46 protein-coding genes, 1 tRNA gene and 7 pseudogenes are annotated in these 50,805 nt (G+C 69.6%); 29 read left to right on the top strand and 25 right to left on the bottom strand.

The features are described from left to right. Positions 1 to 117: 117 nt before the first annotated feature. From ACWDO5_RS17030 to ACWDO5_RS17015, 4 genes and pseudogenes are all read right to left on the bottom strand, one after another. Positions 118 to 255 (bottom strand): annotated as a pseudogene (locus tag ACWDO5_RS17030) (site-specific integrase); the annotation flags it as partial. Between the two features lie 18 nt (positions 256 to 273). After that, positions 274 to 364: pseudogene (locus ACWDO5_RS17025) on the bottom strand (IS5 family transposase); the annotation flags it as partial. Between the two features lie 364 nt (positions 365 to 728). Then, the gene (locus ACWDO5_RS17020) at positions 729 to 2,963 is read right to left on the bottom strand and encodes an FG-GAP repeat domain-containing protein (protein ID WP_450531073.1); all 2,235 of its coding nucleotides are present in this window, start codon (positions 2,961 to 2,963) and stop codon (positions 729 to 731) included. Positions 2,964 to 3,401: 438 nt separating this feature from the next. Beyond that, the gene (locus ACWDO5_RS17015) at positions 3,402 to 4,880 is read right to left on the bottom strand and encodes a PucR family transcriptional regulator (RefSeq protein WP_450531072.1); all 1,479 of its coding nucleotides are present in this window, start codon (positions 4,878 to 4,880) and stop codon (positions 3,402 to 3,404) included. Between the two features lie 168 nt (positions 4,881 to 5,048). Here ACWDO5_RS17015 and ACWDO5_RS17010 point away from each other — a divergent pair, with 168 nt between their 5' ends. Together ACWDO5_RS17010 and speB are read left to right on the top strand one after the other, a co-directional pair. Continuing rightward, on the top strand, positions 5,049 to 6,413 hold the full coding sequence (locus ACWDO5_RS17010; protein WP_450531071.1) for an MFS transporter: 1,365 nt from the start codon (positions 5,049 to 5,051) through the stop codon (positions 6,411 to 6,413). A 12-nt stretch (positions 6,414 to 6,425) separates the two neighbouring features. Then, positions 6,426 to 7,424: an agmatinase gene (gene speB, locus ACWDO5_RS17005; protein WP_450531070.1), complete on the top strand. Its 999-nt coding sequence runs from the start codon at positions 6,426 to 6,428 to the stop codon at positions 7,422 to 7,424. 385 nt (positions 7,425 to 7,809) lie between these two features. Here speB and ACWDO5_RS17000 read toward each other — a convergent pair whose 3' ends face one another. The 6 genes and pseudogenes from ACWDO5_RS17000 to ACWDO5_RS16975 form a co-directional block, all read right to left on the bottom strand. Continuing rightward, positions 7,810 to 8,895, bottom strand: coding sequence for a hypothetical protein (locus ACWDO5_RS17000; protein ID WP_450531069.1), 1,086 nt, complete (start codon positions 8,893 to 8,895; stop codon positions 7,810 to 7,812). Positions 8,896 to 8,912: 17 nt separating this feature from the next. Further along, positions 8,913 to 11,801, bottom strand: coding sequence for an amino acid adenylation domain-containing protein (locus ACWDO5_RS16995; protein WP_450531077.1), 2,889 nt, complete (start codon positions 11,799 to 11,801; stop codon positions 8,913 to 8,915). Between the two features lie 418 nt (positions 11,802 to 12,219). Next, positions 12,220 to 12,441: a hypothetical protein gene (locus ACWDO5_RS16990; RefSeq protein WP_450531078.1), complete on the bottom strand. Its 222-nt coding sequence runs from the start codon at positions 12,439 to 12,441 to the stop codon at positions 12,220 to 12,222. Between the two features lie 49 nt (positions 12,442 to 12,490). Beyond that, a pseudogene (locus ACWDO5_RS16985) lies at positions 12,491 to 12,658 on the bottom strand (transposase family protein); the annotation flags it as partial. 390 nt (positions 12,659 to 13,048) lie between these two features. Next, positions 13,049 to 13,660 carry a dihydrofolate reductase family protein gene (locus ACWDO5_RS16980; protein ID WP_450531068.1) on the bottom strand — a complete coding sequence of 204 codons (612 nt, stop codon included), beginning with the start codon at positions 13,658 to 13,660 and terminating at the stop codon, positions 13,049 to 13,051. Between the two features lie 517 nt (positions 13,661 to 14,177). Beyond that, the gene (locus ACWDO5_RS16975) at positions 14,178 to 14,396 is read right to left on the bottom strand and encodes a hypothetical protein (RefSeq protein WP_450531066.1); all 219 of its coding nucleotides are present in this window, start codon (positions 14,394 to 14,396) and stop codon (positions 14,178 to 14,180) included. Between the two features lie 747 nt (positions 14,397 to 15,143). On the opposite strand from ACWDO5_RS16975, the gene ACWDO5_RS16970 reads away from it, so the two are divergent. The 6 genes from ACWDO5_RS16970 (at position 15,144) to ACWDO5_RS16945 (ending at position 18,704) form a co-directional block, all read left to right on the top strand. Then, a complete protein-coding gene (locus tag ACWDO5_RS16970) occupies positions 15,144 to 16,382 on the top strand; it encodes a PP2C family protein-serine/threonine phosphatase (RefSeq protein ID WP_450531065.1) in 1,239 nt (412 codons plus the stop codon). Positions 16,383 to 16,727: 345 nt separating this feature from the next. Then, the gene (locus ACWDO5_RS16965; RefSeq protein WP_450531064.1) at positions 16,728 to 17,084 is read left to right on the top strand and encodes a PRC-barrel domain-containing protein; all 357 of its coding nucleotides are present in this window, start codon (positions 16,728 to 16,730) and stop codon (positions 17,082 to 17,084) included. A 45-nt stretch (positions 17,085 to 17,129) separates the two neighbouring features. After that, positions 17,130 to 17,300: a hypothetical protein gene (locus ACWDO5_RS16960; protein ID WP_450531063.1), complete on the top strand. Its 171-nt coding sequence runs from the start codon at positions 17,130 to 17,132 to the stop codon at positions 17,298 to 17,300. A gap of 173 nt (positions 17,301 to 17,473) precedes the next feature. Continuing rightward, positions 17,474 to 18,073, top strand: a complete 600-nt coding sequence (locus ACWDO5_RS16955) for a DUF5994 family protein (RefSeq protein WP_450531062.1) — start codon at positions 17,474 to 17,476, stop codon at positions 18,071 to 18,073. Between the two features lie 5 nt (positions 18,074 to 18,078). Continuing rightward, positions 18,079 to 18,231: a hypothetical protein gene (locus tag ACWDO5_RS16950; RefSeq protein WP_450531061.1), complete on the top strand. Its 153-nt coding sequence runs from the start codon at positions 18,079 to 18,081 to the stop codon at positions 18,229 to 18,231. Next, positions 18,228 to 18,704 (top strand): DUF5994 family protein, encoded by a 477-nt coding sequence (locus ACWDO5_RS16945; protein WP_450531060.1) that lies wholly within the window; start codon positions 18,228 to 18,230, stop codon positions 18,702 to 18,704. The genes ACWDO5_RS16950 and ACWDO5_RS16945 overlap by 4 nt, the downstream gene beginning before the upstream one ends. Positions 18,705 to 18,836: 132 nt before the next feature. Here the strand turns inward: ACWDO5_RS16945 and ACWDO5_RS16940 are convergent, their stop codons facing one another. Continuing rightward, complete coding sequence (locus tag ACWDO5_RS16940; protein ID WP_450531059.1) at positions 18,837 to 19,289, bottom strand: DUF7144 family membrane protein; 453 nt, start codon at positions 19,287 to 19,289, stop codon at positions 18,837 to 18,839. A gap of 217 nt (positions 19,290 to 19,506) precedes the next feature. Here ACWDO5_RS16940 and ACWDO5_RS16935 point away from each other — a divergent pair. The 7 genes and pseudogenes from ACWDO5_RS16935 (at position 19,507) to ACWDO5_RS16905 (ending at position 26,744) form a co-directional block, all read left to right on the top strand. After that, positions 19,507 to 20,030, top strand: a pseudogene (locus ACWDO5_RS16935) (aldo/keto reductase). Positions 20,031 to 20,035: 5 nt separating this feature from the next. Then, a pseudogene (locus tag ACWDO5_RS16930) lies at positions 20,036 to 21,158 on the top strand (ATP-binding cassette domain-containing protein); the annotation flags it as partial. 90 nt (positions 21,159 to 21,248) lie between these two features. Then, a pseudogene (locus ACWDO5_RS16925) lies at positions 21,249 to 22,811 on the top strand (ABC transporter ATP-binding protein); the annotation flags it as partial. A 291-nt stretch (positions 22,812 to 23,102) separates the two neighbouring features. Further along, a complete protein-coding gene (locus tag ACWDO5_RS16920) occupies positions 23,103 to 23,690 on the top strand; it encodes an HhH-GPD-type base excision DNA repair protein (protein ID WP_450531058.1) in 588 nt (195 codons plus the stop codon). Between the two features lie 177 nt (positions 23,691 to 23,867). Beyond that, positions 23,868 to 25,403 carry a M28 family metallopeptidase gene (locus ACWDO5_RS16915; RefSeq protein ID WP_450531076.1) on the top strand — a complete coding sequence of 512 codons (1,536 nt, stop codon included), beginning with the start codon at positions 23,868 to 23,870 and terminating at the stop codon, positions 25,401 to 25,403. Between the two features lie 304 nt (positions 25,404 to 25,707). Continuing rightward, positions 25,708 to 26,004, top strand: coding sequence for a type II toxin-antitoxin system VapB family antitoxin (locus tag ACWDO5_RS16910; RefSeq protein WP_003955420.1), 297 nt, complete (start codon positions 25,708 to 25,710; stop codon positions 26,002 to 26,004). Between the two features lie 113 nt (positions 26,005 to 26,117). Beyond that, a complete protein-coding gene (locus ACWDO5_RS16905; RefSeq protein ID WP_450531057.1) occupies positions 26,118 to 26,744 on the top strand; it encodes a LytR C-terminal domain-containing protein in 627 nt (208 codons plus the stop codon). 5 nt (positions 26,745 to 26,749) lie between these two features. Here the strand turns inward: ACWDO5_RS16905 and upp are convergent, their stop codons facing one another. After that, positions 26,750 to 27,385, bottom strand: coding sequence for a uracil phosphoribosyltransferase (gene upp, locus ACWDO5_RS16900; RefSeq protein WP_450531056.1), 636 nt, complete (start codon positions 27,383 to 27,385; stop codon positions 26,750 to 26,752). 118 nt (positions 27,386 to 27,503) lie between these two features. Here upp and ACWDO5_RS16895 point away from each other — a divergent pair, with 118 nt between their 5' ends. The 9 genes from ACWDO5_RS16895 to ACWDO5_RS16855 all read left to right on the top strand — a co-directional run bounded on the left by ACWDO5_RS16895 (position 27,504) and on the right by ACWDO5_RS16855 (position 32,446). Next, positions 27,504 to 27,695 carry a hypothetical protein gene (locus ACWDO5_RS16895; protein ID WP_450531055.1) on the top strand — a complete coding sequence of 64 codons (192 nt, stop codon included), beginning with the start codon at positions 27,504 to 27,506 and terminating at the stop codon, positions 27,693 to 27,695. 142 nt (positions 27,696 to 27,837) lie between these two features. Continuing rightward, positions 27,838 to 28,368: a tRNA adenosine deaminase-associated protein gene (locus ACWDO5_RS16890; RefSeq protein WP_450531054.1), complete on the top strand. Its 531-nt coding sequence runs from the start codon at positions 27,838 to 27,840 to the stop codon at positions 28,366 to 28,368. Between the two features lie 62 nt (positions 28,369 to 28,430). Next, on the top strand, positions 28,431 to 28,859 hold the full coding sequence (gene tadA, locus ACWDO5_RS16885) for a tRNA adenosine(34) deaminase TadA (protein WP_450531053.1): 429 nt from the start codon (positions 28,431 to 28,433) through the stop codon (positions 28,857 to 28,859). Positions 28,860 to 28,918: 59 nt separating this feature from the next. Then, positions 28,919 to 29,003 (top strand) — tRNA-Ser (locus ACWDO5_RS16880). A 156-nt stretch (positions 29,004 to 29,159) separates the two neighbouring features. Next, entirely contained in the window at positions 29,160 to 29,324 is a 165-nt protein-coding gene (locus ACWDO5_RS16875; RefSeq protein ID WP_450531052.1) for a hypothetical protein, read from the top strand. Between the two features lie 9 nt (positions 29,325 to 29,333). Next, positions 29,334 to 29,627, top strand: a complete 294-nt coding sequence (locus ACWDO5_RS16870; RefSeq protein WP_450531051.1) for a Dabb family protein — start codon at positions 29,334 to 29,336, stop codon at positions 29,625 to 29,627. A 178-nt stretch (positions 29,628 to 29,805) separates the two neighbouring features. After that, positions 29,806 to 30,651, top strand: a complete 846-nt coding sequence (locus ACWDO5_RS16865; RefSeq protein ID WP_450531050.1) for an RNA polymerase sigma factor SigF — start codon at positions 29,806 to 29,808, stop codon at positions 30,649 to 30,651. A 234-nt stretch (positions 30,652 to 30,885) separates the two neighbouring features. Then, positions 30,886 to 31,746, top strand: a complete 861-nt coding sequence (locus tag ACWDO5_RS16860; RefSeq protein WP_450531049.1) for an RNA polymerase sigma factor SigF — start codon at positions 30,886 to 30,888, stop codon at positions 31,744 to 31,746. 457 nt (positions 31,747 to 32,203) lie between these two features. After that, the gene (locus ACWDO5_RS16855; protein ID WP_450531048.1) at positions 32,204 to 32,446 is read left to right on the top strand and encodes a hypothetical protein; all 243 of its coding nucleotides are present in this window, start codon (positions 32,204 to 32,206) and stop codon (positions 32,444 to 32,446) included. Positions 32,447 to 32,475: 29 nt separating this feature from the next. Here ACWDO5_RS16855 and ACWDO5_RS16850 read toward each other — a convergent pair whose 3' ends face one another. Continuing rightward, positions 32,476 to 32,694 (bottom strand): hypothetical protein, encoded by a 219-nt coding sequence (locus ACWDO5_RS16850; protein ID WP_450531047.1) that lies wholly within the window; start codon positions 32,692 to 32,694, stop codon positions 32,476 to 32,478. A gap of 196 nt (positions 32,695 to 32,890) precedes the next feature. Here ACWDO5_RS16850 and ACWDO5_RS16845 point away from each other — a divergent pair, with 196 nt between their 5' ends. The 3 genes from ACWDO5_RS16845 (at position 32,891) to ACWDO5_RS16835 (ending at position 36,389) form a co-directional block, all read left to right on the top strand. Further along, entirely contained in the window at positions 32,891 to 33,352 is a 462-nt protein-coding gene (locus ACWDO5_RS16845) for a MarR family winged helix-turn-helix transcriptional regulator (RefSeq protein WP_450531045.1), read from the top strand. 23 nt (positions 33,353 to 33,375) lie between these two features. Then, positions 33,376 to 35,805: an MFS transporter gene (locus tag ACWDO5_RS16840; protein WP_450531044.1), complete on the top strand. Its 2,430-nt coding sequence runs from the start codon at positions 33,376 to 33,378 to the stop codon at positions 35,803 to 35,805. A gap of 116 nt (positions 35,806 to 35,921) precedes the next feature. After that, complete coding sequence (locus ACWDO5_RS16835) at positions 35,922 to 36,389, top strand: PPOX class F420-dependent oxidoreductase (protein ID WP_450531043.1); 468 nt, start codon at positions 35,922 to 35,924, stop codon at positions 36,387 to 36,389. Positions 36,390 to 36,759: 370 nt separating this feature from the next. Here ACWDO5_RS16835 and ACWDO5_RS16830 read toward each other — a convergent pair whose 3' ends face one another. The 12 genes from ACWDO5_RS16830 to ACWDO5_RS16775 all read right to left on the bottom strand — a co-directional run bounded on the left by ACWDO5_RS16830 (position 36,760) and on the right by ACWDO5_RS16775 (position 50,286). Then, positions 36,760 to 37,548, bottom strand: a complete 789-nt coding sequence (locus ACWDO5_RS16830) for a TetR/AcrR family transcriptional regulator (RefSeq protein ID WP_450531042.1) — start codon at positions 37,546 to 37,548, stop codon at positions 36,760 to 36,762. Positions 37,549 to 37,582: 34 nt separating this feature from the next. Next, positions 37,583 to 39,097 carry an MFS transporter gene (locus ACWDO5_RS16825; RefSeq protein WP_450531041.1) on the bottom strand — a complete coding sequence of 505 codons (1,515 nt, stop codon included), beginning with the start codon at positions 39,095 to 39,097 and terminating at the stop codon, positions 37,583 to 37,585. Positions 39,098 to 39,169: 72 nt separating this feature from the next. Then, positions 39,170 to 41,380 (bottom strand): ArnT family glycosyltransferase, encoded by a 2,211-nt coding sequence (locus tag ACWDO5_RS16820; protein WP_450531040.1) that lies wholly within the window; start codon positions 41,378 to 41,380, stop codon positions 39,170 to 39,172. Continuing rightward, the gene (locus ACWDO5_RS16815; RefSeq protein WP_450531039.1) at positions 41,377 to 42,741 is read right to left on the bottom strand and encodes a glycosyltransferase; all 1,365 of its coding nucleotides are present in this window, start codon (positions 42,739 to 42,741) and stop codon (positions 41,377 to 41,379) included. The genes ACWDO5_RS16820 and ACWDO5_RS16815 overlap by 4 nt, the downstream gene beginning before the upstream one ends. 25 nt (positions 42,742 to 42,766) lie before the next feature. Beyond that, a complete protein-coding gene (locus tag ACWDO5_RS16810) occupies positions 42,767 to 44,257 on the bottom strand; it encodes a HAMP domain-containing sensor histidine kinase (RefSeq protein ID WP_450531075.1) in 1,491 nt (496 codons plus the stop codon). Positions 44,258 to 44,309: 52 nt separating this feature from the next. Continuing rightward, positions 44,310 to 45,047: a response regulator transcription factor gene (locus ACWDO5_RS16805; RefSeq protein WP_450531038.1), complete on the bottom strand. Its 738-nt coding sequence runs from the start codon at positions 45,045 to 45,047 to the stop codon at positions 44,310 to 44,312. 66 nt (positions 45,048 to 45,113) lie between these two features. Further along, entirely contained in the window at positions 45,114 to 46,040 is a 927-nt protein-coding gene (locus ACWDO5_RS16800) for an amidohydrolase family protein (RefSeq protein WP_450531037.1), read from the bottom strand. Continuing rightward, positions 46,021 to 46,182, bottom strand: coding sequence for a hypothetical protein (locus ACWDO5_RS16795; protein WP_450531036.1), 162 nt, complete (start codon positions 46,180 to 46,182; stop codon positions 46,021 to 46,023). The genes ACWDO5_RS16800 and ACWDO5_RS16795 overlap by 20 nt, the downstream gene beginning before the upstream one ends. A 26-nt stretch (positions 46,183 to 46,208) precedes the next feature. Then, positions 46,209 to 47,081: a DUF2797 domain-containing protein gene (locus ACWDO5_RS16790; RefSeq protein WP_450531035.1), complete on the bottom strand. Its 873-nt coding sequence runs from the start codon at positions 47,079 to 47,081 to the stop codon at positions 46,209 to 46,211. A gap of 28 nt (positions 47,082 to 47,109) precedes the next feature. Further along, on the bottom strand, positions 47,110 to 47,970 hold the full coding sequence (locus ACWDO5_RS16785) for an arginase family protein (RefSeq protein WP_450531034.1): 861 nt from the start codon (positions 47,968 to 47,970) through the stop codon (positions 47,110 to 47,112). 561 nt (positions 47,971 to 48,531) lie between these two features. Beyond that, a complete protein-coding gene (locus ACWDO5_RS16780; RefSeq protein ID WP_450531033.1) occupies positions 48,532 to 49,629 on the bottom strand; it encodes a tetratricopeptide repeat protein in 1,098 nt (365 codons plus the stop codon). Between the two features lie 393 nt (positions 49,630 to 50,022). Continuing rightward, positions 50,023 to 50,286, bottom strand: a complete 264-nt coding sequence (locus ACWDO5_RS16775; RefSeq protein WP_450531074.1) for a DUF4186 family protein — start codon at positions 50,284 to 50,286, stop codon at positions 50,023 to 50,025. Here ACWDO5_RS16775 and ACWDO5_RS16770 point away from each other — a divergent pair. Beyond that, positions 50,263 to 50,481: pseudogene (locus tag ACWDO5_RS16770) on the top strand (ISL3 family transposase); the annotation flags it as partial. The gene ACWDO5_RS16775 and the pseudogene ACWDO5_RS16770 sit on opposite strands and share 24 nt — an antisense overlap. 38 nt (positions 50,482 to 50,519) lie before the next feature. Further along, entirely contained in the window at positions 50,520 to 50,675 is a 156-nt protein-coding gene (locus tag ACWDO5_RS16765; protein WP_450531032.1) for a transposase, read from the top strand. Positions 50,676 to 50,805: the final 130 nt, after the last annotated feature.

Below are 50,805 nucleotides of genomic sequence, written 5' to 3'. Positions count from 1 at the left end.
CGGAAAGGGTGTGGGGGCCACCCCCACACGAGTTCCAATCTCTTATCCACCCCCAGGCCAACCCGGGCAACTTTGTTGACGGCCCCCACGGTCGGGGGGGGGCCCCTTCGACGTGCCTCAGACCTCGTTGTCCTGGTCTTTGTCCACAAAGGCTGTTTCCGGGGATCCCCAGATCGCCATGCCGATCTTCCGGGCCACCTCCTTCATCAGGTGGTCGGGCACATGGAGGTACCGCGCCCGCATGCGCGCGGCCCCCGGCGAGGCCGAAGAGCAGTCGCGGGCGAGGCGGCGGTGGGTGGATGAGCCAGCCGAAGGTCCGCTCGACGACCCAGCGCTGCGGAATCACCTTGAAGCCCTTCTGGGCAGGGTCGCGGCGGGTGACTTCGACGTCGGTGCCGAGGCGGGCGCCGTGGTCGACGGCCTTGGTGCGGTAGCCGGTGTCGGCCCATGCCTTGGTGTCGTAGACACACACCATGGGCGGCGCGCACTCAATGCGCGCCGCCCATCGGCGCCCTGACCGCAAGATCCGCTCGCCGGCGAGAGACCGTTCCCCAGGGAAACCAAACCCCTTCGCCCCCCGGCTGACGCGTCCCAGATCCCTGCCCCTCACGGCCGGCGGCTCCGCGGACCATCTGGTAGGGGATGTCGACAGCGTCCTGCTGGTCCAGCAGGACGGTCGTCGGCGATGCCCACAGAGCCCGAGGAGATCGAAAGATTGTACGTCCCGGTCAGGAAACGGAGTTGAACTTGGATCCCTCACCCGCGTACAGCGTCGTCGTCTGCCGGGTGAACACCGACGTCGTCGAGCCCGTCGAGCCGTAGACGTACGTGCCGCCCGCCCCGTACGCGATGAGGTCGGGGCGGCCGTCGTTAGTGACGTCCCCGGCGCCGACAAGCTGGGAGAAGACCTGCCAGCCGCCGCCGATCCTGACCCGGGTGGCGAACGTGCCGTCGCCGCGCCCCTGGTAGAGCCACAGTACGCCGGCCTTGTCCCGGGCGACGAGGTCGCCGGCGGCGCCGCCGGCCACATTGCCCACGGCGGTGATCTGGTTGAACGCCTGCCAGCCGCCCAGTCCGATCTTCTTTCGCACCGCGAACGGCTTGGAGGTGCTGCCGGTGCCCTTGTAGAACCACAGGTAGCCGGAGTTGTCCGTGGCCACCAGGTCGGACCTGCCGTCGCCGTCGAGGTCGGAGCCGCCGGTGAGCTTGTCGTAGATCTGCCAGCCGCCGCCGATCTGCTGCCGGGCGGTGAAGGTGCCGTCGCCCTTGGCGAGGTAGTGCCACAGGACGCCGGAGCCGTCGAGCCCGACCAGGTCGCCGTGGGCGGTGCCGCCGATGTTGCCGACGGCCTCGATCTGCTTGTACGTCTGCCAGCCCGGGCCGATCTTCGTCCGGCGGGCGGACTTGTACTGGCCGTTCACGGGCCCGTCGAAGAGGTCGTCCCGCCACAGCACACCCGAGGCGTCCCGGGCCAGGACGTCCGTCGAACCGTTGTCGTTGAAGTCGTGCGGGTTGGCCTGGCGCGAGACCTGGAAGCTCCCCGAGGCGGTGGCCGGGCCGCCTACGCCGTCGGTCGGGGTCGCGGTGATGCCCCAGGTGTAGGCGCCGTTGGGGGCGCTGATGCCGTCCAGCACGCCGTCCCACGTGAAGGTGAAGCGGCTGCCGGAGGCGGGCTGCGGCAGGCGCTTGGTGAGCTTCTTGCCGGTGGCCACGTGCGTGAGCGTGACGTCGACGGTGGCGTCCGCCCGGGACAGGGTCCACTCCATCGGGACCGGGGTGCCGCTCTTCTCCAGGTTCACCGCGGTGGGGACCTTCGACCCGGCCACCGTCAGGGCCAGGACCCGGCCGGTGTCCGCCACGAGCGTGACCTCCGGGCGGGCGCCGCCGACCCCGTCGGCGACCCGGAACAGCCCGTCGGCGTCGTGCGCGGCGCCGCGCACAATCAGGCTGCCGTCCGGCGCGTGGGCCGCGCTGGAGAAGCGCTCCAGGAGCTTGTACGGCTCGGCACCGGCAGTGACGAGATCCTGCGCGTACAGCGGGCTCACCGAGTCCCCGGCGGCCGTGCCCGGGACGCCGTAGAGCAGGACGTCCCCGACGATGCCCACGACGACGGCGCCGCCCATGGCGGCGCCCAGGTCGAAGCTCTTTTCGGTGGCGCCCGCGTCCACGACGAGCTCGTTGCCCCCGGACGGGTGCTCGATCCACGCCTCGTACTCGGAGGTGAGGGCACCCGTCGCGTCCGGGGTCCACGCGGCGATGTTCTCCAGGCCCTGCCTGTCGATGACCGTGCCGTAGTTGACGTTCGTGTGCGCCTTCCAGTACGCGGTCCGGAAGCCCGCCCCCGAGAACTCCCGGGAGGTGCCCAGGACGAGCAGGTTGTTGCCGGCGGAGGCGACCACCTTGTAGCCGGTGTTGTAGGAGCTGGACGAGAGTTTGGTCTTCTGCGAGTTCCCGTTGACGTCGGCGAGCTGGTACAGCTCCAGGTAGTCCCCTGTGGTGGGCACGCTCACGAACAGGTTTGCGCCGACCACCCCGACCAGCTTCGCCCCGGGCTTGAACTCGTCCGCGAGGTTGAAGACCTTGGACCAGGTGGAGCCGGCCTCCATGTCCCGCAGGAAGACCGTGCTCGCGCCGTCGCTCGTCACGACGATGTCAGAGTTGCTGTCATGGCCCATGGTGCCGCTGTTGATCGGCAGGACCGAGCCGTCGGCGTACGTCCGCCACTCCAGGACCGTGTTGCCAAAGTCGTCTTTACGGGAGGTGAGGTAGCCGGTGTCGCCGGTGCTGACGACCTCGGCGTCGACGGGCAGCTTCACCTCTTCGGCGACGGCGGTGGCCCCGGCCACGGCAGCGGGGGCGGCGGCGATGGCCGGGACGGTGAGAAGCGTCCCCGTCACGGCCGTGACCGTGGACAGGGTGAGGACCGCGGCGGCGAGCCGACGGCTGGAGATGCGATGGTGCACGTGCCTGACCTTTCCGGTTCTCTGGAAGGCGGAGTCGAAAAACTCCTGGGACATGCCAGTGCCCGCGACCGGGCGTGACGGCTGCCACGCCCGGTCAGACATGCGATCGAGCCAAGTGGTTGTAGGGAGATCACTTGAATGTTTGACGCGTCGTCGCCCCGGCCTGGCGTCTCCTGCCAGGCGGCGGGCACCGCGTCGTCCGTGCCGCTCTGCAGCGGTCTGCTGTGATCCCCCGGCAGGTGGTGCGCGTTGTCCTGGTCATTGTCCAGTTCGCAGATGACCCCCACCGTTCAGCGCCGTACGGGCGCTCCGTCTTACCTGCGCCGCGTACTGCGGCGAACGTCGCTGTACTGGCAGACGGACAGTCCCACAGCCCAGCTTCTCCCGCGTCGGCCCCCTTCAGCTTCAGACCGAAACACCCGTCAAGGCGACGCCCTCTCAGACAGCTTTCAGGGCAAGCCAAAGCGCCGCCAGATCACCGGTGTCGGCGATACGCTTCCCGGTCAACTGCTCGATGCGCCGAACGCGGTAAAGCACCGTCTGTCGGTGGACGTGCAAGACATCGGCCGTTCGCTGCCAGGACCTGCCGTTCTCGCAGAACACCCGCAGGGTCGTGAGCAGCTCGTTCGCCTGCTCGGACGGCAGTTCCAGAACGGGGCGCAGCACGCGATTGACGAGTGCTCGTGCCTCGGCCGGGTTGCGTGGACCGAGGAGCAGGTCGGTGTCGGCGTACCGCAGCAGGGAGGCGCCCTGGTCCCGCGCGATGTCGAGCGACCACGTGGCCTCCCGTGCCGCGTCCGCCAAGCGGTCGGAGCGGCCGACCACGTCGCTGACACCCGCCCGACCGCCGTCCCCGAGAGCCTGCGCGAGCACCTGCACGGCAGCGCCGTCGGGCAGGACCGTGAACGACGTGCCGCCGCGGTGGGCCGTGACGTGGCTGACGGCCGAGCGCCACAGTTTGAGGTGCATGGTTCTGAGCAGGTCCGGGTCGTCCTCGTTCCGTGCCGCAACGCAAACCGCTCCATCGAGCCGCAGGCCGAGCTCCTCCAGCTGGCGCCTGGCCACGGACGGCGCCAGCTGCGCATCGAGGATCTGGAGCAGCAGATCCTCACCTCTCCTGCGGTCGTGCTCGATGGTCAGGCGGGCTTGGGAGAGCGCCAGCGCGCACACCGTCGCGGCGTGCTGCAGGAGGAGCGCGTCCGGCTGCTCGGTATGTTCGGGGAGGGCGACCAGGACCGCGTCGGGATGTGTCGGTACGTCGACCAGGAGTGCGCGACGGTCATCATCGAGACGGACCGCAATGACGCCGGCGCGGAGCCTGCCGCGACGCTCGGCCACACTGTTGCGGATCTCCTCGGGAAGCGGAGCAACGCCCGGGTACCAGTCGTGCCCGGTCGCCCGGTCGCACACCCGGACGTCGCAGCCGAGCTCGCGGCGCAGCGCACTCGTGAGCGTCCTGAATCCGGAGCTCTGTGCGGAGATCTGCTGCAGCGCCTGGTAGATCCGCTCGGTCCGGATCAGGCGCTGCGACTGTTCCAGCAGGGTTGCCTCGGCGACCGCGCGGGAGATCGCGACGAACGGCATGGGGTAGGCGATCCAGAGCACCGGGAAACCCAGTTCTTCGCTCGTCCGCGTCATCCGCTTGGTCAGCGGCGGGGCGTACATCTGCTCGCCGACGGCCAGCGCGGCGGCACCGTGGGCGACGAGCTGCCGGACGAGGTCCTCCTGCCCGGACGCGCTCCGGGGAATCGGCATGCCGTTCGTCATGAGGAGCTCGCCGCCGGCCACCCAGCGCCACGGCTCGGGCAGGTCCGTCGTGTGCGTCCACGAGACGGGCCGGTCCAGCGCGTCGGCCCCCGAGTGGAGTCTCAGGCGCAGTCGCGGCATCTCGAGCAGCTCGCCCACCGTGATCGACATGGCGTCAAGGTACGACGGGGCCGACCGTCTGTATAGCAGCGTTGTGCGAATGTATAAGGACGCGCGGGAACTTTGAGCGCTGTTGTCTCTGCACGACGCGGGCGAGGTCGGCAAACATGTGGAGCGGCATCTCCGCACGGCGCCACTGCCAGCCAAGGACTCCCCGCCATGACCGCTCGATCGAACCTCATCGACGACGCGCCACTGACGCGCTTCCACAAGAAACTGACCGCCTACTCGTCGGGCGGACCGTTTATCGACGGCTACGCGCTCACAATCATCGGTGTCGCGTTCACGACACTTACTCCGGCCTTCGACATGAGCACCGGTGACAAGGGTCTGGTTGCGGCCGCCAGCCTGGTCGGCATCTTCTTCGGTGGGGCGGTCTTCGGATACGTCACCGACAAGATCGGCCGGCACATCATGTACATCGCCGACCTAGCCGCGCTCGCGCTGTTCTCCATCCTGTCGGCCTTCGCGGCCGAGGTCTGGCAGCTGGTGCTCCTGCGCTTCCTCCTCGGCGCGGCCATCGGTGCCGACTACCCGATCGCCACATCCCTGCTGGCGGAGTACCTCCCCCGGCGGTTCCGCGGCCGGATGCTCGGTGCCACCTTCGTGGTCTGGGCGCTCGGTGCCGCGGCCGCGTACATCGTGGGTGTGAGCCTCGAAGGGCTCGGCGAGAACGCCTGGCGCTTCATGCTCGCCAGCCCGGCCGTGTTCGCCGTGGTGACCCTGTTCCTGCGGCTCGGTACGCCGGAGTCGCCTCGATGGCTGCTCAGCAAGGGGCGCTCCGACGAGGCCGACCGCTCGATCAAGAAGGTCTTCGGCCCGCAGTACGGCGTGGCCGACCTGGCCGCCGAACCGACGGGGGCGAAGACCAGTTACGCAACGGTGTTCCGCTCGCCCTATCTGAAGCGCACCCTCTTCGTCGGCATCTTCTGGACTGCCCAGGTGATCCCGCTGTTCGCACTCTATTCGTTCGCCCCCGACCTGCTGGGGGGCATGGGAATCACGGGCAACTCCGCGGAGATCTTCCTCGCCGCGCTGTTCGTCGTCGGCGGCATTCCCGGACTCTGGGTGGTCGAGCGGATCGGCCGTCGGACGCTGCTGCTGTGGTCCTTCGGGATCATCGCGGTCGCCCTGGCCATCCCCGGTCTGGTGCCAGGACTGCCGACCTGGGTCTTCTTCGTCTCGGTCTGTGTCTTCGCGCTCGCCTCGGGCGGCTCCAGCTTCCTCGAGGTGGTCTACCCGAACGAGCTGTTCCCGACCGAGGTCCGCGCCACCGCGGTCGGGGTGGGGACTGCGATGTCCCGCATCGGGGCGGCCGCGGGCACCTACCTGATGCCGTTCGCGCTGGACGAGAGCCAGAGCCTGCCGCTCCTCGTCGGCGCCGTCGTGTCGGTCGTCGGGCTCCTGGTCACGCTGGCCTGGGCAACCGAGACCCGAGGCCGCGCTCTCAGCGACACCGCTGCGTGCACCGACAGCCCGGCCGAGCATGCCGGCCCGTCCGCCACCGCCATCGTTTCGAACTGACGGGAGACCGTGATGAACCACGACGACCGACCCGCGCCGATCGGCGCCCTGGACGCCACGAAGGTCCCGCGCTTCGCCGGCCTCGGTACCTTCGCCCGGATCCCCGACATCGGCTCGGTCAGCGACTACGACATCGCGATCCTGGGCGTGCCGTTCGACGGGGGGACGTCGTACCGGCCGGGCGCTCGCTTCGGACCGATGGGGGTCCGTCAGGCCTCGCGTCACCTGCGCCCGAGGTTCCACGTCGAACTCGGCACCGCACCGCTCGAAGCGGTCCAGGTTGTCGACGCCGGTGACGTTCCCTGCACGCCGTTCAGCATCGACGAAGCGGTCGCCCAGATCGAGGGCTACGCCCGCGACGTGGTGGGACAGTCCGACCGGCGCATCGTGAGCATCGGTGGTGACCACACCATCGCGCTACCCATGCTGCGCGCGGCCAAGGACAAGTACGGCCCAGTCGCGCTGGTCCACTTCGACGCGCACCTCGACACATGGGACACCTACTTCAACGCTCCGATCACGCACGGCACGGTGTTTCGCCGGGCCTTCGAAGAGGGCCTGCTCGCCCAGGACAAGTCCATACACCTGGGCATCCGCGGACCGATCTACGACCAGATGGACCTCGTGCACGACAAGGCGTTCGGTTTTCGGGCGATCCGCGCCGGAGACCTCGACCTGATCGGGATCGAGGGGGCGGTGGCCGCCGTACGGCAACGCGTGGGCGACGCACCTGTGTACATCTCGATCGACATCGACGTCCTCGACCCGGCGTTCGCGCCCGGTACGGGCACGCCGGAGATGGGCGGGTTCAGCAGCCGCGAGTTGTTGCGTCTGCTCCGCAGCCTCGACGGGCTCAACATCATCGGCGGTGACGTGGTCGAGGTCGCTCCGGCATACGATCACGCCGAAATCACCTGCGTTGCCGCCGCAACCGTGGTGTTCGACCTGGTCACGCTCATGACGAAGACGCAGGTCGCCAGTCCTGTGTTCGCGTCCACGGACCACGTCTGACTCCACGGCTGACCAGCCGAAACGAAGGTCCTGACCGCTGAGCGGTCGGGACCTTCGTCGTTCCGTGTCCCACCGGTCGCGGTGGGGCCCTTCGACGTGCCCTGGTCCTACTTGCCGTCACCGCACACACCGAGGTGGGAGTCGAGCCTGCGCACGGCCGTACCAAGCCCGCGAGGGCCGGGGATGTCTCTCCCAACCTACGCCGGAATGGAGCCTGCCCTGGTCCCGGAGCCGTGCCGCGGGGGAACGGCGTTGCGATCCGGTGACCAGGGCGGGGGTCTATCGACGGCACAGGATTCCGCCTCGGGCTCAGTGCCGGCCCACGCGGTGTCCGGCGGGCGGACCGTCCCGCGGCCGACGCCGTGGGGGGTAATGCCGGGTGGGTTCAGTCGGCTCGGGTGATCGGGCTGCCCTGCCAGTGGCCGGCCGCGGGAACCCGCTCCGCCGCCATGACCAGCGAGCCCGCTTCGACCCGTGCCGCCTCGCCCAGTGAGCTGCCCGGGAGGACGATGCTGCGCGGGCCGAGCACCGACCGGCGCTCCAGGTCGACCGGTTCCAGCCGCATGACCCGGTCGTGGAACAGGTGCGTCTGCAGGACGCATCCGCGGTTCACGACCGCGCCGTCACCGACGCGGATCAGGTCCGGCTCCGGGAACCAGTGCGTCTCGCACCACACGCCCCGGCCGATCTTCGCGCCCATGCTGCGCAGCCACCAGTTCAGCACCGGGGTGCCGATCGCGGGGTTGACCAGCCACGGAACCGCCAGCATCTCCACGAAGACGTCCCACAGTTCGTTGCGCCACACGAACGCGCTCCACAGCGGGTGCCGTTCAGCGGTGAAGCGCCCCATCAGCGTCCACTTCACAGCCGTGGTGACCAGCCCGGCGACCACTCCGACGGCGCACATCAGCAGGCCGGCAGCAGCAACCGCGTACCAGACGCCGACGGTGCCCCACAGGTACAGCAGCGCGTAGGTCAGGGTGAGTTGGAGGAGCGAGCTGAGCATCAGGGGTACCACGCGGCACAGTTCGACCGCGGTGCGGGCGGTCCGCAAGGAGCGCGGCGGGGCGAACGTGCGGGCCGGGTCGTGCTGTTCCGCCACTCGGCGCAGCCGCATGGGCGGGCGTCCCAGCCAGGACGAGCCGTCCGGGACCACGGCGGGCGTGTCGGACAGGACGCCGATCAGCGCGCCGTCCGCGACGGAGCGGTCGGGGCCGACGACACCGGAGTTGCCGACGAAGGCGCTGTCACCGATCCGCGAGTGCCCCAGCCGCACCCAGCCTCCGCGCAGCTCGTACGGCGCGGCCAGCACGTCGTCCGCGAGGAACGCGCGGTCGTCGACGTGCAGGAGGCGTGGCAGGGCCACGACCGTCGACGCCTCGACGTTCTTGCCGACGCGGGCACCGAGCAGGCGCAGCCAGACCGCAGTGAACAGGCCGGCGTAGAAGGGGAAGAGGGTGGTGCGGGCCATGGCCATCAGGTCGTGGGTCAGCCACGCGGCCAGCCGGCCCTGCTGTGCATGGGGTACATGCCGGGCTTCAGACCGCGGCCGGCGAACCGGACTCCGGCGAGGATGAACAGGGCCCGGCAGAACGTTCCGAGGAGCACCAGCGGCAGCAGCCACAGCAGCCGGGCGGACCAGGACATGCCCTCCTCGCCGGACACCGCGACGAGCATCAGCAGCGAGGGGGCCGTGACGACAGCCATCAACAGGCCGCGCACGGCGGGCGTCAGGGTGTACGCGAGCGCCCAGGCACGGGAGCGGGCCGCGCGCGGGCGGGGCCAGGCGGCCTCGGAGGCCTGCGGCTCCGCGGGTGATCCGCCCCAGCACTCGCCGGACGGAATCTTCGTGCCCTCGGTCACGGTGCTGCCGGTGAGGACTTCCGCACCGTCGCCGATCTGTGCGCCGGGCTGCAGGGTGACGCGTCCGCCGAGGCTCGCTCCGGCTCCGATCCGCACGGTGCCGACCCGGAGCTGGTCGCCGTCGATCCACCATCCGACGATGTCCGCCTCCGGGTCGACGGATGCGCCGTCGCCGAAGTGTGCGAGACCGGTGGTCGGCGGCAGGGTGTGCAGGTCGACGTCCTTGCCGACAGTGCAGCCCAGCAGCCGCGCGTACCAGGCTGCCAGCGGGGTGCCGGGCACTCCGGCGAGGCCGATGGCGGCCACCCAGCGCTCCGCCGTCCACAGGCGCAGATGGGCCACGCCGCCGCGCCGGTAGTCACCCGGCCTGATCCGGCCGCGCAGCAGGCGTGCGCCGCCCGCTGCCAGGAGGACGCGGGTGGGCCAGGTGAACATCACCAGCCAGGCAGGGGTGAGCAGCCACCAGGACACGGTCGGCAGCCAGGAGGTAAAGCCGACGGCGGCGAGCACACTGCCGGTGAGTCCGAGGGACAACACCCAGCGCAGGCCGGCGACGCCGAGCAGCAGCGGCTGCAGCGCGGTCTGGACCCAGCCGGTCCACCGTGGTGTTCCCTGCGCGGTCTTCTCGTCCTGCGTGTCCCGCCTGTCCGGTTCGTGCTGCGGTGGTTTGCCGGGGGCCGGCTCCACGGTCACCATGCGGGTGCGCAGTGCGGCGGGAGTGGGATTCCGGTAGAGGTCGGAGACGGAGACCTCGGGGAAGCGTTCGCGCAGTGCGGACACGAGCCGTGCCGCGGCGAGACTGGTGCCGCCGAAGTCGAAGAAGTCGTCCTCGGTCTTCACGTCGGCGCCGAGCATGTCGCTCCAGACGCCGAGCATCCACGTGGTCACCGGGTCGGCGAGGTCCGTACCGCCGGCGGGACCCGCCTCAGCGGAAGCGGCCGCCGCCGGGCCTGGTACGGCCGCTGCCGAGCCGCCCGTAAGTGAACCGCCCGCCGCGTTGGCCGCAGCCGTATGCGGCGCGGGCTCCGCCGGCAGCGGCCACGGCAGTGCGTTGCGGTCGGCCTTGCCCGAACCGCGCGTAGGGAACTCGGCCATGACGGCGAGCCTGGGTACGAGGGGAGCGGGCAGCCGTTCGCGCAGCCGCCGGGTCGCGCCGGCCCGGTCGAACGTGGCGGGGTTGCCGTCGGACGGGACGAGGTAGCCGACCAGTACGTCGAGGCCGCCGGCCGTGCGCCGGACCATCGCCGCGGCTGCGGCGACGGAGGGCAGGTCGAGCAACGCGGCCTCGACCTCGCCGAGTTCGACGCGCCGTCCACCGATTTTGACCTGGTCGTCGGCGCGGCCGACGAACTCCAGGCCCCAGGGGTCCGCGCGGACGAGGTCGCCGCTACGGTAGGCGCGGTCCCAGTTCAGGGACGGCAGAGCTGTGTACCGCTCCGCGTCCTTGACGGGATCGAGGTAGCGGCCGAGGCCGACGCCTGCGATGACCAGTTCACCGGTCTCGCCCCAGACGACGGGGTCGCCGCCGGGGTCGACGACGGCGAGTTCCCAGCCGTCCAGCGGAAGGCCGATGCGTACGGGTTCGCCGTCGAGGAGCTGGGTGGCGCAGGAGACGACCGTCGCCTCGGTGGGGCCGTAGGTGTTCCACACCTCGCGGCCGTGGCAGGCGAAGCGCCTGACCACCTCGGGCGGGCACGCCTCACCGCCGACGATCAGCAGCCGTACCTCGGCGAGCATGTCCCGTGACCACAGCGCGGCCAGGGTCGGGACGGTGGAGACGACGCTGATCCTGCGCTCCTGCAGCCACGGGCCGAGGTCCGCGCCGGTCCGTACGAGGGCGCGGGATGCGGGCACCAGGCAGGCGCCGTGACCCCAGGCCAGCCACATCTCCTCGCAGGAGGCGTCGAACGCGACGGACAGGCCTGCCAGTACGCGGTCGCCGGGGCCGATCGGTGCCTGGCGCAGGAATAACCGGGCCTCCGCGTCCACGAAGGCGGCCGCCGAGCGGTTGCTGATCGCGACGCCTTTCGGCTTGCCGGTCGAGCCGGAGGTGAAGATGATCCAGGCGTCGTCGTCGGGTCCCGGGCGGCCGCCCTGGCAGCGCGGGACGATTCCAGGGCGGGTCTCGAGCACGTACCCGTCGCTCATCACGGCGCAGACACCCGACTCGCTCCAGACCAGTTCGGCCCGTTCGTCCGGGTCGTCGGCGTCGACCGGTACGTACGCGGCGCCGGCGGCGAGGATACCGAGGATCGCCAGGTACAGGTGGGCGCTGCCGGAGGTCATACGGACGCCGACCCGGTGGCCCTTTCCGACGCCCGCAGCTCGCAGGACGCGCCTGATGCGGCCGACCTCTTCGTCGAGCCGGCGGTAGGTCAGTGTGACTGTGCCGTCGTCCAGGGCGAGAGCCTCCGGCGTTCCGGTGACGGAGCGCTCAAGGACGTCGAGCAGGGTACGTGGCGCGGCCGGGGGGCAGGACCGGTAGACCGCCTGCTCCGGGGTAAGGAGAGGCAGACTCCGACCACGCTCGAGATTTCCATATTTCCTTACTGTCACCTTGGGTGCCAATTTCACTCATCCCTGACATGTTGGCCTACGGATTCTTCGCACGCGCGGGATCGGTCCGATTATCGGCTTCTCCGAACCCGTCGCTTGCGGGGGCGAAGGAACCGTAGGCAGGGCACCCTGTGAATCCGTCACAATGAAACCTGTGGAAATCATCTGATGGCGACCACCCTCATCGAGGCGGCGATGACCTGGCCTTTTCCCCTTCTGTGGATTGTCACAGGACCGTCACCGCGGTCGTGACAAATAAGCCGCCGATAAAAAGAAAGCCCCAACCTCAATCGCAATGAGAAATATGTTCGAGGGGGAACTGAAAGAGTGAATTTGTTCGATTTCACGTCACATACACCGCCACAATGCGGCGCATTCACATGCCCTCGGCCTGTGGCAGGTCGTCGAGGTCCGCACGCCCAGGCGTGACAGATCCGAACACTTGGAGGCCGCCTGCCTCGAAGATGCCTGTCCCCGCGGGAGGGGCCAGGAAATGCGGGACTGGCTGACCCAGAAACGTCGGTGCACGGGTGAAGGCAAGGGCGACCAGCGGCGCCCACGGCGGCGCGACCACCAGCGCGCCAGTGATCCAGCGCACCGCGCACCTCTCTCGTGGTGGCATCGGCCGGGGCGGTGGGGCCTGCGGGTTCTAGGCTTGGGCCGCCAAGGGCGGTGAGCACGGCGGGCGGCGCCTCGGCGGCCCATTCCGCGATCGCTCTCAGCGACTTCGCTCCGGCCAGCACCGCGCATGCGGCGAGCGCCAGGACGAAGGCCAGGGGATGGCGGCGGCCCTTGGCGCGGCGGGGATCGGGCACCGCGGCCAGGCAGGCGAGCAGGTCGGAGTGCTCGTCGGGCGCAGGAGGTCGGGCATCGGCGAGTTGGCCCAGGCCAGTGGGGATAGGCGATGATGAGCAGGCAGGAACGGTCTTCCGTTGTGGTGATCAGGGATTCGACACCTCGTGATCACCGGGGGCTGTACTGTGTGACGTTCAGCGACAGGTGGCCGGCCCTCGCCGCGGAACCGCAGGTCGTGGGCCAGTGCTCAACCGCACCTGGCCACTGATGCTCAGCGGCAGTTGGCCATGTAGGCCGTGGAATCCGCGACTCCAGCGGAACGTGTACATGGGATCATCAGTGATCGCCGGTCGAGGTGAGGGAGTTCGACCGGCGATCACCTCCGTCGGTGCCGGTCCGGCACCAGGGGCCTACGCGTCGGCCCCGTAGGTCCCGTACTCCGGAAGCCCCGTCGATTCGAAGATGTGCACCGAGAGGCCGCCCGGTGTCGTCTGATGGCTGACGAGCCGCAGGCCGGCCGGTGCGCCGCCGTCCGGGAACAGGCGTCGGCCCTGGCCCACCACGACCGGGGCGATCACGAGCCGCAATGTGTCGATCAGCCCGGCGGCCAGCAGGGACTGGGCCAGCTGGGCGCTGCCGTGGATCTGCAGTTCCCTGCCGGGCTGCCGCTTCAGCTCGGCGACCTGGGCGGGGATGTCGCCGGACAGGACCGTGGTCGGGTTCCACTCGGCCTTGGTCAGGCTGTGGGAGGCCACGTACTTCGGCAGGCCGTTCAAGATGCCGGCGAAGGGATGGTCGGTCATCTTCGGCCAGTCCCGCGCGAAGTTCTGGTAGGTACGGCGGCCGAACAGGAACGCGTCCGCCTCGCCGAGCCAGGTGCCGACCAGCCGGTCGAACTCCTCGTCCAGGTGCGGCACGAACCAGCCACCCCGCGTGAACCCGTCGCTGGTGTCCTCGTCCGGGGACCCCGGCCCCTGGGAGACACCGTCGAGCGTCAGGAACTCCTGCACAACCAGCTTCATCGCGCACCACTCTCTCTTCGACCTCGATGGCCGATTCAGCCGCTTCGGCGGGGAGAGGCGCGACCGCCCACTCCTTGGACGCCGTGGCGCGCAGAAACTCATCGGTCCGGAACGCTGATGACCGTGGCGGCATGCGCGAGCCCGCGCGGCTCCGTCAACACTTGCAGGTCGGATGACCGGCGAGGAGCGCATGGCCACCTATCGGTGGACGTCACAGCCTGCCTCCGTTCCGGACCGCCAGCTTCACTCGGTTCGGGAACTGAACCAGCATCAACCCGGACACACTCCCTGAACGACGCCACCCTGCCAAGGAGGGCGACGCGGATCGTCCGGTGCGTGTGGGGAGCTGCCCGGCAGCACTGCCGTTCTTCCGCATCCGCGCATAAAAGCCCTCCGGAAAATGCAGGACCCCGGAACTGGAGGTTCCGGGGTCCTGGCCAAACCCTACTGGTATTCAGATGCACCGGTGGGTCGAGTAATACTCCTGGCCCATAACACCTTGTCGCAAACGGCGCTATCAGATGCCGGCGGTCTGCACGGTAACGAGGCTGGAGAGCTCCGAAACGGGCAGGGCGGGCGCGAGGGACTGGACGGTCCCGACGACGTCGCCGACGCTCACCGAGGCGCCGCGGCCGGCGACATCGGCACCGGCGCTGGCGATACCACCGGAGATGCTGTCCAGCTCGCTGTCGGAAATCTCGCCGGTCTCGACCGCAGGGGTGAAGTCGTTACGCATGACTTCCCTTCCTTTCAATGCTCTGGGGGTTACTGAAGTGGCGCCGGCCGGGTTACGGCAAAGCAAAGGCCGGTTGAACGGTCGCCTGGCACCCGAAACCGGGCACCAATAATTACGACTCCCGCACTCACCGATGCAATCACGCCAACGGACCGCCCTGCAAACTTACTGTCCGGTCTTTTCCCGGTGCACACTTCGTCACCACAACATGCCCTGAAGTGCAGCCTTGAACGGCAGTTGGTGACAAACCCCATCGCATGGAATCTACTGGTCAACACTCACGGAAAAATCCTGAACATGCCCCCGACAAGGCATATCTGCATTTACGGTTCGACGGATACCCAGTGCGGCGAGATGGCATGAGATGTCTGCATCTTGTGCTTATCAATGCACAGGTGAGCTGAAAACGGCATTTGACGGCGAGGCCCCCTGGGGCACATTCCGTCGCGCTCCTGGGGGACAGCGCAGAGGAAACGACTCTGTCACGCGGAAAAACGCACGTACGAGAATTACCGCGTCTGCGCCGAGGGCAAGGTCGTCCTTGTCCAGGAACGGCGAGCCGACGACCAGAGCCGCCTGTCTGACCGGTGTGACATGCCACCTTTGGCGCAATGGGCGCGTTGGGCCGGTTGGCGGTGTCAGGCTGTGCGGGTTGATCACGGTCGTGTCACGAGCCCCGTGTACGTGATCGCATCAGCCGCCAGTAGGTCCCCTGACCAGCGGGACGAAGGGATACAGGCAGAGACGATGGCGGGTGAGCAAAAGCGGAGCAAGGTCGAGGTGGACCGATCGGAGGGATTCGGCGAGCGGTTGCTGGGTGTGCTGCTGGACCGGGCTCACGAGATGCCGCCACAGCTGATTGCCCCGCTCGTCGCCGAAGAGGTGGCCAGGATCGGTGGCCGGGACCTCGCCATCCTCCTGCAGGACTACGAACAGATGCTCCTGGTGCCGCTGCCCGGTCGGCGGCTGCTGGTCGGTGACCCCGAACCGATCGAGGACTCCCCCTCCGGCAAGGCGTTCCTGAACCGCACAACCGTAGAGGTGCCACACGACAGCACTGTGCGGATGTATCTGCCGCTGCTGGACGGCAGTGACCAGATCGGGGTGATGGCCGTGACCCTGGACAGCGTCGACGGCGACGACCGGCGGCTGCTGCGCAGACTCGCCGGTCTGGTCGCCGACATGATCGTCACCAAGGACGCCTACACCGACGAATTCTTCCTGGCCCGCCGCCGCGCCCCGATGAACGTGGCCGCCGAGATCCAGTGGTCGCTGCTGCCCCCGCTGTCGATGACCTTCCCGCAGGTTGAGCTGGCCGGAATTCTGGAACCCGCCTACGACGTGGCCGGCGACAGCTTCGACTACGCCCTCAACGGGGACATCCTGCACGTGGCAATGATCGACGCGATGGGCCACGGTCTGGACGCCGCGACCATGGCGACGGTGGCCATCGGCGCCTATCGCCACACCCGACGCGCCAACACCGATCTGTCCCAGGTCTACGAGTTCATGGACAGTGCCATCAACGAGCAGTTCGGGCCTGACCACTTCGTCACCGCGCAGATGATGTGCCTGAACATCGCCACTGGCCACCTGCAATGGGTCAACGCCGGCCACCCGGCACCATTGCTGATCCGCGACCGCGTCGTGGTGGACCGGCTGGACAGCCCGACCACGCTGCCGGTCGGCTTCGGCGGTGAGCAGCCGCAAGTCACCGAGCGGATGCTGGAACTCGGGGACCGGGTGCTGTGCTTCACCGACGGCCTGGTCGAGGAGCACCAGGTCGGCGGGGAACAGTTCGGTGAGGAACAGCTCATCGAGTTCACCAACCGCGTCCTCCGCGAGCACGCTCCGGTGCGGGCGGTGGTGCGCGCGCTGTCCCACGCGCTGAAACTGGAACGAGGCGGCATCACCAGCGACGACGCGACCATGCTCCTCATCGAGTGGCGCGGCGGCGACGCCGATCATCTCGCCGTCCTCGATTGAGCGGCTGCGACAGGGCAGCTTCTTCGGCTCCCGGGCGTCCGCCATGGTCACGCTGACGCACGGATGAGGCAACGCCCGGGCCGCGTCCGAGCCCTTCGATGGCCACATTGCACGTAAAGTGACATATACGGAAATGACGTACTCAGGGAGTAAGATTGACTCTGGGTTGGTGCACTCTCACGTGCAACCGCCCGGAAGGGCGGCCCCGGCGTGTATACGCCGGGGCCGTTGGTCCGGCCGCCGACGCCCGGCAGACGCCGCAGTCCCCTTCTACTCCCCTTCCACTCGCCTTCGAGGCAAGCTCGGAGGTACATCCGACCGGTGCACGTCCAGGAAGGAGAGTGCATGATCCAGGCAGCCGACATCCGCGAGTGGCGCAACCAGGATGTCGTCGACCCGAAGGGGCACAAGATCGGCGTGCTCGAAGCGATCTACGTGGACACCACCACCGACGAACCGGCCATGGCCACCGTCCGGACCGGGCTGCTCAACCGCCAGCGCCTGGTCTTCGTCCCCCTCGACGAGGCAATCCTCGGGCCCGGCTACATCAAAGTCGCCTACGCCAGGGGACTGGTGAGGAAGGCCCCTTCGATCGGCACGGACGACGTGCTGCCCGCCGAGCAGGAGGAATCGATCTTCCAGCACTACGGCATGCCCTACCGGCAGGGCGCCAACGGCGAACGGCAACTCGCGCGCCGCTGACCGCCGGTGCTCAGTACAGCTCAGCACAGAGGAGGTGTTCGGGTGATGGTGCTCTTCCTGCTTCTCGTCCTGGCGGCCGTCGTACTTGGAATCATCGGTGTCGCAGCAGAGGGCCTGGGCTATCTGCTGGTCATCGGCATCGCGCTCCTCGTGGCCGATGTGGCCTTCACCGCTGTGCGATGGTCCCGGCGTGCCGGCCGGCGTCCCATCCGCTGACGGGGCTCCCGCGGTGCCTTCAACCCGTTGCCCGGCATCCGTCCGGCGGGCAACGGCCAGGAGTACCCTGGTGTTACCGAGGACACTTCGCATACGAGCCTTCACGTTCGTGTCGTTCCCGGCGATTCACAACACCGGGCCGATTCAGATCGGCCCGGAGCAGGGTCCGCGTCATGACCGCGACCATTCTCGATATGTCGGCGGTCGAAGACCGGACCTTTTCTTCGTTGCCGCTGCGACTCACGCTGGCGCCGGCCGGCGCCGCTCCGACTCTGATCGACGGTGCATGGTGGCCCCGCTCCCGCGACCTGACCGCGGAACTCCCCTCGCTCACAGCCGTACTGGACCCGCTGTGGGGTCGGATCACCCGCGTCACGGTGAACCCCACGTTCTGGCCGGTCATCCCGCGCAAGGTGCCCGTCGCCGGGCATCTGGTGCACGTGGGCTGGTTCAAGGCCGAGCAAGACCCCCACAAACTGCTGCTGCTCTCCTATACCGCCGGCCGCTGGGACCTGCTCGTGATCCCGCCCGAGACCAGCCCCGACACGGCCGCCCGCCTCATGACCGCCGCCGCTGATCCGTTGCGCGTCCTCACCGCGAGCGGCCTGATCCAGGAGGCAGAGTTCTTCCGGATCGCGGCCGAGGCCGAGTGGGACTCGACCCGGGAGCGGGTCTGGGACTCCGAAGGCGGCCATGGAGCAGGCAGCCGGATCGCACGATCACCTGCCCGAGCAGTCAATGCACAGAGACCGGATCCGACGGAAGGCATGTGAGGATCATGGGCACCTTCGTCACCCTTCTCGTGATCATGGCGATGATCGCTCTGGGCGCGCTCGCGATCCACATGCTCAACGCCCAGCACGATGAGCGCATCTCCGATCGCGTCGGCGGCTTCGGGCGGCTGTGGCCACGACGTCGCAGCAACCCATGACTGCCGATTCCAGCGCCCCGACGCCTCCCCTGCTCCTCGCCGACACAAGGAATCAGCCGATAGCTCCCGGCGCGGCCGTGCTGAGAATGGAGACAACCTCCAGCCGGGTGGGGCTGTTCGACGGCGCATGGTGGCCACGCTCCCGTGACATCGAAGCCCAACTGCCCGGCCTGATCACCGCCCTGACCACCCGACTGGGGCCCATCGCACGCGTCGGCCTGGACGCAAGCGCCTGGGACCACGCTCCCGGCCACCTGGTCATCGACGACCGCACGGTACGTATCGACTGGTCAGCCGTCGACGACCACACGATGATCATCACGCGCGGGCCTCAGGATCACTTCTCCTTCCTGGTGATCCCGCCACAGGCCGACGCCTCCGCCGCCCGTGCCGCGATGACCATGGCCGTCCAGGACGACAACAGCACGTCTGCGGAACAGATACTCACCGACACCGGCATCACCCCCGAGTAGCAGCAGGACGCCGCTACTCGGGGGCCTGGGACGGCCTGCCGGCCCGCCTGACGCTCATACCTGACGCTCATAGAGGAAGGGCCACATGACACCCCGTCGTCCTGCCACGGGCCGCCGGCCGAGGTCCGGGGCCTACACCGTGCGATCGGAACGCGGGGACCAGTCCGTGCACAGCGCCCAGATCACGAAGATGCCGATCGCGATGCCGATGAGCCCCCAGAGCGGCAGGTACGGCAGCCAGATGAAGTTGACGATGATGATGAGGCCGGCCAGCGCCACACCCACTGCGCGGGCCCAGCCCGCGTTCATGAGGATGCCCCAGCCGGTGACGGCCGCGATCGCGCCGATGATCAGGTGGATCCAGCCCCAGGCGGTCAGGTCCCACTCGAAGACGTAGCTGCCGATGCGCGTGTAGACGTCGTCCGCGGCTATGCCCGCGATGCCGTTGAGGATGCCGAGGATGCCGTCCACGAGGAGCAGAACTCCGGCGAACATGGTGCCGCCGGCCGCCCGCGTGTGGCCGGCGCCGGGAGCGCGCCCGGGGGACGGGGTGGTGCCGGACGAGGTCGATGCCTGCTGTGCCATGAGAGCTCCTTGGTCGGGATGACTCCGAGCCTGAGAGGGAGCCTCCCGGACGACCACGTGGACGCGTCCATTCGGGTGAATTACCGATGCTTACGTGACTGTGCGGGTGCAGAGCGCAGTCATTGCCCGTAGCGGAAGCGCCGGCCTTCGTCGTCGTGGGGCGATCGGCCAGAACCCGAGCACCCGCCGCAAGGTGAGCGCGCTGAGTCTCGGCGCGATGCTCTTCGGCACGGCCACCGACGAGCAGACGTCCTACGCGATCCTCGACCGGTACGTCGAGGTCGGCGGGACCTTCATCGACACGTCCAACAACTACGCGTTCTGGGTGGGCGGCACGGGGAGAGCGAGGCGCTGCTGGGCCGCTGGCGCCGCAGCCGCGGCATCGGCGACGAGATCACCGTCGCCACCAAGCTCGGCGGCCGCCCGCCCGCCCCGTCCACCGGCTTCAGCAAGAACATCGAGGGCCTGTCGGCCAAGGTGATCCGACATTCCGCGGAGCGCAGCCGGGAACGCCTCGACACGGCGAAACTGGACCTGCTGTACGCGCACGTCCAGGACGACGCGGTGCCGTTGCAGGAGACCGTCGGGGCCCTCGCCGGACTCGTCGCCGAGGGCACCGTCGGCGAGCTCGGCGCGAGCAATCACTGGGCCTGGCGCGTGGAACGGGCCCGCACCCTGGCCGCGGCGGCCGGGGAACCGGATTGGTATCCGGGTTGCCCCGGGCTCGAGTTAATCGGATAGCTATCCGCTACCGCGAGCGGCAGGGCGAGCTGGCGGGGCGGATCGGGGACCTCGTGGGTGGGCTGCGCGTACTCAACGGGCTCGGCGGCAAAGGGCTGTACGCCGACCACTACCGGCGCGGATCGCAGACGCTGCGGGCGGAGGGCTACCGCGTCGGCGTCGTGACCAGCTGGATCCAGGCTCTCGGGGTGGGGCTGCCCGCGGTGTTCCTCGCCGCCGTGACTTGGCTGGCGGCCCGTATGGCAGCTCAAGGGACGATCACCGTCGGCGAGTTGGTGGCGGTGTACGGATATGTCGCCGTCCTCGTCGTGCCGGTGGCGTTCTTCATCGAGGGCGGCTACGACCTCGGGCGCGGACTGGTCGCCGCACGCCAGGTGGTGCGCTTCCTGAATCTGGAACCGGCGGGCGCGGACGCCGCGGAGATTGTGGACGGGCCCGCGGCAACCGCCGTACTGCACGACCCCGAGTCCGGCGTGGAGGTAGCGCCCGGGCGGCTGACCGCGCTGGTCAGCTCGCGGCCCGCGGAGTGCGCGGCGGTGGTGGACCGGCTCGGCAGGTTCACCACGTCGGCGGCGACTTGGGGCGGGATAATGCTCGACGAGGTGGCGTCGGCGCGCATACGGGAGCGGATCCTGGTCGCGGACAACGAGGCGGATCTGTTCTCCGGCACGCTGCGGGAGGTCGTCTCGGGGCGCGCGGAGCGGGACGAGGACGCCGTCGCGGCGGCGGTGTACGCGGCCGTTGCGCAGGACATCGTCGACGGGCTGCCGGACGGGCTCGATTCGGCGGTCGACGCGCAAGGGCCGCAATCTCTCCGGCGGTCAGCGCCAGCGGATCCGGCTCGTACGGGCGCTGCTCGCCGAACCCGAGGTGCTGATGGCGGTCGAACCCACGTCGGCCGTCGACGCCCACACGGAGTCTGCGCTGGCGTCCCGGCTGCGTGCCGCCCGGGCCGGGCGCACGACGGTGGTCACCAGCACGTCGCCGCTCCTGCTGGAACAGGCCGACACGGTGTACTACCTGGTCGACGGCGCGACTGCTGCGACGGGCAGCCACCGGAAACTGCTCGCGGCCGAGCCCGGCTACCGAGCGCTGGTCTCCCGCGGCGCGGGCGAGGAGGACGCGTGAAAGGAGGACGCGTGAAAGGGGGACACGTGAATGGACAGCTACCCGTCGCCGAGCCCCATCAGGTGCGTCGTGCCGCCCTGTGTCGCCACCGTGGACCGGTGGGCCGTCGCCATCCTCTGCTTCGCCCTCGCCCAGTTGCTGCTCGCGCGCTTCGCACGGTACGTGGGACACCGCTTCGGCGAGCGGACGTCCGCCCGGATCCGTGAGCAGTTCGTAGAGCGGGCGCTCGCCCTGCCCCCATCCGTTGTGGAAAGGGCCGGAGCCGGCGACCTCACCGCACGCGGCACTGCCGATGTCGCGACCGTGGGCACCACCCTGCGCGACGCCGGGCCCGAGATCTTCATCGCGGTGACCCAGGCCCTGTTCATCATCGGCGCGGTCTTCGCCCTCGATCCGCTGCTCGGCGGCTGCGGTCTGCTCGGCCTGACCGGCATCTGGTTCGCCACCCGCTGGTATCTGCGCCGGGCACACACCGACTATCTCGCCGAGGGCGCCGCCAACTCCGCGCTCGCCGAGGTGCTCGCAGCCACCGCCTCCGGAGCCCGCACCGTCGAGGCCCTCGGCCTGCAGGAACGGCGTATCGCGGCCTGCCGGGACGCGGTCGAGGAGTGCCGGCGAACCCGGACGAGGACGCTGTTCCTGCGCAGTGTGCTCTTCCCCGCCATGGAGGTCTCGTACGTCCTGCCGGTCGTCGGCGTCCTGCTTCTCGGCGGCGCGCTGCACGCCCACGGGACGATCACACTCGGCGCGGTCGTCGCATCCGCGCTGTATCTGCGGCAGTTGTCCGAGCCGCTGGACGCCGTCCTTTTCTGGGTCGATCAACTGCAAAGCAGCATCGCCGCGTTCGCCAGGGTCGAGGGTCTTGGCCGGGCCCCGGCGGGACAGCCGACGGCCTCCGCCACTCCCGCCGACGACCGGATCGAGGTGGCCGGCGCGCGGTACGCCTACGACGGAGGGCGGGACGTACTCCACGGCGTCGATCTCACCGTCCGCCCCGGCGAGCGCCTCGCGGTCGTCGGCCCGTCCGGCGCGGGCAAGTCGACACTGGGCAGGCTGCTCGCCGGCATCGACGCCCCCCGCTCGGGCACGGTGACGGTCGGTGGGGTACCGCTGGCCGCGCTCGACCCCGAGCAGCTGCGCCGCCAGGTCGTCCTGGTCACCCAGGAACACCATGTCTTCCTCGGCACGGTCCGGGACAACCTGCTGATCGCGGCCCCATCGGCCACCCGTACCGAACTGTCCGCGGCGCTCGCCGCCGTCGGCGCCGAGTGGGTGGCCGAACTCCCGGACGGCCTGGACACCGAACTGGGCGCGGGCGGCCACCGCCTCGACGGGGCTCAGGCCCAGCAACTCGCCCTGGCCCGCGTCGTCCTGGCCGATCCGCACACGCTGATACTCGACGAGGCCACCGCCCTCCTCGACGCGACGACCGCACGCCATACGGAACGGGCCCTGGCCGCCGTCCTCCAGGGCCGCACGGTCATCGCCATCGCGCACCGCCTGCACACCGCCCATGACGCCGACCGCGTGGCCGTGCTGGCGGAGGGCCGACTCGCCGAACTCGGCACCCACGACGAGCTGGTGGCCGACGGCGGAGCCTATGCCGCGCTGTGGAACTCCTGGCACGGCGGCCCGCGCGACCCGGCCGTCTGAGGCGTGCGTTCAGGTCCCCGCCCGCACACCACCGCCACCGCCCGCACCCCAGGCGCCACCGGACCGACGGCACGTCCCACCGCGTACGAGACGACCGTCAGCCGGGCACCAGGAGCACGAAGCCCACCAGAGCCGGGGGCACGGACAGCCGTGAAGCCTCATGCATCCATACCGCAAGGGGGTATGTAAGCAAGGCGAACCCCACGGCGCTGCGAGGAAGAACTGTGCCCCGGCCGGGAACCCGCGCGGGCAGCGCTGGCGGCCCGCCCACAGCGGGGCGATCATCGGGACATGAGCCCCAGTATTCATCTCGCCCAGCAGCCCGAGGCCGACGAACTGCTCAGCCGAAGTCCGCTCGCCGCCCTCGTCGGCATGCTGCTCGACCAGCAGGTCCCCATGGAGTGGGCGTTCTCCGGCCCGTACACCATCGCGCAGCGCATGGGCACCGACGATCTCGACGCTGCCCAGATCGCCGCGTACGACCCCGACGCCTTCGCCGAACTGCTGAAGCAGAAGCCCGCCGTCCACCGCTATCCGGGAAACATGGCCAAGCGGGTGCAGCAGCTGTGCCAGTACCTGGTCGACAATTACGACGGCGACGTGACCGCCATCTGGCGCGATGTTGAGACCGGGGAGGAGCTGCTGGCGCGGCTGAAGGCACTGCCCGGCTTCGGCGAGCAGAAGGCGAAGATCTTCCTGGCGCTGCTGGGCAAGCAGTTCGGGGTGCGGCCCAAGGGCTGGCGCGAGGCGGCCGGGGAGTACGGCGAGGAGGGCTCCTACCGCTCGGTCGCCGACATCACCGGGCCCGAGTCGCTGGCCAAGGTGCGCGCGTACAAGCAGGAGAAGAAGCGCGCCGCAAAAGCGGCCGGAGATTCCTGATTTCCCGCTGTGCCCGCTCGGCGTGTTGAAGTGGATGGATCACGTCCTGGTGTCAATGCGATGAAATGCGCCATGAGTTGAGGCACATCTGTTCACAGAACCCGCAGAGATCGCTAACTTCCCCTCAACCTGTACACACCGGGAAGGATCTCTGTGAAGGCAACCCATCGCAGAGCCGTGGCCACCATGGCCGCCGCCGCACTCGCGACCCCGCTCCTGCTGGCATCCGCCTCCCCCTCCGCCGCGCACCGCCACAGCCCTGGCGAGCAGGCGTCGAAGGACGCGTCGAAGCTGGCCGGGAAGCTGGTCGCCAAGTCGTCCGCCACGGACGCCTACAAGCACCTTGAGAAGTACCAGCAGATAGCCGACACGACGGACGGCCACCGGGCCGCCGGCACGCTCGGGCACGACGCCTCCGCCGCGTACGTCTACCAGCAGCTGAGGAAGTACGGCTACGACGTCTCGTACCAACAGTTCGACTTCATCTACACCGAGACACAGGCCGAGAAGCTCTCGGTGCTCACGCCCGCGCCGCTCGACATCGAGATCAAGGCGATGACGTACACCAAGTCCACGCCGGTGGGCGGCATCAAGGCCGATCTGGCCGCGGTGCCCGTGGACGCGACGACCGGCTGCGAGCCCGCCGACTACGCGTCGGGGACCTTCACCGGCAAGGTCGCGCTGATCATGCGCGGCGGCTGCACCTTCGGTGAGAAGCAGGCAGCCGCGGCAGGCGCGGGCGCGGCCGGCGCGATCATCTACAACAACGCCGACGGCGCACTCTCCGGCACCCTCGGCGACCCGGCCACCGGCAAGATCCCGACCGGCGGAATCACCAAGGCGGAGGGCGAGAAGCTCGCCGCCGACCTTGCCACGGGCCCGGTGAACATCACCTTCGAGATCCGCCAGCTTCAGCAGAAGCGCGTCACCAACAACGTCATCGCTGAGACCCGCGGCGGCAACGCGGCCAATACCGTGATGCTCGGCTCGCACCTGGACTCGGTGACCGCGGGCCCCGGCATCAACGACAACGGCTCCGGCTCGGCCGGACTCCTCGAAGTCGCCCAGGAACTCGCCAAGTCCAAGTCGAAGCCTGCCAACAAGGTCCGCTTCGCCTGGTGGTCGGCGGAGGAGAACGGCCTGCTCGGCTCGGAGGCGTACGTCGCGCAGCTGAGCGCCCTGGGCAAGCAGGAGATCAAGCTCTACCTGAACTTCGACATGATCGCCTCGCCGAACTACGGGCTCTTCGTCTACGACGGCGACGACTCGGACGGCGTGGGGGCGGGTCCCGGCCCGGTCGGCTCGGCCCAACTCGAGCGCGACATCAATGAGTTCCTCGACAAGCAGGGCAAGCCGCACGAGGGCACGGACTTCACGGGCCGCTCCGACTACGGCCCGTTCATCGAGGTCGGCATCCCGTCCGGCGGCACGTTCACGGGCGCGGAGGGCATCAAGACGGCCAAGCAGGCCGAGAAGTTCGGCGGCACCGCCGGCGTCGCGTACGACTCCTGCTACCACGCCAAGTGCGACACGATCAGCAACATCGACATGAAGGCGTTCGCCGCCAACATCGGCGTCATCGCCAATGCCGTGGGTACGTACGCCCACGACCTGAGCTCGCTGCGCAAGCCGGTGGTCTCGGTCCCGACGGACGGAGACGCGGGCAGCGGCGGCGGCCTGCACGACGGCCACGACCACGAAGTGACCGAGTAACCGGGGCTCCGCCCGGACCCCGCATCTCAATCTCCCCCGGACCTCGTCCGGGGGAGACCCGAGGGGCTGAAAATCGTGAGGACACTCCCCCTACCCCTGCGGGTGTAGGGGGGACACGTTCAGCGCGGGCGCACCCGTCCCGCCTGGCCGGGCCGCCGGCGCGCGCATCCTTTTTTCCGGCGCGTCGGCGGCTGTTCGGTGGCGCTCATAACAACCCTCTGTCCCGGGTTTGCGGCATTTTGATCAGCATTGCGCCGGCGTCGCGTGGCTGCGCCGAGAGCCGCTTGCCCGGTAGGCTTTCCGTGTGATCTTCAAGCGCATCGGTAACGGGCGGCCGTATCCCGACCACGGCCGGGAAAGCACCCGACAGTGGGCGGATGTCGCGCCGCGCCCGGTCCGCCTCGATCAGCTCGTGACCACCAAGGGTCAGCTCGACCTCGAAACGCTGCTCGCCGAAGACTCCACGTTCTACGGCGACCTCTTCGCCCATGTCGTGAAGTGGCAGGGCGACCTCTATCTCGAGGACGGCCTGCACCGCGCCGTACGCGCCGCGCTGCAGCAGCGCCAGGTGCTGCACGCCCGCGTTCTCGAGCTGGGCTGAGCCGTAGCGGCCGCAGTCGCCGACTGACCCTTTCGGGCCTTTTCGGAACCGTACGGACGCAATCGGTTGATCGTTTAGTAGGCATCGGCACCAGGCCGCACTACGCTGCGCCCATGAGCATGCTCACTCCCCCCGGCATGGGCGGAAAGTACCGCATCACGGGCGACAGGTACCCGCGAATGCGACGCCCGCGCAACCGCGGCAGGTTCGTTGTGGCAGCCGTTGCCGTGGTGGTCGCCCTCGGCCTGGCCGGGTGGGGAACGCTGCAGCTCATCGACGTCTTCGTCGGCGACGGCAAGACCACGTCCGCGGCCGTCCGCAAGACGGACTGCAAGCCCTCACCGAAGCCGTCCGCCGCGCCCGTGCCGCCCGTGACGCTCAAGCCGGGCCAGATCACGGTGAACGTCTACAACGCGACCCCCCGCGCCGGCCTCGCCAAGGCGGCCGCCGACGAGCTGAAGAAGCGCGGCTTCGCCATCGGCAACGTGGGCAATGCCCCGGCGGAGTACGACAAGAAGATCCCCGGCACCGGGATACTGCTGGGCGCGCCTGCGGCCACCAACGGCCCCTTCTCGTTGCTCGGCACCCAGCTGAAGGGCGCCACGACCAAGTTCGACGCCCGCACGACCGATGACGTCGACCTGATCCTCGGCACGGCCTTCAAGACCCTGGACCCGAAGAAGGACGCGGATGCGGCCCTGGCCACGTTGGCCAACCCCGCGCCCTCCAGGAAATGCTGAACCGGCTAGTCCGCCGTGCCGTACATCCGGTCGCCCGCGTCGCCGAGCCCCGGCACGATGTAGCCGTGCTCGTTGAGCCGCTCGTCGACCGAGGCGGTGACGACCGTGACCGGCGCGCCCGACAGCTCGCGCTCCATGACCTCGACGCCCTCCGGAGCCGCCAGCAGCACGACCGCGGTCACATCGTCCGCGCCGCGCTTGATCAGCTCCCGGATCGCCGCGACGAGCGTGCCGCCGGTGGCAAGCATCGGGTCCAGGACGTACACCTGGCGGCCCGAGAGGTCCTCCGGCATCCGGGTCGCGTACGTCGACGCCTCGAGCGTCTCCTCGTTGCGGATCATCCCGAGGAAGCCCACCTCGGCGGTCGGCAGCAGCCGCACCATGCCGTCGAGCATGCCCAGGCCGGCCCGCAGGATCGGCACGACCAGCGGGCGCGGGTGCGAGAGCTTCACGCCAGTCGTCCCGGTGACCGGGGTCTCGATGTCCACCTGCTCGGTGCGCACGTCCCTGGTGGCCTCGTACGCGAGCAGGGTGACCAGCTCGTCGGCGAGCCGCCGGAAGGTCGGGGAGTCGGTGCGCTTGTCGCGCAGCGTGGTGAGTTTGTGCGCCACCAGCGGGTGGTCGACGACATGGATCCGCATGGCGCCCACAGTAGCCCGGGCTCGCATCAAGGAAGGTTCCGGAGGGAAGGTGGTGGGGTACCCCCAGGCCGCAGGGCCGAGGGGGAGTACGGACCAGCCGTGGGGTGGTGTGTGGCCGATGCCGGAGCCCGAGCCCGATCCCGAGCAGTACGACATAGAAACCGAGAGCGATGCCGAGCGCAGGCGGCGACGCGCCCAGTTCCTCCGCGAGCTGGGCGAGGCCAAGGCACTGCGCGACCGCGTCCAGCCACGGCGGGCCCGAGCGGCCCGGATGCGCCAGCAGATGCGCATGCGGACCTTCCGCTGGTAACCGGTCCTGGTGAGAACTGATGGCCGACGCAACGACGGAAGACCTCTCGCATCGGCTTGGTTTCTGCCACGATTCCGAGTGGGCGGGGCACAGAGCATTTGCGCCGCCGGTCGTCACACCTCTGATCAGTGGGAGAGTCACGGTGTACTTCGCCGCACTGCTCGCGCGCACTCAAGACGGGTGGGAAGCGAGCGACACAGAGCTCGACGATGTGGAGACCCTGTCGGATCTGACCGACCTGGCCCGCGAGGCCTCGGTGGACGAGGACACGGTGCTCGTATACATCGAGCAGGAGGACGCCTGGTTCGGGATCGTCCGGGTCGAGGGCGAGGAGGATCCTCGTATCTTCGTCTCGGACGCGGCCGCGGCCGCACGTTCCTCGTACGGGGAAATCCTCACCAATGAACTGCTCGGCGGGGACGATGACGACCCCGCCGACGATCTCGACACGTTGGACCTCGACGGCACGGAGGACGGAGAGCCGGACGAGGACGACGAGGAGGGCGAGTCCGCCCCGGCCGGCGAGCTGGTGCCCGCGGGACCGGTCGGCGACCGCTTCGTCCTCACGGACCTGGGGCTGTCGGAGAAGGAGCTGCTGGCACTGGACACGGACGCTTTGGCGGAGATCGCGGACGCGCTGGGCGCGGCCGAGGTGCTGGAGACCGTCCGCTAGTGACCCCGGCTCCCCCATCCCCTCCCATAGGCGATCCAGTAAGCCATCCCTGGGAGGCGCCGATGCGTCTCGCCCTGGCGGAGGCGGAGCGCGCGGAGCTGTCCGGCGATGTGCCGGTCGGCGCCGTCGTGCTGGCCAGGGACGGCACGCTGCTCGCCGCCGGGCACAACGAACGCGAAGCGACCGGCGATCCGACGGCGCACGCCGAGGTGCTGGCGATCCAGAGGGCAGCGGCCGTGCTCGGCGACTGGCGGCTGAGCGGCTGCACGCTCGTCGTGACGCTGGAGCCGTGCACGATGTGCGCGGGCGCGATCGTGCAGTCCCGGGTGGACCGGGTGGTCTACGGCGCACGTGACGAGAAGGCGGGCGCGGCCGGCTCACTCTGGGACGTCATACGGGACCGCCGGCTGAACCACCGGCCCGAGGTGATCCCCGGCGTGCTGGAGCAGGAGTGCGCGAAGCAACTGACGGACTTCTTCCGCGAGCGCTGACCGACGGGCACCCGATACGGATTTCAGAGCACGGCCCACCTTGGGCTAAGCTCTCTCCCGGTAGCGTGTCCGAGCGGCCGAAGGAGCTCGCCTCGAAAGCGAGTGTGGCGCAAGTCACCGAGGGTTCAAATCCCTCCGCTACCGCTCTTGTCGAAGGGACCCGGTGCATCGCACCCGGGTCCCTTCGTCTTTGACGCGTGCAGCCCCGCAGTGAGGGCCGGTTCCTGGCCCGTTAGACTCACGCGACGCACGACCAGGGGGCTGCAGAGGCCGCAGGGGTCGCAGGGGAGGCAGGGGCTGATGGTGCAAACGAAGAAGATAGCTCTCTACATTGTCGTCGTCTTCGTGCTGTACACGATCATCACCTCCCCGGCCAAGGCCGCCGACCTGGTCCAGATAGGATTCGAGGGCATCTCTAGCGCCGCGCAAGGCGTCGGAGAGTTCATGACCCAGCTCGTCAACTAGGAGTGCCCCTTGATCCGCCATCTGGTCCTCTTCAAGCTCAATGAGGGCGTCGAGCGCGACGAGCCGCGTGTTCTCGCCGGTGTGAAGGCCTTCCAGGAGCTGGATGGCGTGGTCCCCGAACTGCAGTTCTGGGAGTGCGGCTGGAACATCACCGACCGGCCGGTCGCCTATGACTTCGCGCTCAACTCGGCAGTCGCCGACCGCGATGCGCTGAGCCGGTACCTCGAGCACCCGGCCCATCAGGCGGCCGCCGGACAGTGGCGCGAGTTCGCCACGTGGGCGATCGCCGACTACGAGTTCTGAGCCCCCCGCTTCCCAGGCCCCTCGCCTCTCTGGCGAGGGGTTTTTTGAGGTTTAAATTCCAACTTACCGTCAACACGGCGTTATCGGGTGCTTGCATACAGTGGACATGTTTTGTGATGCTATGACCGCTTTTGACGGATGAGTTGACCGTAGTTGACCGCAAAGGGGTGGCGTGACCGTGCCGGCCAGTACTGCGCCTCAGGTGCTACCCCAGAACGAGCGGCCCGACGACCCCCCGGCCACTGCTGGGAAGCCCCAGAGCAGGGGCGCGGACACCCGGGCGCTGACCCAGGTGCTCTTCGGCGAGCTCAAGGGACTCGAACCGGGCACCGTGGAACACTCCCGGGTCCGCGGGGCACTGATCGAGGCGAATCTGCCGCTGGTGCGGTACGCAGCCGCCCGCTTCCGCAGCCGCAATGAGCCAATGGAGGACGTCGTCCAGGTCGGCACGATCGGGCTCATCAACGCGATCGACCGCTTCGACCCGGACCGCGGGGTGCAGTTCCCGACCTTCGCAATGCCCACCGTGGTCGGCGAGATCAAGCGGTACTTCCGCGACAACGTACGGACCGTGCATGTGCCACGCCGGCTGCACGAGCTGTGGGTGCAGGTCAACGGTGCGACCGAGGATCTGACGACGGCTCACGGCCGCACACCCACGACCGCCGAGATCGCCGAGCGGCTGAAGATCGGCGAGGACGAGGTGCTGGCCTGCATCGAGGCCGGGCGCTCGTACCATGCGACCTCACTGGAGGCGGCCCAGGAGGGCGACGGGCTGCCCGGGCTGCTCGACCGGCTCGGTTACGAGGACCCGGCACTGGCCGGCGTCGAGCACCGTGATCTCGTACGCCATCTCCTCGTACAACTGCCCGAGCGGGAGCAGCGGATCCTGATGCTCCGCTATTACAGCAATCTGACGCAGTCGCAGATCAGTCAGGAACTGGGCGTTTCACAGATGCATGTGTCAAGACTGCTGGCCAGAAGCTTTGCTCGACTGCGATCCGCAAACAGGATCGAGGCGTAGCTGGAACGGATAGATCACTCCAGCACCCTTTCCGGCCACCCAAAAGCCGCACACCCCCTCTTTCCAGCGCAGATTCACCCGATACTTGTCGACATGTCACTACAGCGTGTTGCCGACATGTGACATTCTGCCGGAAGTGCGTTTGCCGCAGCCCCGCCTCCGGTATTCAGGTGGAGGCTGCGTTCCTCCGATGGTCGCGGCCGCCGCGACCGTCTGCGACCTCAAGGGGGTGGCATGTCCTCAGAACAGGGCAGCTCGAAGGTGCTCACGCTCACGAAGAGCGCTCCCGCACCCGTCGTGCCTGACAGCTCGGAAGCCATCGACACCCGCACTCTGTCCCGCTCCCTGTTCCGGCGGCTGCGCGCGCTGGACGAGGACGCTGCGGGCACGGGCAACACCCCGGAGCGCACCTATGTGCGCGACACCCTCATCGAGCTCAATCTCCCCCTCGTGCGGTACGCCGCGGCCCGCTTCCGCAGCCGCAATGAACCGATGGAGGACATCGTCCAGGTCGGCACCATCGGCCTGATCAAGGCGATCGACCGGTTCGACTGCGAACGGGGCGTGGAATTCCCGACATTCGCGATGCCGACGGTCGTCGGCGAGATCAAGCGCTTCTTCCGCGACACCTCGTGGTCGGTGCGGGTGCCGCGCCGGCTCCAGGAGCTGCGGCTCGCGCTGACCAAGGCCAGCGACGAACTGGCGCAGAAGCTGGACCGCTCCCCGACCGTTCCCGAACTGGCCGCGGTGCTCGGCGTGTCGGAGGAGGACGTGGTCGACGGCCTGGCCGTCGGCAATGCGTACACCGCCTCCTCGCTGGACTCGCCCTCGGCCGAGGACGACGGCGGCGAAGGCTCGCTGGCGGACCGCCTCGGGTACGAGGACTCGGCGCTGGAGGGCGTCGAGTACCGCGAGTCGCTCAAGCCCCTCCTGGCCAAGCTCCCGCCCCGCGAGCGGCAGATCATCATGCTGCGCTTCTTCGCGAACATGACGCAGTCGCAGATCGGCGAGGAGGTCGGCATCTCGCAGATGCATGTCTCACGGCTGCTGACCCGTACGCTCGCGCAGTTGCGGGAAGGTCTGATCGCCGACTGAACCCGGCGGAACCCCGTGGGCCGGGGGTTCCTTATTGACGGTACGTCAGACACACTGACGCGATGCGACGACGTCATGGAGCAGCTCTCGCAGGGTCGCGCTCTGCCTCGGCGGCGCGCTGACCGCATGCGGGAGCGGCGGCGGCGAGGTTACGTGGCGGTCGGCGCCGCCGGGTCCGGGCCCGACGAGGCGCACACCGCCACCGTGCCGCCGAAGGGCGAGGCCGTACTGGTGCCGCTGGACGGCGCCGTGCCGTCCGGTGACTCGGAGGGGAAGACGCCGGCGGAGAAGCCGGGAAGGCGGGCGAGCGCGAGTGCCCGCCGTCCCGGGCGGCGGCGGCACGGGAACTGCCGGCGGCGGTACGGGTGGCAGCACAGGCGGCACCGGAAGCCCTGGCAGTACGGGCGGAGCCTCGGGCGGTCCCGGAAGTACGGGCGGATCAGGTGGCTCGGAGAAGGTGAAGGTGGAGTTCCGCAACACCGGCAGCTCACCGGTGACCTCGGGCACCGTCACCTTCGCGACGCACATCATCGGGGCACGCGGGATCGACTGGGCGACCATCGAGGGGGCTCAGCCGCTGCCCACGCCGATCGCCGCAGGAACGGTGAGAAAGCAGGCGTACACCGTGTGCGTGGACGCCTGGCGGGTGCCGCTGGGCACGCATATCGAGACCCAGAGCGTCACCGCGGTATGGAAGTGACCCGGCGGAAGGTGACTCGGTCGGCGTGATCAGCCGAGCGCGAGCCAGGCCACTACGCCGAGGATCACGACGGCCGCGATGACGCCGACGATCAGACCGACGCGCGAGGACGACTGCGCGGGAGCCGCCGCCTGGCGGCCCTGCGGCGCACCCTCGTCGACGAAGGCGCGGAACATCTGGGTGCTGCCCGCCGGGTCGTAGTTGCCCTCGGGGCCCTGACCTTGGGGAGCATGGGGGTTGTGTGCCATGGGGCAGGACCCTAGCGAACCCAGGTGACCGGCCCCAACCCCGGGCGGGTAGCAGATAGCTCCCAGGGCGGGCCATGACCGGCGGCATGCGAAGCCTTTGGTGTTTTTTTACCACTACAAGCCCGTTTTTGTTTGCCTGTAGCAACCATCGACTTCTATGGTTGCCCTAAGCAACAAGATACGGGGGGGTCTGGCCATGGCCGCACAGAGTCAGTACGCGGAACTGGCCCGCCAGATCAGCGCCATCGGCGCCGTGAAGCGCGGCCTCGCGCGGATCCTGCCCGCCGAGTGCCCGTCCGGCACGGCCGCCGTGCTCGCCATGCTGGACCGACACGGCGGGATGCGGATGAGCAGGCTCGCCGAACTCCTCGCCGTCGACACGTCGGTGACCAGCCGGCATGTCGCCCACGCCGCCGAGCGCGGCTGGATCGAACGGACCCCCGACCCGGACGACAAGCGCTCCCGCATCCTGCGGCTGACCCCCGCGGGCCTGGACATGCTCGACGAGTTCGCCAAGCGAACCACCGACATGTTCGCCCACAACCTCAAGGACTGGTCCGACGACGAAGTCGGACAGCTCATCGCCATGCTCGCCAGGCTGCGCGACTCCTTCGGAGACTGCCGGGCCCACGCTCACGCCCCCCGTACACCCGCATGACACGACGTAAGACAAGGAACCCAATGGCTACAGCCACACCAGCCGGTGTGCGGGGCGGCCACGCCAAGCATGGAGGACACTCCTTCGCCGACGGCGCGCCGATGACCCACCGGCAGATCATGGAGGCGTTGTCCGGGCTGCTGCTCGGCATGTTCGTCGCCATCCTGTCGTCCACGGTCGTCACCAACGCCCTGCCTGCGATCATCACCGACCTCGGCGGCGGCCAGAGCGCCTACACCTGGGTGGTGACGGCCTCGCTCCTCTCGATGACCGCGACCACCCCGCTGTGGGGCAAGCTCGCCGACCTCTTCTCCAAGAAGCTGCTGGTCCAGATAGCCCTGGTCATCTACGTCCTGGGCTCGGTGGTCGCCGGACTCTCACAGAGCGTCGGCATGCTCATCGCCTGCCGCGTCGCCCAGGGCATCGGCGTCGGCGGTCTCACCGCCCTCGCGCAGATCGTGATGGCCGCGATGATCGCCCCGCGCGAGCGCGGCCGCTACAGCGGCTACCTCGGCGCGACCTTCGCCGTCGCCACCGTCGGCGGCCCGCTGCTCGGCGGCGTCATCACCGACACCGAGTGGCTCGGCTGGCGCTGGTGCTTCTACGTCGGCGTGCCCTTCGCGATCATCGCGCTGATCGTGCTGCAGAAGACCCTGAAGCTGCCGGTGGTGAAGAGGCAGGTCAAGGTCGACTGGGCGGGCGCGCTTCTCATCAGCGCGGCGGTCTCGCTGCTGCTGGTCTGGGTGACCTTCGCCGGTAACAAGTACGACTGGATCTCCTCGCAGACGTACGCCATGGTCGGCGGCTCGGTCGTGCTCGGCGCGCTCTTCCTGCTCGTGGAGTCGAAGGCGAGCCAGCCGATCATCCCGCTGCGGCTGTTCCGCAACCGCACCATCACGCTGGCCTCGCTGGCTTCGCTCTTCGTCGGCGTCGCGATGTTCGCGGGCACCGTCTTCTTCAGCCAGTACTTCCAACTGGCGCGCGACAAGTCGCCGACGATGTCCGGCGTCATGACCATCCCGATGATCGGCGGCCTGTTCATCTCGTCGACCGTCGCGGGCCAGATCATTACCAAGACGGGCCGCTGGAAGGCGTGGCTGGTCAGCGGCGCCGTGCTGCTGACGGCGGGCCTCGGTCTGCTGGGCACCATGCGGTACGACACCGAGTACTGGCACATCGCGGTCTTCATGGCCGTCATGGGTCTCGGCCTCGGCATGATGATGCAGAACCTGGTGCTCTGCACGCAGAACCAGGTCGCTCCGGAAGAACTCGGCTCGGCCAGCTCGGTCGTCACCTTCTTCCGTTCGCTGGGCGGCGCGGTCGGCGTCTCCGCACTGGGCGCGGTGATGTCCAACCGGGTCACGCAATACGTCAAGGACGGGCTCGCCGAACTCGGCCCGCAGGGCGCGGCGCCGGGTCGCGGCGGCACGGGCGGCGGGGGCATCCCCGACCTGGACAAGCTGCCGGCTCCGATCCGTACGGTGATGGAGAGCGCGTACGGGCACGGGGTCGGCGACATCTTCCTCTACTCGGCGCCGTTGGCGCTGCTGGCCTTCCTGGTGACGCTGTTCATCAAGGAGGTCGCGCTCAAGTCGAACGCGGTGCCGGAGACGTCGGAGGCTTCTCCGGCACCGGCGGCCGTGGAGAACGCAGCGACCGTCGAGGCGGCTGTTCTCCCCACCGCGGTCGGCACGCCGATACGCGGTGTGGTTCGCGGATTCGAGGGCGCGGCAGTGCCCCAGGCCACGGTCACCCTGATCTCGTCGGCCGGACGACAGCTCGGCCGCGCGGCCGCCCAGCCGGACGGCAGCTACGAACTGGACGCGCCGGGCACGGGTTCGTACGTGCTCATCGCCTCCGCCGACGGCTTCCAGCCTCAGGCGTCCACGGTGGTCGTCGCCGACGAACCGCTGGGGTACGACATCCTCCTCGTCGGCACCAGCGGTCTCACCGGGACCGTGCGGGCCGCCGAGGGCGGGACGCCACTCGAGGGCGCGATGGTGATCGTGACCGATGTACGCGGCGATGTGCTGGCCACCGGGAAGAGCGCGGAGCAGGGCGAGTTCGCCTTCGGCGAGCTGGTGTCCGGATCGGTCACCGTCGCGGTGAACGCCTCCGGCTACCGGCCGCTGGCGCTGCCGGTGGAGATCGGCGGCCAGGGCGTGACCCGTATCGAGGTCTCCCTGCAGGCGGGCGTCCTGGTCCAGGGCACCGTCCGCGGCGGCGCCGACCGGCGGCCGCTGGCCGACGCCCGGGTGACCCTGGTGGACGCCGCGGGGAACGTGGTCGCCACCGCAACGACCGGGGACGACGGGGCCTACGCCTTCGCCGACCTGAACGCGGGGGAGTACACGGTCATCGCGACCGGGTACCCGCCGGTGGCGGGCACGCTGACGGTGGCCGGTCGCGGCGTCGACAGCCACGACATCGAACTCGCCCACCCCGGCGAGTAGTCGATCCCCCGGAGCGCTCGCGCGGAGGCGCGACCACCGATCTGCATCGCGATGACTTCGGCCGTCCAGGCGGTCCAGAGAGGTCCTGCCGACTCCTGAGGATTAGGCTGGTGTACATGGCACCCAATATCGCCACCAACACCAAGGTGGAACTGGACGAGTTGCTGGAGTTCGTACGCCCGAGGCACCGGGCAATCCTGCTGACCACCCGCGCGGACGGCACGCCGCAGGGCTCCCCGCTGGCCTGCGGGGTCGACGACTCGGGCCGGATCGTGATCTCCACGTACCCGGAACGCGCGAAGACCCGGAACGCGAAGCGGAACCCGCAGGTCAGCGTGATCATCCTGTCGGACGACTGGGACGGGCCGTGGGTCCAGGTGGACGGCACGGCGGAGGTGATCGACTCCCCGGAGTCGGTGGAGCCGCTGGTGGAGTACTTCCGGAATATCTCCGGGGAGCACCCGGACTGGGACGAGTATCGCGAGGCGATGGTGAAGCAGGGGAAGTCGATCATCCGGGTGACGCCGGGGAGGTGGGGGCCGATCGCGACGGGGGGGTTCCCGGCGAGGCTGAGCAAGAGCTGACGCACGGGGGGGCGGGCTTTCCCCCGCCCCCCTTTCCCGGCTGCGTGTTGGTCTCCGCGGCGAGGGGGGTACCCCAGCCCGGCGGAGGGGTACGCAGGGTGCGGGCGCGGTCTTCTCCCCCACTCCGCCCCTTCCCGGCTGCGCCCTTATGCGGCTCCGCCGCGTGGGGGAGCAAGCCCCGGGTCCCTGGCGAGGGGTACAGTCGAGCCCGGAGGGGCCCCGGACCCCGAACCCCACGACACCGGGCACGCCGGACCACTCAAACCCGCACCACAGACGGCCGCACCCAGCAAGGCCCGCGACCCGCACCGCGGACCCCCGCCACCCCGCGACGGCCCGCGCGACCCGCAGCGCGCCCCCCGCCACCCCACTACGCGCGAGCAACCATCGCTTCGATGCCTGCCACCAGCAACTCCAGCGCAAAGCCGAAGTCCCGCTCCCGCATTTCCTCCACCGTGTCCCCGCCCCGCGCCTCCATCAGTTCCGACGCGCTCGCGAAGCTCTCCCTGAACTCCGGCTGCTCGCTGATCGTCCCCATCGCCTGGCGGAAGTACTCGTCCTGGCTCATCCCCGCCGCCGCGCACCGCTGGATGAAGTGCCCCTCGATCGTTCCGAACCCGTACACGAACTGGAAGACCGCCGACAGCCCGCCCATCTGCCCGTGCGGCGGCACCCCGGTGTTCCGCATCACCTGCTGCACAGCCAGCGAGAACGCCATAGAGTGCGGCCCGATGTTCAGGAACGTACCGATCAGCGCCGACACCCATGGGTGCCGCACCAGCAACGCCCGGTATCCCGTGGCCAGTTCGCGCAGCTGGTCGCGCCAGTCCGTCTCGGTGCTCACGTCCGGCAGCGGGAAGGTTCCGAAGACCGCGTCGAGGGCGAGCTCCAGCAGGTCGTCTTTGGTGTCGACGTACCAGTAGACGGACATCGCGGTGACGTTCAACTCCGCGGCCAGGCGGCGCATCGAGAACTTGGCCGCGCCCTCGGAGTCCAGCAGCCGGACCGTCGCCTCGATGATCTTGTCGCGATCCAGACCGGCCGGCTGGCCCGACTTACGGCCCCGGCCCCGGTCCCGATCCCGGTCCCGGTCCGTCTTGCCGTCCAACCACACACTCGTCCGCGCGGGACCCTTCGCGCGGTCGGCCGCACTCACCATCGCGCACCCTCCTCGATTGGCCCCCGGCCCGATGCTATTCCGCTGCCCTGGGTGATTCTGCCCGGTCCGCCCGCCGCAGTAGCATCGCGGCCAGCAGGCCACCGGCCAGCACCGCCACCGCGCCGACCAGCTGACTCGTCTGGAGGCCGGAGGCGAAGGCGTCCGAGATCCGCTCCCTCTCCCCCGCATCGCCCGCGGCCGCCAGCGCCGCGGGCAGCGAGGCCGCGCCCACCACCGCCGGCACAAGCGCGGCGAAGCGGGAGTTCAGCACGGCGCCCAGGACGGCCACGCCCAGCCCGTTGCCGAACTCGGCAAGCGTGCCGTTGATGCCCGCGCCGACCCCCGCCCTCGCAGGCGGGATCGCGCTCATGATCGCGTTGGTCATCGCCGGCATCGAGAGCGCGACGCCCGCGCCCATCACGACGAGGCCGAGCAGCATGCCGGAGTACGCATCCCCGCCGAGCAGCGCGATCGTTGCAAGGCCCGCCGCCACCAGCGTCATTCCGGCGGCGATCGTCCCCGGCGTGCCGAGCCTCGGCAGCAGCCGCGCGCCCACGCCGGTCAGGTTCAGGGCGATGACCGTCAGCGCGAGCGGCGCTGTGCGCAGACCCGCGTCCAGCGGCCCGTATCCGAGGACGAATTGCAGATGCTGGGTGAGCAGGAAGAGCGAGCCGCCCATGCCGAAGGCGACGAGGATCGCACCCGCGACCGCACCGATGAAGCGTTGGTTGCGGAAGAAGTGCATGTCCAGCATGGGGTACGGGATACGCAGCTCCCAGAGCACGAAGACCCCGAGGACCAGGACGCCGGCCGCTGCCGGGGCCAGGACCTGCGTGGAGGTCCAGCCGTGCGCGGGCCCGGAGATGATCGCGTACACGACCGTGGTCATGCCGATTGTGGAGAGCAGCGCGCCGAGCAGGTCCGGGCGGTCGCCCTGCGCGTTCTTGGACTCCGGTACGAGCGCGACGACCGCGAACAGGCCGATCGCCGCCACCGGGATGTTGATCAGGAAGATCGCGCCCCACCGGAAATGGTCGAGCACGACCCCGCCGATCAGCGGACCGGCTGCGAAGCCGAGGGAGTTGACGGTGGACCAGAGGCCGATGGCCTTGACTCGTTCGGCGTCGTCGAAGATCTGCACGACGACCGCGAGAGTCGTGGTCATCAGCAGCGCGCCGCCCACGCCCATGCCCGCGCGGGCGGCGATCAGCTGGGTGGCGGACTGGGCGAGCCCTGCGGCGAGCGAGCCGGCGCCGAACAGCGCGAGACCGGAGATCAGCATCTTCTTGCGGCCGTAGCGGTCGGCGGCGTTACCCGCCGTGAGCAGCAGGCCCGACTGAACCAGCGAATACGCGTTGATCATCCACTGGATGTCGGCGGTGGAGGCGTCAAGTTCGCGGGTGAGGGAGGGGATCGCGACGCTGAGAACGGTGTTGTCGAGCAGCACCGTGAGCTGGGCGAGACAGATGACGCCGAGGATGAGCCAGCGCTGCGAATGGCCCGAGGGGCCCGTGTCGACCGGGTCGGTCTCGGCGGTCGACGCAGTCATGAACGCTCCTTGTACGGTGTACGGGACTCGGCCTCGTACACCGTACAAGGAACTCTCGTACGCCGTATAGGACTACTTCGCGTTGGTCAGGTCGTAGAGAGTCGCGCCGCCAACGGTGACCGCGGTGAAGGTGGACTCGACCCAGGAGGTGATCCCGGAGCTGGAGTTGCCGCCGGGTCCGCCGCCGTCACCACCACTCGCGATGAAGTAGTGGATCTTCCCGTCCGCGACGTACTGCTGGAACTGCGCGAGCGTCGGGGACGGGTCACTGCCGTTGAAGCCGCCGATCGACATCACCGGCTTCTCGGTGGCGAGCTGGTAACTGGCCGCGTTCTGGGAGCCGATGGCCGCGGCGGCCCATGTGTAGGCGTCGGCGTTCTGCTTCAGCTTGGCCGCGGCCTCGGTGTTGACGCTCGCGCCCCTGAGGAGAGCGCCCATGCCGCCGGCCATGCCGCGCCCGCCAGCCTGGCCGCCGCCGGGGACCCCACCGGGCATCTGCCCCTGGCCCTGGCCCTGAGCCTGGCCCTGGCCCTGCCACTGGCCCCGACCCTGGCCCTGCTGCCCGCCGGTCGGGGGCTGGCCCATGCCGCCGCCGGGACCACCCTGCTGGCCCTGGCCCTGCGCCTGGCCGGGCGGCTGCATCCGGCCGCCGGCCCCGCCGCCCTGGCCACCACCACCCCGACCACCGCCGCGGCCTCCCGCCACCGCCGGCCCCGCCGTCGGGATCGAGCCCACGTGCCCCTCGCTCACCGTCGTGAGGGAGTACGCGACCGGCCCCGCCAGCGATGCCGCCAGCCCCAGCACCGCGGCGCCGAGCGCCAGTCGAAGGCCGAGCCGCCCCGCGAACAGCAGCCCCGCCGCGGCTGCCAGACCGCCGATCAGCACCGCCCACCGCAGCCACGGCAGATAGGCCGTGCTCTGACCAAGGAGGATGTACGACCAGTACGCCGTCACCGCGACCGTGCCACCGAGCGCCGCCGACGCGAGGAACGAACGCCGCTCCTCCCACAGCACCGTGGCACCCATGCCGACGAGCGCGGCGATGTACGGCGCCAGCGCCACCGTGTAGTACTGGTGGAAGATCCCGGCCATGAAGCTGAAGATCCCGGCGGTCATCAGCAGCGAGCTGCCCCAGACGAGGAACGCCGCCCGCGCCGTGTCGGTGCGCTTCGCGCGCCAGGTGACGACGAGCCCGGCGATGAGCAGCAGCAGCGCGGCGGGCAGCAGCCAGGAGATGTGGCCGCCGAGGTCCCCGGTGAACATCCGGTCGATGCCGGTCGCGCCACCGCCGCGGCCCCCGCCCCCGCCACCACCGCCTCCGATGCTGCCGGTCTCATTGCCGTTGATCCGGCCGAGGCCGTTGTAGCCGAAGGTCAGCTCCAGAAAGCTGTTGCTCTGCGAGCCGCCGATGTACGGACGCGAGGATGCGGGCCACAGCTCGACGATCGCCACCCACCAGCCGCCCGCGACGACGACCGCGATTCCGGCGAGGCCGAGTTGACCCATCCGCCGCCGCAGCGTCGTCGGCGCGCACACCGCGTACACCAGCGCCAGCGGCGGCAGGATCAGGAACGCCTGGAGCGTCTTCGTCAGGAACGCGAAGCCGACCGCGACGCCCGCCCAGACAAGCCACTTCGTCTGCGCGCCTTCGAGGGCGCGCAGCACGCAGTACACCGTCACCGTCATCAGCAGCGTGAGCAGCGCGTCCGGGTTGTTGAAGCGGAACATCAGCGCGGCGACGGGCGTGACCGCGAGCACCGCGCCCGCGATCAGCCCGGCGGCAGGCGTGAAGCGCCGGCGTACGGCCCCGTACAGCACGCCTACCGTGGCGACCCCCATCAGCGCCTCCGGCACAAGGATCTGCCAGGAGCCGAGCCCGAAGAGCCGTACGGACAGGGCCATCGGCCACAGGGCGGCCGGGGGCTTGTCGACGGTGATGGAGTTCGCGGCGTCGGACGAGCCGAAGAAGAGGGCCTTCCAGCTCTCGCTGCCCGCCTGGACCGCCGCGGAGTAGAAGGAGTTGGCGTAGCCGGACTCGCTCAGGTTGTAGAGGTAGAGGAGCGCGGTGGCGGCAAGGAGCGCGAGGAAGGCGGGGCGCACCCAGGGGGCGTCCTCGGCCCGCCCGCGCCACAGGCGCGCGGCCGGCGATGCGGAACGCTGTCGCGCGGGGGCCAGGGGCTCCGCCCACGCGGGCGGAGCCACGGTGGCAGCGTCCCCGGCAGGGGCCACGGCGGCAGCACCGCCCGGCTGCACACTCTGGTATCGGTCGTGTCGCGTGGTCATCGTCGATTCCTCGTCATCGTGATCGTCTCGTCGTCGAGGGGCGTGGCGTGCAGCGGCGCGGTCGTGTCCCCTCGATGGGCGGCTGGTGCGCCCCGTCCGCCCGGTCCGCCCGGCACGTCACCGCGCCGGTCGGGGAAGACCCACGCCCGGAAGAGCAGGAACCGCAGCACCGTCGCCGCCAGGTTCGCGGCGATCAGGACCGCCAGCTCTGTGCCGTGGGACGGGTTCCCGGCGGCCGCTCCCAGGGCCGCCAGCGAGCCGCTGGTCAGGGCGAGACCGATGCCGAACACGACCAGGCCCTGGGCCTGATGGCGTACGGCGCGGTCCCGGCCGCGTACCCCGAAGGTGAGCCGCCGGTTCGCGGCCGTGTTCGCGACGGCGGACAGCAACAGCGCGCCCGCGTTGGCGAGTTGAGGCCCGACCCCCGCCCGGAAGATCGAGTACAGCAGCAGATACAACAGGGTCGAGAGCGCGCCGACCACACAGAAACCGACCAGCTGCCGGGCAAGTCCGCCCGGTACTCCGGTCAGCTGCCGGTCCCGCGGATCGTCCCCGAAGGGCCGCGCCAGCCGGTCCAGCGGCAGCGCGCCGACCGCCAGCGCCCGCCCCACCCGCCACACACCCTTGAGGTCCTCGGTCGCCGTGCTCACGATGTGCACCGTCGAGTCGGGGTCGTCGACCCAGTCCACCGGCACCTCGTGGATACGAAGCCCGGCGCGCTCGGCCAGCACCAGCAGCTCGGTGTCGAAGAACCATCCGGTGTCCTCGACCATCGGCAGCAGCCGCTCGGCCACCTCCCGCCGAATGGCCTTGAATCCGCACTGCGCGTCGGAGAACCGCGCCGCCAACGACGACCTGAGAATCAAGTTGTAGGCGCGCGAGATGAACTCCCGCTTCGGGCCGCGCACCACCCGCGACGAGCGCGCGAGCCGCGACCCGATCGCGAGATCCGAGTGCCCTGAGATCAACGGTGCGACCAGCGGCAGCAGGGCGTTGAGGTCGGTGGACAGGTCCACGTCCATATAGGCGAGGACGGGCGCGTCGGAGTGCGACCACACGGTGCGCAGCGCCCGCCCCCGGCCCTTCTGCTCCAGCCGGTACGCCCGTACCTCGGCGATCGAGCGGTCGAGCCGGGCCGCCACCTCGGGCGTGCTGTCAGTGCTCGCGTTGTCCGCGATGGTGATCCGGAAGCCGTACGGGAAGGTCCGGACGAGGTGGTCGTGCAGCCTGCGCACACATCGCTCGAGGTCGTCCTCCTCGTTGTAGACCGGAATCACCACGTCGAGTACGGGCAGGTCGGCCGAGTCGGCGAGCAGATGCTCCCGGGCCGGCAGAGTCCCCATGGGGGTGTCGTTTCGCATGGGACGACACTCGGCGGGCGCGCTGTCATGGCTGTGTGACATGCCTGTGCCCCATCTGTGAGTCGTACGCGGGAGCCCAGGACGCGAGGTCCGCGGGCAGGTGTACGCCGACGACCGTGCGCCCCGGCTCGGACCGCACGCCCACCGTGCCGCCGTGCGCGGCCACCACCGCCTGCACGATCGCCAGGCCGAGACCGGTGGACCCGGCGTGCCGGGACCTGGACGCGTCGCCGCGCGCGAACCGTTCGAAGACGTGCGGGAGCAGCTCGGGCGGAATGCCGGGCCCGTCGTCCTCGACCTCCAGAACGACCGTCGGGCCCACGCCCGCGACATCGCCGCACCACACCCGTGCGGTGACGGTCGTGCCGGGCGGTGTGTGGGTACGGGCGTTCCCCAGCAGATTGACCAGCACCTGATGGAGCCGGGCGCCGTCACCACGTACCGCAGCGGGCTCGACCGGCAGCTCGAGCAGCCACTTGTGGTCCTGGCCCGCCACCCGCGCATCGCTGACCGCATCCACGACCAGCGGGGACAGATCAGTGCTCTCGTACGAGAGCGGGCGTCCGGCGTCGAGGCGTGCGAGCAGCAGCAGATCCTCCACCAGGCCCGTCATCCGGGTCGCCTCGGCCTCTATCCGCCCCAGCGCATGCCGGGTGTCCTCGCCGACGTACTCCCTGCCGCGTCTGGTGAGCTCGGCGTAGCCGCGTATCGAAGCCAGCGGTGTACGCAGCTCATGGCTGGCGTCCGCGACGAACTGCCGTACCCGCGTCTCGCTCTCCTGCCGCACGTGCAGCGCGGAGTGCACATGGTCGAGCATCCGGTTGAGCGCCGCGCCGACCTGCCCGACCTCCGTCCGCGGATCGGCCTCGGCGTCCGGGACCCGCTCGTGCAGGGCCACCTCGCCGCTGTGCAGCGGCAGTTCGGAGACCCGCGTCGCGGTCGCGGCGACCCACCGCAGCGGCCGCAACGCGACCCCGACCAGGGCCGTTCCCGCAATCCCGGCGGCGATGAGACCTGCGCCCGTGACACAGACCTCGACGACGATCAGCGTGCTCAGGGCGTCCTCGACCTCGCTGGACGGGATCCCGACGAGAACGGTCAGTCCGGTGTGCGTGGTGACGGACACCATGCGGTAGCCGCCAAGGCCCGGCAGCTCGACGCTGTGCACCTGCCCGTCGCGCGCCACCGTGGCGAGCGCCCGGTTCTGGGCATCGTCGAGCGGCCTGGAGTCGTTGCGCAGCCCGCTGGTGGTGCTCTGGACGGTCCTCCTGGACTCGGTCATCCCACCGCCGGGGGAGACCACGGCGCCGACGGTGTCGAAGGGCTGGCCGCCCCCGCCGAGGAACTCCAACGGTTCCTGCAACTGGCCCATCCGTGGACCGCCCAGCCCCGGCTTGGGCGGGTTGGCCCGTTCGGCGATGGTGCGCAGCTGGTCGTCGAGCTTCCCGTACATATAGCTGTCGAACGCTATCGTCGTGACCGAGCCGATCACCGCCGCCACCACCGCGATCAGCATCACCGCGGAGACCACAAGCCGGGTCCGCAGCGACCACCGGCGGCTTCGGGTCCTACTCACCGGGCTTGATGAGATAGCCGGCCCCGCGCCGGGTGTGGATCATCGGCGTACGCCCGGCGTCGATCTTCTTCCGCAGATACGAGACATACAGCTCGACGACATTGGCCTGCCCGCCGAAGTCGTACGACCACACCCGGTCGAGGATCTGCGCCTTGCTGAGCACCCGCCGCGGATTGCGCATCAAAAAGCGCAGCAGCTCGAACTCGGTCGCCGTCAGATGGATCGACTCCCCGCCCCGGCTCACCTCGTGGCTGTCCTCATCGAGCGTCAAGTCCCCGACCACCAGCAGGGATTCACTGCGTACCATCGCCGTCCCCGACCGCCGGATCAGCCCACGCAGCCTGGCCACGACCTCCTCCAGCGAGAACGGCTTGGTGACATAGTCGTCGCCGCCCGCCGTCAGCCCCGCGATCCGGTCCTCGACCGAGTCCCTGGCGGTCAGGAAGAGCACCGGCACCTCGGGCAGTTCGCGCCGCAGCCGCCCCAGCACCGCGAGCCCGTCCATGTCGGGCAGCATCACATCGAGCACCACGGCGTCCGGCCGGAAGTCGCGCGCCGTACGCACCGCGCCCGCGCCGTCCCCGGCGCTGCGCACCTCCCAGCCCTCGTAGCGCAGGGCCATCGACAGCAGCTCGCTCAGCGCCGCCTCGTCGTCCACGACGAGCACCCGGACGGGGCTGCCGTCCGGCCTGAGCATTTCGGTACGCCCCTGGGGCGAGGTCACGGTCATGATCGCACCCTGCGACCTCGCCCTGAGAGGGGCCTTTCCCTTCCCTGTGAATTCCCTGAGAAAGGTCTAGGAAGGGGCGGGAGCGACGGGCAGGGCGAAGAGCCGCGCTCCGTTGTCGTGGCAGACCGCCCGCAGCCAGCCGTCCCCGAGCCCGAGCCGTTCGAGCACCCGTAGCTGATGGGCGTACGGATACGGAATGTTGGGGAAGTCGGTCCCGAGCAGAATCCGGTCCCCCAGCTCCAGCAGCCGCCCCTTCTCCCGCTCGGGGAAGGGCGCGAAGCGCTCGCTGAAGTCCGTGAAGGCCATCGTCGTGTCGAGGCGGACCTCCCCGTACCGCTCGGCGAGATCGAGGAAGTCGGCGTACTCCGGCATCCCCATGTGCGCCACGACCAGCCGCAGCCGCGGATGCCGCGCAAGCAGCCGCCCCACCGGCTCGGGCCCGGTGTGCTTGCCGGGCGCCGGCCCGGACCCGCAGTGCATCACCACCGGGACCCGGGCATCGGCGAGCAGCCCCCACACGGGATCGAGCAGCGCGTCATTGGGGTCGTACATCCCGACCTGGAGGTGCGCCTTGAAGATCCTGGCCCCGCGCTCGACGGCTTCGCGCACGTACCGCGCGACTCCCTCCTCGGGGAAGAGGGTCGCGGTCTGCAGGCACTCGGGTGTGCGCAGGGCGAAGTCCGCGGCCCAGCCGTTGAGCCACTCGGCCATGCCCGCCTTGTGCGGATAGAGCATCGAGGTGAAGGAGCGCACCCCGAAGTCGCGCAGCAGCGCGACCCGTTGCTCCTCCTCGTGCCGGTAGTTGATCGGCCACTCCCTGCCGGTCAGCGGCCCGGCCGCGTCGAAGTAGGCCCACACTTTCTTGAGGACCCGCTCCGGCATGAAGTGGGTGTGTACGTCGACGAGCCCGGGCAGTTCGAGCCGCGTCCAAAACTCCCGTACGTCCGCAGCTTCGTCCGCCGTCTCATTGCTTTCACTCACGCTCAAAGCCATAACTCCGCTCGACCTTGCCGACATGGACGCTGTAGCTCTCGTACCACTTGGCGCGTCCGCGCTTCCGCGCGGCCCGGTGCTCCAGATTCCGCTGCCAGGCGGCGATGGATTCCTCGTCCCATTGCCGTAAGGGATTCAACACGTGACCATCCCCTCAGAACCATCCCCTCAGAACAGCCCGTCCTGCACCGAGCCGGGCGCGGAGCCCATGTCGGCGACGGGCACCGTCACCCCCGCCCCCGAGTCGGACCCCAGGAGCGACCACCCGGTCATCAGCCGCGTATCGAGTACGACAAGCCCGTCCCCCGCGGTCCGCAGATGCAGATCGGGCCCGGCGGCCGCCACCAGCCGGCCGGCGACCACCCCGCCGTCCACCAGTTCGCGCACCACCCCGGTCGCGGGCGGCAGCCCGTCAAGACCGAACACCCCGGTGTGGTCGACCGCCTCGAAGCCGATGCGCTCCAGCGACTCGGCCCACCCGGCAAGCCCGACCGCACGCCGGTGCAGCTCCTCGACCTCCGCGGCCCGCTCGGCCGCCCCTGGCAGCGCGGCCCGAACCGCCCGTTTGTCCGCGTACGGAATCCGGTCCGGCACTCCCAGCGCACTGCGCAGCAACTCCTCGGTCCGCCGCGCCGCCATAAGCGGCCCGCGCCCGAGCCAGCTGAAGACCACGGCCCCCTGTTCAAGCAGCCGCGCGGGCCCGCGCTCCTCCGCGGTGATCCCGGCCTTGACCATCCCCGGCCCGAACCAGGCCAGATACACGCGGTACGTCCGCGGATCGTCGGCCATGGTGTCGGCGGCCACCGAGTGCGCCCGGTCCAGCCGGGCACACTCCGCACACCGCGCCCCTGTCGCCCGCCCGCTGACGACGGCCCCCAGGGGACAGGGATTCCCACGCGCCCCGACACACCATCGCTGCCCTTCCGCCCGGAACCCCAGCTCTTTCCCAGGGGTCAGCGGGCTGACCCGCCCGCCTTCCCACGCGAGTACGGCCGTCCGCGCCCCGCGCGGCCAGCTGAGCCCGGCGCACCGCCACGCCATACGCACCTCCGCCCGACTACGCGGGACGCTACCCGAGCCCGCGGCACAGGCACTCGACGAGGCGAGCGGCGATGGTCCCCTCGGGGTCGAGGCGGGGATTGAAGATCGTCACATCCAAGCCGACGGCCCGCTCGTCGCCCAGCGCCGTCCGCAGCACGCTCTCCAGCTCGGCCCAGCTCAGCCCACCGGGCAGGCGATAGTCGACAGCCGGCATGAGGGCGTCGTCCAGCACGTCGACATCGAGGTGCACCCAGTAGTCACCGAGCCGCCCGACGGCCCGCCGCGCCGCCGCAGCTGCCCCCACCGCACGCACCCCGTCGAGGCCGACGGCGTGCAGCCGCTCCGGCAGCGGCTGCATCCCGGCCGCCGCGGACTCCTCGGAGTCCCGGAACCCGAAGGCGACGACGTCCTCGTCCCGCACCAGCGGCCCGAGACCCTCGAGATCGGCCAACACCCGCGGCCCGCGCCCGGTCGCCAGGGCGAGCTCCATCGACGCCACTTCACCGGTTGGCTCCGCGGCCGGCTGGTAGAAGTCGGTGTGCCCGTCGAGGAACAGCAAGCCGTACCGCCCCCGGCGGCGCAGCGCGAGGAGATTGCCGAGCAGGATGCTGCAGTCCCCGCCGAGGACGACGGGGAAGAGGCCCCGGTCGATGACCCCGCCAACAGCGTCCGCCAGCCGTACGGAGTAATCCGCGATGCCACCCGGATTGAGAACCCCGGTCTCCCGGTCCCGCCCCGGGTCGTACACCGGCGCCTCAACCCTCCCCACCCGCACCGCCCCAAGCCGATCCGCGAGCCCGGCCCCGACCAGAGCCGCGGGCAGTTCCTCAACCCCGGACGGCCGCAGCCCGAGGACGGATGGCGCCTCGATGATCGCCGGCTCTCGCACCCCGAACCCCTTCGTCGGACGCACGCTCAGGTCGCTGTCGATGATGGGCGGTCAACGCCGACCGCGCGACCGGGAGGACGACGGGGGGTTACGGGCAACGCAAGAGGCCCCCGCATCCTCCGGGGCCTCTTGCCTGCTGGTGCACTCGGCAGGATTCGAACCTGCAACCTTCTTTTCCATAGCTCTGGCCGGATCGGTCAGCGACGGCCATACCGGCCGCTACGAGGCCCGGGAGGGGGGCTAGCGGACGGCGGCGGTCGCTGTGGTTGCGGTACTGCGCTGCTGTACACCTACCGTGAAGCGGCAGTCTTGCCGCTCCGGCGAGGCTTCCCGCGATAGACCACCCAGAGGCTGACCAGAACCAGTAGCGCTCCGCCGATTGGCCATCCCACGGATCCGCCGTCGCGGTAATCCCTGATGCCGCTCGCAAGCATGAGGGCGGACGGGATCAACCCGGCCCAGTCGAGGGCTCTGCTCAGTCTCGCGACTCTCGAAGACTCGATCACAGCCTGATCCTGGCAGGCGGTTGCGCCCTCCACCAGGTACGAGCGCACGTCGGCGTCAATCGTCGATGTCCACGTACGCCGACGGCGCCTGGGCCGCGGCTGGAAGCGCAGGGACGTACGGCGTCGGAGCGAGTTCCGCAGCCAGTGGGGCATCTGCAGCAGGCGGCCGTACCCGATCGCCACGGCCCCTGCCCGTGAGCACCCGCCATAGGCTCCGCTGCTGCACGGCGGTGCCGAGGTTGTTCAGAGCCTGGCCTTCGCCGTCGTGGTCGCCGAGTTCGATGAAACGGGCGGCGGCATGTTGGTGGGCGTCGATGGCCTCGTCGAACCGCCGCACCTGCTGCATGGCGGTGCCGAGGTTGTTCAGAGCCTGGCCTTCGCCGTCGTGGTCGCCGAGTTCGATGAAACGGGCGGCGGCCTGCTGGTGGGCGTCGATGGCCTCGTGGAACCGCCGCACCTGCTGCAGGGCCGTGCCGAGGTTGTTCAGGGACTGGCCCTCGCGGTGCTGGTCGCCGAGTTCGATGAAACGGGCAGCGGCTTGCTGGTGGGCCTCGATGGCCTCGCCGAACCGCCGCACCTGCTGCAGGGCCGTGCCGAGGTTGTTCAGAGCCTGACCTTCGCCGTCGTGGTCGCCGAGTTCGATGAAACGGGCAGCGGCCTGCTGGTGGGCCTCGATGGCCTCGCCGAACCGCCGCACCTGCTGCAGGGCGCTGCCGAGGTTGTTCAGGGACTGGCCCTCGCGGTGGAGATCGCCGAGTTCGGCGAAACGGGTAGCGGCATGTTGGTGGGCGTCGATGGCCTCGTCGAACCGCCGCACCTGCTGCAGGGCGGTGCCGAGGTTGTTGAGGGCCTGGCCTTCGCGGTGGTGGTCGCCGAGTTCGGTGAAGCGGGCGGCGGCCTGCTGGTGGGCGTCGATGGCCTCGTCGAACCGCCGCACCTGCTGCAGGGCGGTGCCGAGGTTGTTCTGTGCCTGGCCTTCGCCGTGGCGTTCGCCGAGCTCGCGGCAGATATCGAGGTCCTGCTGGTGGACCGCTATGGCCTCGTCGAACTGCCGCACTTGCTGCAGGGCGGTGCCGAGACTGTTCAGCGCCCGGCCTTCGCCGTGGCGTTCGCCGAGCTCGCGGCAGATTGTAAGGTCCTGCTGATAGCTCATGGTCTCTCCAGGGGCGTCGCGCTCCCGCCTGACTGCCTGTTCCTCATGCTCGAGCAACGGCGTGGCCAGGGCGGTGCAACCCGTTCATGCTGACGCTCTCAGTGATCAGCGAATTACGGAGCGCGGCAACCGGTCCGGTACCGGTCCCCCCTAATCGGATGACACATTCGCCTGTCTGGCGGACATGAGTAAGGAGATCAGTTCCAGCGGCTCGGCGCTCTCGGCCACGGCTCTCCCTTTTTACGTTGACGCGGTTGCTGTACTTCGCTGCTGTACGGGCAACGCAAAAGGCCTCCGGATCATCCCCGGGGGCGCCTCTGGCCTGTGTGCACTCGGCAGGATTCGAACCTGCAACCTTCTGACAGTCGGTCGACCGAGCCGGCGACCCTCCACTCACCAGGCCGAACCTGGGCTGGTCGGGCCCTGGTCATCAGGCGAGCGGGTGCTCTCGGCTCCCGAGGAGCCCGCCACCTCGCGTTCGATCCAGCGGCAGATCACGTTCACCACATAGGCGCGCTCCGCGCGGCTCAGTTCCTGCCCCTTGGGGATCTGGTGCCGGCGCTCAAGGCAGGTACGGCAGCAGGTCGCGGTCGCGTGCTGGGCGACGAAAACCGGGTGGCCGCGGTAGAGGGTCTGCTTGCCGTCCTTGTACTGCACCAGTTGGTCAGCTCCAGCACGTTGCTGCACGTGCTGATGGCGATGCCGCTGCCCGGGCTGCCGGTCCCCCGTGTGCTGGGGGTCGACGACTTCGCGCTGCGGCGCGGCCACCGCTACGCCACCATCCTGATCGACGCGGTCACCCATGCCCGCGTCGACGTGCTGCCCGACCGCACCGCCGGAACGCTGACCGCCCCGACGACCTCCCTGCACTCCACGGCTTCATCCACGGCTTGGAGAAGGACCGTGCCGCCGTGCAGGCCGGCCTCGACCTGCCCTACAGCAACGGCGCCACCGAGGGCACCACCAACAAGACCAAGCTGCTCAAACGCCAAACCTACGGACGGGCCGGCTTCGCCCTCCTCCGCCGGCGCATCCTGCTCAACTGACCAGCACACCAATCCCGTCGACCCGATCACCAGCTGCTGAGTAGGCCCGGAGCGCGGTGCCGGGATTGCTCCCGGTCCGTTTCTCCGGACCTCTCGCCGAACCCGCCGTGCGCCTCTCAACGCAACGGGC

The organism is Streptomyces sp. NPDC000880 (genome assembly GCF_053599675.1).
Note: the sequence above shows the minus strand (reverse complement) of the source record. Positions and strands in the feature narration are given on the sequence as shown.

Bases quoted from the DNA above. Each gene is read 5' to 3' on its own strand.
- ACWDO5_RS17015 (WP_450531072.1), bottom strand. From the start codon at position 4,880: ATGTCGATCACGGTGGGCGAGCTGCTCGAGATGCCGCGACTGCGCCTG.
- ACWDO5_RS17010 (WP_450531071.1), top strand. From the start codon at position 5,049: ATGACCGCTCGATCGAACCTCATCGACGACGCGCCACTGACGCGCTTC.
- speB (WP_450531070.1), top strand. From the start codon at position 6,426: ATGAACCACGACGACCGACCCGCGCCGATCGGCGCCCTGGACGCCACG.
- ACWDO5_RS17000 (WP_450531069.1), bottom strand. From the start codon at position 8,895: ATGGCCCGCACCACCCTCTTCCCCTTCTACGCCGGCCTGTTCACTGCG.
- ACWDO5_RS16980 (WP_450531068.1), bottom strand. From the start codon at position 13,660: ATGAAGCTGGTTGTGCAGGAGTTCCTGACGCTCGACGGTGTCTCCCAG.
- ACWDO5_RS16975 (WP_450531066.1), bottom strand. From the start codon at position 14,396: ATGCGTAACGACTTCACCCCTGCGGTCGAGACCGGCGAGATTTCCGAC.
- ACWDO5_RS16970 (WP_450531065.1), top strand. From the start codon at position 15,144: ATGGCGGGTGAGCAAAAGCGGAGCAAGGTCGAGGTGGACCGATCGGAG.
- ACWDO5_RS16965 (WP_450531064.1), top strand. From the start codon at position 16,728: ATGATCCAGGCAGCCGACATCCGCGAGTGGCGCAACCAGGATGTCGTC.
- ACWDO5_RS16960 (WP_450531063.1), top strand. From the start codon at position 17,130: ATGGTGCTCTTCCTGCTTCTCGTCCTGGCGGCCGTCGTACTTGGAATC.
- ACWDO5_RS16955 (WP_450531062.1), top strand. From the start codon at position 17,474: ATGACCGCGACCATTCTCGATATGTCGGCGGTCGAAGACCGGACCTTT.
- ACWDO5_RS16950 (WP_450531061.1), top strand. From the start codon at position 18,079: ATGGGCACCTTCGTCACCCTTCTCGTGATCATGGCGATGATCGCTCTG.
- ACWDO5_RS16945 (WP_450531060.1), top strand. From the start codon at position 18,228: ATGACTGCCGATTCCAGCGCCCCGACGCCTCCCCTGCTCCTCGCCGAC.
- ACWDO5_RS16940 (WP_450531059.1), bottom strand. From the start codon at position 19,289: ATGGCACAGCAGGCATCGACCTCGTCCGGCACCACCCCGTCCCCCGGG.
- ACWDO5_RS16920 (WP_450531058.1), top strand. From the start codon at position 23,103: ATGAGCCCCAGTATTCATCTCGCCCAGCAGCCCGAGGCCGACGAACTG.
- ACWDO5_RS16905 (WP_450531057.1), top strand. From the start codon at position 26,118: ATGAGCATGCTCACTCCCCCCGGCATGGGCGGAAAGTACCGCATCACG.
- upp (WP_450531056.1), bottom strand. From the start codon at position 27,385: ATGCGGATCCATGTCGTCGACCACCCGCTGGTGGCGCACAAACTCACC.
- ACWDO5_RS16895 (WP_450531055.1), top strand. From the start codon at position 27,504: ATGCCGGAGCCCGAGCCCGATCCCGAGCAGTACGACATAGAAACCGAG.
- tadA (WP_450531053.1), top strand. From the start codon at position 28,431: ATGCGTCTCGCCCTGGCGGAGGCGGAGCGCGCGGAGCTGTCCGGCGAT.
- ACWDO5_RS16875 (WP_450531052.1), top strand. From the start codon at position 29,160: ATGGTGCAAACGAAGAAGATAGCTCTCTACATTGTCGTCGTCTTCGTG.
- ACWDO5_RS16860 (WP_450531049.1), top strand. From the start codon at position 30,886: ATGTCCTCAGAACAGGGCAGCTCGAAGGTGCTCACGCTCACGAAGAGC.
- ACWDO5_RS16850 (WP_450531047.1), bottom strand. From the start codon at position 32,694: ATGGCACACAACCCCCATGCTCCCCAAGGTCAGGGCCCCGAGGGCAAC.
- ACWDO5_RS16845 (WP_450531045.1), top strand. From the start codon at position 32,891: ATGGCCGCACAGAGTCAGTACGCGGAACTGGCCCGCCAGATCAGCGCC.
- ACWDO5_RS16840 (WP_450531044.1), top strand. From the start codon at position 33,376: ATGGCTACAGCCACACCAGCCGGTGTGCGGGGCGGCCACGCCAAGCAT.
- ACWDO5_RS16835 (WP_450531043.1), top strand. From the start codon at position 35,922: ATGGCACCCAATATCGCCACCAACACCAAGGTGGAACTGGACGAGTTG.
- ACWDO5_RS16830 (WP_450531042.1), bottom strand. From the start codon at position 37,548: ATGGTGAGTGCGGCCGACCGCGCGAAGGGTCCCGCGCGGACGAGTGTG.
- ACWDO5_RS16825 (WP_450531041.1), bottom strand. From the start codon at position 39,097: ATGACTGCGTCGACCGCCGAGACCGACCCGGTCGACACGGGCCCCTCG.
- ACWDO5_RS16820 (WP_450531040.1), bottom strand. From the start codon at position 41,380: ATGACCACGCGACACGACCGATACCAGAGTGTGCAGCCGGGCGGTGCT.
- ACWDO5_RS16815 (WP_450531039.1), bottom strand. From the start codon at position 42,741: ATGCGAAACGACACCCCCATGGGGACTCTGCCGGCCCGGGAGCATCTG.
- ACWDO5_RS16810 (WP_450531075.1), bottom strand. From the start codon at position 44,257: ATGCTGATCGCGGTGGTGGCGGCGGTGATCGGCTCGGTCACGACGATA.
- ACWDO5_RS16805 (WP_450531038.1), bottom strand. From the start codon at position 45,047: ATGACCGTGACCTCGCCCCAGGGGCGTACCGAAATGCTCAGGCCGGAC.
- ACWDO5_RS16800 (WP_450531037.1), bottom strand. From the start codon at position 46,040: ATGGCTTTGAGCGTGAGTGAAAGCAATGAGACGGCGGACGAAGCTGCG.
- ACWDO5_RS16790 (WP_450531035.1), bottom strand. From the start codon at position 47,081: ATGGCGTGGCGGTGCGCCGGGCTCAGCTGGCCGCGCGGGGCGCGGACG.
- ACWDO5_RS16780 (WP_450531033.1), bottom strand. From the start codon at position 49,629: ATGAGCTATCAGCAGGACCTTACAATCTGCCGCGAGCTCGGCGAACGC.